Origin of the sequence: Shinella fusca, assembly GCF_014203155.1 — a bacterium.
Lineage (GTDB): Bacteria > Pseudomonadota > Alphaproteobacteria > Rhizobiales > Rhizobiaceae > Shinella > Shinella fusca.
In genome coordinates this window covers 1-55,061 of record NZ_JACHIK010000021.1, presented here as the reverse complement: position 1 = coordinate 55,061, position 55,061 = coordinate 1, and the positions used below count along the sequence as shown (strand labels likewise).

Sequence of the window (55,061 nt, the reverse complement as noted above, 5' to 3'; positions counted from 1 at the left end):
GGGGCCGCGTTCTCGCCTCCGCGGGCGGCACGGGCGAAGCCGTCGTGCTCGCCGAGGTCGATACCGCCGCCGTGAAGGCCGCGCATGACAAGATCCCCAACCTGCGCAACGGGCGCGCCTTCACCCTTGCCGTGACGGACACACCCGCGAAGGGAGGCGTTGCCGCTTGATCCGCTATGAGCTCTCCTGCGACAACGGGCACGCCTTCGAAGGGTGGTTCGGCTCGGCGGACGATTTCGACCGCCAGCAGGAGATGGCGCTCGTCTCCTGTCCCACCTGCGGCTCGACCCATGTCGCCAAGCGCCTGATGGCGCCCTCTGTCTCCACCGCCCGCAAGAAGGAACGCCGGCAGGAACTGGCCGTGCAGACCGGCCAGCGTGAGATGATGATGAAGCTCCGGGAGATCGTCTCCACCATCCGCGCCAATTCCGAGGATGTCGGCGAGCGCTTCCCCGAGGAGGCGCGCAAGATCCACTACGGCGAGGCCGAGCAGCGCGGCCTGATCGGCCGCGCCTCCGCCGAGGACGTGCGCGATCTCCTCGAAGAGGGCGTCGACGTCGCGCCCCTGCCCATCCTGCCAGACGATACGAACTGATCAGGCCGAGGCGCGGCGCGCCACCAGCATGTAGTTCACGTCCATGTCCTTCGACAGGTTCCACTGGTTCGTGAGCGGATTGAAGAAAACGCCGGTGCGGTCGGTGACCGTCAGGCCCGAGGCCGTCAGCGGCTTTTCGATCTCTTCCGGGCGCACCAGCTTCTCGTATTGATGCGTGCCGCGCGGCAGCCAGCGCAGGACATTCTCCGCCGCGAAGATGGCGAGCGCCGCCGCCTTCAGCGTGCGGTTGATCGTGGCGACGAACATCATGCCGCCGGGGCGCACCATGGAGGCGCAGGTGGTGAGGAAGAAATCGACGTCGGAGACGTGCTCGACCACTTCCATGTTGAGCACCACATCGAAGGTTTCGCCGGCGTCCGCCAGCGCCTCGGCCGTCACCGCGCGGTAATCGACTGGAACGCCGCTGCCCGCCGCGTGGGCCCTGGCGATGCCGATGTTCTTTTCCGACGCATCCGCGCCGAGCACGTCGGCCCCCATGCGCGCCATCGGCTCGGAGAGGAGGCCGCCGCCGCAGCCGATATCGAGGATGCGCAGGCCCTCCAGCGGGCGATGCGCCTTCGGGTCGCGGCCGAACTGGGCGGAGACGAGATCGCGGACATAGGCGAGGCGGACCGGATTGAACTTGTGCAGCGGACGGAACTTGCCCGTCGGGTCCCACCATTCGGCGGCCATCGCCGAAAAGCGGTCGACTTCGGCCTGGTCGATCGTCGTGCGGGCTGCCTCGCTCATAGCTTTCTCCTTCGCGTCCTGTCTTCCGTGAAGTCGGCTTCCGGGGCACGGATGTCAAGGGGGCGAAGCGTCTCAGCCGATCCGCGTCGCCGCAAGCCGTTCTTCGTCGAGCACGATGCCGAGGCCCGGCGTCTCGCCGAGCAGCAGCCAGCCGTTCTCGTGGCGGAGCGGCGCCTTCAGCGGGTAGTCGCGGCGCGCCTCGCTCCATTCCGGCGCGTCATAGGGATATTCGAGGAAGGGCGCATCGCCGGCGCCCGCCGTCAGGTGCGCATTGGCGAGCACGCCGATGCCGTTCGTCCAGGAATGCGGGGTGAAGGCGATGCCGGCCTCGCGCGCCTGGAAGGCGAGCCGCCGGCAGCCGGTAATGCCGCCGACCAGCGCCACGTCGGGCTGGATCACGTCGAAGGCGCGCTCCTCGATGATGTCGCGGAACTCGGAGAGTTCGCGCGTCATCTCCCCGCCGGCGATGCGGATATCGGTCGCCTCCTTCAAGGCCTTCATGCCCTTGCGGTCGGAGCGGTGCAGCGGCTCCTCCATCCAGTAGATGCCGAGCCGCTCCAGCTCGCGCGCGACGGCGAGCGCGTCCTTGAAGGTCCAGGGCAGCGTCGTGTCCCAGGGCATGCGCCAACCCTGGTTGCAGTCGACCATCAGCTCCAGCCGGTCGCCGGCGCGCGCGCGGATCGCCTCCAGCGCCTTCACGTCGTCGCGCCAGCCGCTCCGCCCGCCGGCGGAGGCGGAGAAGCGCACCTTCATCGCCGGAAAGCCTTCCGCGATATAGCGCTCCGCCTGCTCGGCCATGGCGGCGGGATCGCGCAGGACACCCGAGGACGCATAGAGCCGCACCCGGTCGGCCCGCCCGCCGAGCATGCGCCAGACCGGCTCGCCCGTCACCTTGCCGGCAAGGTCCCAGAGCGCAAGGTCGAGCGGCCAGCAGCGACCATAATGGAAATTGATATGCGAGAGCACTTCGTAATGCCGTTCGAGACGGCGCGGGTCCTCGCCGACGAAGAGGTCCTCATGCCCTTCGAAGCCCTTCATGAGGTCGCCGGAGCCGATGCCTTCGCGGCCGCCGTCGTCGCGCACACGCACGATGGTCGCGTCGAAATGCCGGCGCGGCCGCCCGTCCCAGCTCGCCTTGAACGGCGGATCGAGCGGCAGGCGGTGATGGGTGATCGCGATGGAAACGATGCGGCTCATGCCTTCTCCTCCTCAGCCGAACTGCTGCCAGATCGTCTTGTAGTCGCAATATTTGTCGATGGCATGCACCGAGCGGTCGCGGCCGAAGCCGGATTGCTTGAAGCCGCCGAAGGGCGTCGCGAAATTCGACATGTCGTAGGTGTTGATCCACACCGTACCGGCATGGATGGCTTCGGAGAAGCGGTGCGCCCGGTCCATGTCGCGGGTGAAGACCGCGCCGGCAAGGCCATAGATCGTGTCGTTGGCGATGGCGAGCGCCTCCGCCTCCGTATCGAAGGCGATGGCGGCGAGCACCGGGCCGAAAATCTCCTGCCGGGCGATGCGCATGTCGTTCGTCACATCCGTGACGACGCCCGGCGAGACATACCAGCCGCCGGTTTCGGCAAGCACCCGCTCCGCGCCGAAGACGCGCCGGCCGCCTTCCTTCTCCCCCGCTTCGATCAGGCCGAGCACCTTTTCCATATGCGCGGCCTCGATGAGAGCGCCGATCTGCGCCGTAGGCTCGAAGGGATGGGCGAGCTCGATCTCGCGCCTCGTCACCGCCTCGATCTTCGCGATCAGCTTCTCCTGTATCGGGCGCTGCACGAGAAGGCGCGTTGCGGCATGGCAGGTCTCGCCGGAATTGTAGAAGCAGCCCCAGGCGGCGGCGCTCGCCGCGGCATCGAGATCGGCATCCTCGAAGACGACGAGCGGCGACTTGCCGCCGAGCTCCAGCGCCACGCGCTTGAGGTTCGACTGCGCCGCATAGCCCATGATCAGCCTGCCGACCACGGTGGACCCCGTGAAGGCGATCATGTCGACATCCATGTGCAGGGCGAGCGGCTTTCCGGCTTCCGTGCCGAGGCCGGTGACGACGTTGAAGACGCCGGCGGGAAGCCCGGCCTCGACGGCAAGCTCGGCCAGCCGCAGCGCCGAGAGCGAGGACTGCTCCGCCGGCTTCAACACCACGGAATTGCCGGCGGCGATGGCCGGCCCCAGCTTCCAGGCGTCGATGATCATCGGATAGTTCCACGGCGTGATCGCCCCGACGACGCCGAGCGGCACCTTGCGCACGAGGGCCCGCGCCTTCGGCCCCGTCGGCGCGATCTCGTCATAGAGCTTGTCGACCATCTCGCCGTAATACTGGATGCCTTCGGCGCAGAGCCGCACGTCGACGCCGAGCGAGGCCTGAACCGGCTTGCCGACGTCGAGGGTTTCGAGAAGCGCCAGTTCCTCGCCATGCGCGCGGATCAGCTCCGCCCAGCGCAGCATGATCTTCTTCTTCTCCAGCGGCTCCCTGCCGCGCCAGACGCCGCTGGCGAAAGCCCGGCGGGCGGAGGCGACCGCCCGGTCGATATCCGCCGCATCCCCTCGCGCCAGCACGGCGCCGGGCGCACCGTCCATCGGGCGCGTGCGGGTGAAGGTGCGGCCGGAAACGGCGGGCACCGCCCTGCCGTCGATGAAATGGTCGCGGGCCAGTGAGAGGCCGGCAAGACGTTCTTCCCAATAGGCGCGGCTATGCTGTTCGCTCATGTCGTCCTCAAAGCGTCTTCGGCAGAGCCATCATCCTTGCCGCGATGGCATCGATATCGGCATCGGTGACGTCGCGGATCGTCGCGCGGCGCATCGGCTGGTTCTCCGGCGCACGCATCTCGCGGGCAAGGTCCCCGGCGGAGAAGGCAGAAAAGGCCTTCGGCAGCGCGCGCACGATGCCGCAGCGGTCCATGAGGCCCGTCACGAAAGCCGGCAGCGTCGCCGCGTCGGCAAGCCCGCAGGCCCGCGCCGCCGCCGCAAGATCAGCCGTGCCGGCCTCGACCAGCCATTCCAGCGTCGCCTCGAAGCCGAGCGCGGTGGCAAGCCCGTGGTGGACCGGCGTGAGCCCGGCAAGCGCATGGCTGATATTGTGGGCGATCGCCGTGCCGCAATTGTCGATGGCGATCCCGGCATAACAGGAGCCGAGCAGGATCTTGCCGCGCGCTTCGATATCCATGGGGCTCCGCACAGCCGTCTCCAGCGCGACCGTCAGCAGGCTAAGCGCCGAGTGGGCATAGAGCGCCGCGCCGGCATGGGCGTTGCGGTTGGTCGCCGCCTCGAAGGCGTGCACGAAGGCGTCGAGCCCGCACCAGGCGGTGAGGTCAGCCGGCAGCGTCACGGTCAGCGCCGGATCGAGCAGCACAAGGTCGGCCTTCGTCTCCGGGCCCCAGATCCAGAGCTTCCTGCCCTCGGGTCCCGCAAAGATCGTCGTCGCCGAGGTTTCCGAGCCGGTACCGGCCGTCGTCGGCACCATGATCTTCCGCAACGGCCTTTTCGGCAGCGGATTGGCCGCCAGCGCATAATGCATCGGGCCCTCATCCGCCACGGCGAGGCAGGCGGCGATCTTGGCGATATCGAGCGCCGAGCCGCCGCCGATGCCGACGACGAGGTCCTTGCCCCGCGCGGCCACGCTTGCCGCCTGCACATGGGCAAGCTTCGGCTCGCCTGCGAAGCCGGAGAAAAACTCCGCCGCTATCCCCTCCGCCGCGAACTGTGCGGCAAGCTGCTCACCAAGGCCGCTGGCGGCGAGGAAGCCGTCGATGACGACGAGCGCGCTCCGGGTTTCCAACGCGCTGGCGGAGGCGGCGATGCCGGCGTGAACGCCTTCGCCGAAACGGATATCAGGCACGAACGATGTTGCGAATGTCACGATAGTCCCCGCAATGACCGGAGAACCGTGCATCACGATCTCAGATTTTCAAATCCTTGGATTTTTCGGGCTTTTTGATAACCTGAAATCATGAAAGCCACGATGCTCGCCCGTATCCCGCTGGAAGCCTTCCGCGTCTTCGACGCCGCCTGCCGGCACATGAACTTTTCCCGGGCGGGGCGCGAACTGAACATCACGCAGGCCGCCGTCAGCCGGCGCATCAAGGGGCTGGAAGATCATCTCGGCGCGCCGCTCTTCATCCGCAGCGGCAAGAACCTGGCACTCACGGCGCGCGGCGAAAAGCTGTTCCAGCGCGTGCGCGCCTCGCTGGATTACCTGGAGGAGAGCCTGGAGCCCTTCCGCAGCGGCGCGGGCGAGAGCATAGCGCTCGCCGCCAGCGGCTCCATCTCGCATCTGTGGCTCGGCCCCCGGCTTCGCACCTTCGCCCGCAACAATCCCGATATCGTAATCCGGCTCAGCACATCGGATAGTCCGGCGGACCTCGCCTCGGAGAACAACGACCTCGTCATCCTCTATTCGACGGGAGAGCATCCGCGCTGGGCGCTGACCCCGCTGCTGGCGGAGGAGCTGGCGCCGGTCGCCGCGCCCGCCTATATCGCCCGCAAGGGGCTCGACCCGGCCGCGGTCACGCCGGCCGATCTCGCCCGCCTCGACCTCATCGACTACGAGCGCTTCAACGCCAACTGGATTTCCTTCCGGCCCTGGCTGGAGCGCGTGGCACCGGAGGTTTTCCGGCGGACGCCCCTTCCCCGGCCGCACCTCACCTTCTCCACCTATGCGCTGGCGCTCGACGCCGCCCTCAGCGGCGACGGCGTGGCGCTCGGCAGCCTCGGCCTCGTCGCGGCCCAGCTTGCGGAGGGAAGGCTGGTGCAACTGGGAACGGCAAGCCTCGTCACGGGCTACGGCTACCATCTCGGCCTGCCGAAATTCCGCACGCCCTCGCCCGAGGCGCTGAAGCTGCACGAAAGCCTGCTGGCGCCGCCGTGACGTTCAGCCCCGACCGAACTCGTCCTCGATGCGGATGATGTCGTCCTCGCCGAGATAGGAGCCGGTCTGCACCTCGATCAGTTCGAGCAGGATCTTGCCCGGATTGGCAAGGCGATGCACCTCGCCCTGCGGGATATAGACGGACTCGTTCTCGCGCAGCGGGATCGTCCTGTCGCCGATCGTCACCTCCGCCGTGCCGCGCACGACGATCCAGTGCTCCGAGCGATGATGATGCTTCTGCAGCGAGAGCCGCTTGCCGGGCGTGACGAACAGGCGCTTGACCTGGAAGCGCTCGCCGTTCAGCACGGAGGTATAGCCGCCCCAGGGGCGGTAGGCGGTCGGGTGCGTTTCCGTCAGCTTCGCGGTCTTCGGCAGGGCCGCAAGGTGCTTGACCAGCTTGCCGACGCTCTGGCTGTCCTCCAGCCGGCCGACATAGACGGCGTCCTCGCTGGCGACGACCGCGACATTGTCGAGACCCTGCACGGCAACATGGATGTCACGCGAGATGACGAGCGAATTGCGGGTGTCGAGCACGGTCGTGCTGCCGTCCGCCACGTTGCCGGCCTCGTCCTGCCGGCCGGTCTTCCAGACGGAATCCCAGCTACCGAGATCCGACCAGGTGATCGGTGAGGGCACGACAGCGGCGATCGGCGTCTTCTCGAAGATGGCGTAGTCGACGGAAATATCCGGCGCGCGGGCGAAGGCCTCGTCGTCGAGCCGCTCGAAGTCGAGGTCGTGCCTCGCCTTGGCGACCGCTTCGCCGGCCGCTTCCAGCACCTCGGGGGCATATTGCTGGAGTTCGCGCAGGAAGAGCGAGACCGGCAGCATGAACATGCCGGAGTTCCAGAGATAGCCGCCCTTGGCCAGCATCTCGGCCGCCCGGTCCCGATCCGGCTTCTCCACGAAGCGGCGGACTGCATGGGCGCCGTTGCCGAGGTCCTCTCCGGTCTCGATATAGCCGTAGCCGGTCGCCGGCTCCTTCGGCGTGATGCCGAAGGTGACGAGACGGCCGGCTCGGGCGGCGGCGGCGGCCTTGGCGATGCAATCGAAATAGGTGGCGTCGGCCTCGATCTCGTGGTCGGAGGCAAGCACCTGCATGAGGGCGCCTTCGCTGTGCAGGCGCTCGACGACGATGGCCGCGGCGGCGAGCGCCGGCGCGGTGTTGCGGGCGACGGGCTCGAGCAGGATCGAGCCGAGCGCCACGCCGGCGGCGCGCGCCTGCTCGGCGACGAGGAAGCGGAAATCGCTGTTGGTGACCACGATCGGCGGCTCGTAGAGGCCGGCATCCGAAACCCGCTCCAGCGTCTTCTGGAACAGCGTCGTCTCGCCGAGGAATTCCAGGAACTGCTTGGGCGCGGCGGCGCGCGACAGCGGCCAGAGGCGAGTGCCCTTACCGCCGGCCATGATTACGGGTACGATCTTGCTGCTCATCAATTCCTGGTCCTGATGCTGATAGGCCGGCGTGCCCGATATGGGGCGGATGGGACTACCTTCTATCCGCGCCGTAAAGAAACGGCAAATCCCGCAATCCAGCCGTGTCTTGCCGGGCGGGTTCCTGCCGGGAAGGTAAAGGAAGCCTTCCGCACGATGCGCAGGGCAACAAAAAACCCGCCGGAAGGCGGGTTCGATGTGGGGCTATCGCTTGCCGGTCAGGCCGGCAGGATCGCGCCCTGCAGCGTGGTGAGCTGCGAAAGATAGGTCTCGATGCCGAACTTCTGCTCGTCGGACGTTGCCGTCGACAGGTCGGCGCGGGCGGCTTCGACACGGCGGGCAATGTCGTCACGGTTGAATTCGTCGACATGGACGGCCGATTCGGCGAGCAGCGTGCAGCCGGTCGGGACGATGTCGGCAAAACCGCCGAAGACCACATAGCGGTCCTTCCTGCCGTCCGCGAACTTCACGGTGACGATGCCCGGCTTGATCGTCGTCATGGTCGGCGCATGGTTGGCCATGACGGTCATTTCGCCCTCGGTCGCCGGAATGACGACTTCGCTGACGCTGCCGGAAACCAGCAGGCGCTCGGGGGAAACGAGTTCAAAGTTGAAATTGTCGGCCATGACCATTCACTTCTTCTGATGTCGTCCGGCAGGAACGGGCGCCCTCATCGGGCGCCCGGATTCATCAAGCGGCTTCGGCAGCCAGCTTCTTGGCCTTCTCGACGGCTTCTTCCATGGAGCCGACCATGTAGAAGGCCGCTTCCGGAAGGTGGTCGTACTCGCCGTTGACGAGGCCCTTGAAGCCCTTGATCGTGTCTTCGAGGGCGACGAGCTTGCCCGGCGAACCGGTGAAGACTTCGGCCACGAAGAACGGCTGGGACAGGAAGCGCTCGATCTTGCGGGCGCGGGCAACGGCCAGCTTGTCGTCTTCCGACAGTTCGTCCATGCCGAGGATCGCGATGATGTCCTGGAGAGCCTTGTAGCGCTGCAGGGTCGTCTGGACCTTACGGGCGACTTCGTAGTGCTCTTCGCCGACAACCATCGGGTCGAGCATGCGCGAGGTCGAGTCGAGCGGGTCCACGGCCGGGTAGATGCCCTTTTCGGCGATCGAGCGCGACAGAACGGTCGTGGCGTCGAGGTGCGCGAACGACGTTGCCGGCGCGGGGTCGGTCAAGTCGTCGGCGGGAACGTAGATGGCCTGGACCGAGGTGATCGAGCCCTTGGTCGTCGTCGTGATGCGTTCCTGCATCTGGCCCATGTCGGTGGCGAGCGTCGGCTGGTAGCCCACGGCCGACGGGATACGGCCGAGAAGTGCGGACACTTCGGAGCCGGCCTGCGTGAAGCGGAAGATGTTATCGACGAAGAACAGAACGTCCTGGCCCTTGTCGCGGAAGTCTTCGGCGACGGTCAGGCCCGTCAGGGCGACGCGGGCGCGGGCGCCCGGCGGTTCGTTCATCTGGCCGTAAACGAGGGCGGCCTTGGAGCCTTCGCCGCCGCCGAGCTTGTTCACGCCCGATTCGATCATTTCGTGGTAAAGGTCGTTGCCTTCGCGGGTGCGTTCACCGACGCCTGCGAACACCGAGTAACCACCGTGCGCCTTGGCGACGTTGTTGATCAGTTCCATGATGAGAACGGTCTTGCCGACGCCTGCGCCGCCGAAGAGGCCGATCTTGCCGCCCTTTGCGTAAGGGGCGAGAAGGTCGACGACCTTGATGCCGGTGACGAGGATCTGCGCTTCCGTGGACTGCTCGACGTAGGCCGGGGCTTCCTGATGGATGGCGCGCTTGGACTTGGTGACCAGCGGGCCGGCTTCGTCGACGGGCTCGCCGATGACGTTCATGATGCGGCCGAGCGTCTCGTCGCCGACCGGAACGGAGATCGGGGCGCCGGTGTCGACGACCGGCTGGCCGCGGACGAGACCTTCGGTCGAGTCCATGGCGATCGTGCGGACGGTGTTCTCACCGAGGTGCTGGGCGACTTCCAGAACGAGGCGGTTGCCGTTGTTGTCGGTTTCCAGCGCGTTCAGGATGAGCGGCAGGTTGCCTTCGAACGCGACGTCGACGACGGCGCCGATAACCTGGGTAACGCGACCCGTCGCGCCGGCTGCGACCGAAGCCGCCGCCTTGGTTGCAGCAGCGGTCTTCGCTGCCGGCTTGCGCGCAGCCGGCTTCTTTTCCACTGCGGCGGTTTCCTTCGGGGTAGCTGCCTTAGCCATGTCTCTTACCCTCTTTGTCCTGGTCCTTAGAGCGCTTCAGCGCCCGAGATGATTTCGATGAGTTCCTTGGTGATCTGAGCCTGGCGCTGACGGTTGTAGTTGAGCGTCAGCTTGTTGATCATCTCACCGGCATTGCGGGTCGCGTTGTCCATGGCGCTCATCTTGGCACCCATTTCGCCGGCGACGTTCTCGAGCAGGGCCCGGAAGATCTGCACCGAAATGTTGCGCGGAATGAGGTCGCCGAGGATCGCGCTGGCGTCCGGCTCGTAATCGTAGATCGCCGTGGCGCCGGTCGTGTCGGCAACGGCCGCGGGAGCGGATGCCGGAACGAGCTGGAGCGCGGTCGGGATCTGCGCGATGACCGACTTGAACTCGGAATAGAACAGCGTGCAGACGTCGAACTCGCCCTTCTCGAAGAGGCCGATGACCTTGCGGCCGATCTGGTCCGCGTTCGAAAAGCCGATGCGCTTGACTTCGCGCAGGTCGACGCGGTCGATGATCAGCGAGGCGAATTCACGCCGCAGGATATCGAAGCCCTTCTTGCCCACGCACATGATCTTGACCGTCTTGCCGCTGGCGAGCAGCTTGCGGGTGTGGTCACGCGCAAGACGGGCGATCTGCGAGTTGAAGCCGCCGCAAAGGCCGCGTTCTGCCGTGCAGACGACGAGCAGGTGAACCTGGTCCTTGCCGGTGCCGGTCATCAGGCGCGGCGCCGAATCGTCCTGGCCGACGGCCTGGGCGATGTTGGCGAGAACGGCGCTCATGCGCTGCGAATAGGGCCGGGCGGCCTCGGCCGCTTCCTGGGCGCGCCGAAGCTTCGCCGCGGCGACCATCTTCATCGCCTTGGTGATCTTCTGCGTCGCCTTGACGGAGGCGATCCGGTTTTTCAGATCCTTAAGTGAAGGCATCCGTTTTCCGTCCTGTAACACGATCCGGAGGGATCATGCGTCAAATCCAAAGTTCGGGGCGCCTGCGCGCCGTTAGCGCGCAGGGCTTGAACCGTCGGCTCAGCCGAAGGTCTTGGCGAAGGTGTCGAGGGCAGCCTTGATCTTGCCCTTGGTGTCGTCGCTGATCGCCTTTTCGGTGCGGATCGTGTCGAGGATCGCCTTGCCTTCGGTGCGCATGTAGCCGAGCAGGCCCTGCTCGAACTTGCCGACATCGCCGACCGGCAGCTTGTCGAGATAGCCGTTGACGCCGGCGAAGATCACGACGACCTGCTCTTCCGTCTTCAGCGGCGAGAACTGCGGCTGCTTGAGGAGTTCGGTCAGGCGTGCGCCGCGGTTGAGCAGGCGCTGCGTGGCGGCATCGAGGTCCGAGCCGAACTGGGCGAAGGCCGCCATTTCGCGGTACTGGGCAAGCTCGCCCTTGATCGAGCCGGCGACCTGCTTCATCGCCTTGATCTGGGCGGAAGAGCCGACGCGCGAAACCGACAGGCCGACGTTCACGGCCGGGCGGATACCCTGGTAGAACAGGTCCGTTTCAAGGAAGATCTGGCCGTCGGTGATCGAGATCACGTTGGTCGGGATGAACGCCGAAACGTCGTTGCCCTGGGTTTCGATGACCGGCAGGGCCGTCAGCGAGCCGGCGCCCATTTCGTCGTTGAGCTTTGCAGCGCGCTCGAGGAGACGCGAATGCAGGTAGAAGACGTCGCCCGGATAGGCTTCGCGGCCCGGCGGGCGGCGCAGCAGCAGCGACATCTGGCGGTAGGAGACGGCCTGCTTGGAAAGGTCGTCGTAGCCGATGAGAGCATGCTTGCCGTTGTCGCGGAAGTATTCGCCCATCGCGCAGCCGGCGAAGGGAGCGAGGTACTGCATCGGCGCCGGGTCGGAGGCCGTTGCGGCAACGATGATCGAGTACTGCAGAGCGCCGCGCTCTTCGAGGACCTTCACGAACTGGGCGACGGTCGAACGCTTCTGGCCGATGGCGACGTAGACGCAGTACAGCTTGTCGCCGTCCGGGCCGTTGTCGTGGATCGCCTTCTGGTTCAAGATCGTGTCGAGGATGATGGCGGTCTTGCCGGTCTGGCGGTCGCCGATGACGAGCTCGCGCTGGCCGCGCCCGACCGGGATGAGGGCGTCGATGGCCTTGAGGCCGGTCGACATCGGCTCATGCACCGACTTGCGCGGGATGATGCCGGGCGCCTTGACGTCGACGCGGGCGCGCTGCTTGGCATTGATCGGGCCCTTGCCGTCGATCGGGTTGCCGAGCGCGTCGACGACGCGGCCGAGCAGTTCCGGGCCGACCGGGACGTCCACGATGGCGCCCGTCCGCTTGACGGTGTCGCCTTCCTTGATGTCACGGTCCGAACCGAAGATAACGACGCCGACATTGTCGCTTTCCAGGTTCAGCGCCATGCCGCGGACGCCGCCGGGGAATTCCACCATTTCGCCGGCCTGGACGTTGTCGAGGCCGTAAACGCGGGCGATGCCGTCACCGACGGAAAGCACCTGGCCGACTTCCGAGACTTCCGCCTCTTTGCCGAAGTTTTTGATCTGATCTTTGAGAATTGCGGAAATTTCCGCGGCGCGGATATCCATCAGCCGACCTCTTTCAGTGCAAGCTTAAGAGTAGAGAGTTTGGTGCGAAGGGACGTGTCGATCTGGCGCGATCCCACCTTGACGATCAGACCACCGAGAATGGACGGGTCGACGGTGACGGCGATCGCCACGTCTTTGCCGGTGACGCCTTTCAGCGCCGCCTTCAATTCTTTTTCCTGCGCTGCGGTCAGCGCATGGGCCGAGGTGACGTCGGCCGTGATCTCGCCGCGGGCACGGGCCGCAATGGTGCGGTATGCCTTGATCATGCCGGGAACGGCGAAGAGGCGACGATTTGACGCGACGACCTTGAGGAAGTTTGCCACGAGGCCCGTGATGCCGGCCTTGGCCGCAACGGCGGCAATGGCCTTGGTCTGATCTTCGGCGGAGAAGACGGGGCTGGCGATCAGCCGCTTCAGGTCGGCGCTCTCATCGATCAGGGCCTGGAAACGGTCGAGATCGGCACCGACACCGGCAGCCGAACCGGCTTCCTGAGCGAGGTCGAAAAGCGAGGACGCGTATCTTTCTGCAACACCGGAAACGAGCTGGGATGTGTCTGCCACGGGCACAAGTTTCTCTTCTTTTCATCCAGAGCGCCGGGCGGCAGCAGAGCTACAGTCCTAACATTCTGAAATCGTTGCGGTAATCTTCAGTTCCCACAGGATTTTCGCCCGCTTTTCCTGAATTTCGCGGTTCGTCTAGCATACGAAACCCGGACTCGCAACACGCGCGGCGCAGGAATGCGCCATAAGTCGGCCACAGTCGCGGCAAAAGTTGACTGCGCGCACTCTGTTTTGTTCCCGGCGGGCGGAAAACGCCCCGATCCTCAGAAAAAGCCGAAGACATAGGCGAGCGGAAGCCCGCCGAGGAGCACCTGTGCGAAGAGCACCAGGAGGTTCTTCACGGTGAAGGAACGGTCCGACATCAGGGAGAGGATGCGCCCGAAGGCGGCGAGCGCGAAACCGCCGCCGATGGCCATGTAGATCCAGTCCTGCGCCATCATCAGCGCGACGATGGCAAGCCCCGCATAGAAGCCGCCGGCCGAGCGGACGAAGGCGAAACCCTCGCGGCTGCCCTCCCGCGTCTGGAGGCCCGCCAGCTTCAGCGCCATGCCCGGCGCGAAGAGGGCGAAGAGGCCGAAAAGCCCGGTGGCGATGGCCGCGCAGAAGGCGGCAAGCTCGCCCGTTTCGGTGGGAATGTAGAATTCCATCTCGACGCCTCTTCCGTCCGCCCCTGCCGTTCTATCGCACAGCCATGCCGAACGCTAAAGCGTGCCGGCCGACTTCGCACAACTCTTTGTTAACCCTGCGCGTCACAGGAAGCTCTGCGGGTCGATGTCAAGCTGCACCTGCAGCGAGGCGCGCTCCTTCGGCCCGTTCGCCAGCATGGCGCGCAAGAAGGCCTGCATGTCGCTGCCCCGCCGCCCGTGGACGAGCAGGCGGAAGCGGTGGCGCCCGCGCACGAGCGCCAGCGGCGCCTCCGCCGGCCCGAGGATCGAGATGCCGGAGACCTGGGGTGCGGCCTGCCTGAGCCCGCGTGCATGTCCTTCCGCCTCGCCCCGGCTGTCGGCCGACACGATGACCGAGGCGAGCCGGCCGAACGGCGGCAGCAGCGCCTTCTCCCGCTCGCCGATCTCCCGGTCGTAGAAGGCCTCAGCATCGCCCGAGACGATGGCCTGCATGACCGGATGGCCCGGCTGGTAGGTCTGGATGAGGCCGTGGCTCTTGAGCCCCGAGCGCCCGGCGCGGCCCGTCACCTGCGAGAGAAGCTGGAAGGTGCGCTCGGCCGCACGCGGATCGCCGTTGGAAAGGCCGAGGTCCGCATCCACCACGCCGACCAGCGACATCAGGGGGAAGTTGTGCCCCTTGGCGACGAGCTGCGTGCCGATGACGATATCCGCCTCGCCCCGCGCGATGGCCTCCAGCTCCAGCCGGAGGCGCTTGACGCCCATGAGGTCGGAGGAGAGCACAATGGTGCGCGCCTCCGGGAAATGCCGCTCCACCTCCTCGGCGATACGCTCGACGCCCGGCCCGCAGGCCGCGAGGTGATCGAACGTGCCGCATTCCGGGCAAGCTTCCGGCGTGCGCTCGGCATAGCCGCAATGGTGGCATTGGATCTGCCCGCGGAAGCGATGCTCCACCAGCCAGCTCGAGCATTGCGGGCACTGGAAACGGTGGCCGCAGACCCGGCAGAGCGTCAGCGGCGCATAGCCCCGCCGGTTGAGGAAGAGCAGCGCCTGCTCCTCTTTCTCGATGGTGCGCTGAATGCCGCGCAGGAGGATCGGCGAGAGGAAGCCGCCCCGCGCCGGCGGATGGCGGCGCATGTCGACGAGGTGGAGATCGGGAAGGGCCGCATCGCCGTAGCGCGTCGGCAGGTGCAGCTTGCGATAGCGCCCGACATCGCTGTTGACCCGGCTTTCGACCGACGGCGTCGCCGAGACGAGCACGGCCGGGAAATCTCCGATGCGGGCCCTGACCACCGCCATGTCGCGCGCATTGTAGAAGACGCGATCCTCCTGCTTGTAGGCCGGGTCATGTTCCTCGTCGACGATGACGAGGCCGAGGTTCTCGAAGGGCAGGAACAGCGCCGAGCGCGCGCCGGCGACGACCCGCACGTCCCCCGTCGTCACCTGCCGCCAGACCTTTTCGCGGATGCGCGGGGCGAGGTCGGAATGCCATTCGGCGGGCTTGGCGCCGAAACGGTCCTGGAAGCGTTCGAGGAAGCTCGCCGTCAGCGCGATTTCCGGCAGGAGGATGAGCACCTGCTTTTCCCGCCGCAGCGTCTCGGCAATGGCCTCGAAATAGACCTCCGTCTTGCCCGATCCGGTGATGCCGTCGATCAGCGATACGGAGAACTCGCCCTTCCGCACGCTCTCGACGAGAGCCGCCGCGCTCTCCGTCTGCGGCCCTTCCAGCCGCGGCGCGACATAGTCGGGATCGGGCGCGGCGACGACCGGCGGCGGGGGCAGGAAGACCGTCTCGAACGAACCCTGCTTCACCAGCCCGTCGATCACGCTCGCCGAGCTGCCCGAGGCATGCGCGAGGCCCGACCGCGTCCACGGCACGCCGTCCTCGACCAGCTCCAGCACCCGCTCGCGCGCGCTCGTCAGCCGCTCCGGCCTGTGGCCGGTGAACCGCAGCCCCTCGATCATCGGCTCGGGATCGAAGGCGGCCGGCGCGCGCAGCGCCATGCGGGCGACGAGGCCGGGCGGCGTCAGCGTATAGGCGGCGACCCAGTCGATGAAATCGCGCATCTCCTTCGAGAGCGGCGGGCAGTCGAAGACCTTCTCGATGGGACGCAGCTTCTTCGGATCGACCTTGCCGTCGTCCGCGCCGTCCCAGACGACGCCCGCCACCAGCCGCGGCCCGAGCGGCACCTTGACGATGGAGCCCGGCTCGACCGCCACACCGTCCGGCACGGAATAGGAATAGGCAACGGGCGTCGGCACCGGCACCAGGACGGGCACGGTGCGCGGGAAAAGCTTCTCCCCGAAAAGGTCGGTCGAATCGCTGCTCATCGCCCGCGAAGATGCCTCCGGCCATGCGCGAAGAAAACCGCAAACATGTTCATTCGTCCTCGTCTTCCATTTCGCCGGTCAGCCGCATCCCCTCGATCCAGGTCGCGCCGTCGTTGCGGATGACGCGTTTTGCGCGGACGCCGCAGCGCGCCTCGATCTCCCGCGCCAGCCGCTCCGAATGGGTGACGATCCACAGCTGGCTCGTCCCGGCGGCCCGCGCGATCATGCCGGCAAGCGGCGGCAGCATATCGGGATGGAGGCTCGCCTCCGGCTCGTTGAGCGCGATCAGCGGCGGCGTGCGGTAGGAAAGGAGCGCGGCGGCGAGCGCCAGGAACCGGATCTGCCCGTCGGAAAGCTCGCGCGGCTGGAAGACCCGCTTGGGAAACTGCGGGAAGACGAGCCCGTAGGAGGCGAATTCCTCCGGCTCGGGGATGGTCAGCCGCGCGCCGCCGAACGCCTCGGCCACGGCGCGGTCGAGGTCCACCGTGTCCTGCCGGGTGGTGGCGAGCGTCGCGAAGACCGCCGCCATGTTCGCCCCGTCCTCGTCGAGCAGCGGCGCGGTGACGGCAAGGCACGGCTGGCGCAATGCCGAATCCCTGTCGGAGCGGAAACCATGGAAGAAGCGCCATTGCGAGACCGCGCGGCGGAAGGTGCCCACTTCGGGATAATGCCCGGCATCGCCGATGAGCGCGATGGCCGTCTCCGAGGTCAGAGCCTGTTCGGGATGCTCGGCCATGCGCCCGCTCTCGTTACGCACCGAAATGCCGGGTCCCGCCCGCTTCATCACCGTCACAGGCCGGCGCCCCGTCTCGATGGTCAGTTCCTCCGCCTTCACCTGTGGCTCGAAGGCAAAGCCTGCGGCGGCCGGCGGGCGCAGCCCCGCCTCGATCCGGTAGCGGAAGGTGATCGCCCGCTCCTCGTCCATGAGCTCGGCTTCCAGCCGGATGCGCACCGGCTCGTTCGGCCGCCTCTTGCCGGTCCACAGCGCCGAGGCCATGCCACCCTCCGCCGCGATCTCATGGGCGAACGTGCCGCGCACGGCGGCCTGCACCAGTTGCAGCGAGCGGTAGAGGTTCGACTTGCCCGCCCCGTTCTCGCCGACGAAGAGGTTCACCCGCCCGAGATCCATGCGGATGGCGCGCAGCGAACGGTAGTTTTCGGCGGACATGGACCGCAGCAGCATGGGCAGACCCGGATGATTGATGGCGACGACGCTCTATATAGGCGCCCCGGCCGGCCCGTGAAGCCAACGTTAACGCAAATCGCCGATCCTCTCTGCATGACCGAGCTTCTCATCATCGCCGATCCGACGCTTCTCGCCGAGCGGCAGGCCTGGCTGGACGCGCTTTGCGATGAGCGGCGTCTTTCCGGCAATACGCTGGAGGCCTATGAGCGCGACACGCGCCAGTTCCTCGCCTTCCTGACGCAGCACCTCGCCGCCCCCGCCCGCCTCAGGGACATCGGGGACCTGCGCCCATCGGACCTGCGCGGCTTCCTCGCCGCCCGCCGCCGTGACGGGGCGGGCCCGCGCACGCTCGGTCGCGGCCTTGCGGGCCTGCGCTCGTTCCTGCGCCATCTCGAACGCAAGGGCCTTGCCAATGCGGCCGGCGCTTCGGCCGTGCGCTCGCCGAAACAGCCGAAATCGCTGCCGAAGCCGCTCTCCGACCGGCAGGCCATCGCCGTCGTCGACGCGCACGAGCAACTGGCCGAGGAACCCTGGATCCGGGTGCGCAATGCCGCAGTCCTCGCCCTCCTCTACGGCTGCGGCCTGCGCATCTCCGAGGCGCTGTCGCTGACGCCTGCCGACTTTGCCGGCGGCCCGGCATCGCTGCGCATCGCCGGCAAGGGCGGCAAGACCCGCATCGTGCCGCTGATCGCCCCGGCCCGCGCCGGCGTCGAGGATTATATCGAGATCTGCCCCTTCCCGCTTTCCGGCGACAAGCCGCTCTTCCGCGGCGCGCGCGGCGGGCCGCTGCAACCCGCCATCATCCAGCGCGAGATGCAGAAGCTGCGCGGCGCGCTCGGCCTGCCGGACAGCGCCACGCCCCATGCGCTGCGCCACTCCTTCGCCACGCACCTGCTTGCCGGCGGCGGGGACCTGCGCACCATCCAGGAACTGCTCGGCCATGCCAGCCTTTCCACCACGCAGGTCTATACCGGCGTCGATTCCGCCCGGCTGCTGGAAATCTACGACCGTGCCCATCCGCGCGCCTGAGACGTCAGGGGCGCGCCCGTGAGGCGTTAAGGGATTATGAGGATCGGAAGGCTAGGGTCCGGCGAAAATGCAGAAAGTTCGACCATGACAGTCCTTCTTCACACGAGCCGGCTGGCGCTTGCCGACCGGCTGGCCGATGCCGGCCTTCGGCTGCTCGCCGCGCTCCACATCGCGCTCGCGGTCTCCTTCCTCCTCGTGCTCGCCGCCCTTTCGCCGGCCCATGCCGGGGAACCGGCGGCCTGCGGCGGCGACAACCTGCTGACGAAGCTGGAAAGGGACGACCCCGCCGCCTTCGCGAAGCTGCGCGCGGAGGCCGACGCCGTGCCGAACGGCAGGAACATCTTCTGGAAGATCGAGAAGGACGGCAAGCCCGCTTCCTTCCTGCTCGGCACCATGCATGTGACGGATCCGCGCGTGCTCGCCATGCCCGAGGCCGCCCGCAAGGCCTATGCCGATGCCGCCACCGTCGTCGTCGAATCCGACGAGATCGCCGACGAGAAGAAGGCCGGCGCGGCGATCATGGCCCGCCCGGACCTCACCATGTTCGCGGACGGCAAGTCCATCACCGATTTCCTCGACAAGGAAGACACGGAGAAACTGACCGAGGGGCTCAAGGGTCGCGGCCTGTCGCTTGCCGCCGTCGCCCGCATGAAGCCGTGGATGATCGCCAGCTTCGTGGCGCTTCCGGCCTGCGAGATTACCCGAAAGACGGCCGGCGCCGCCTTCCTCGACCAGCACCTCGCGAAGGACGCGCTCGCCGAAGGCAAGAGCCTGAAGGGCCTCGAAACGCTCCTCGAACAGATCTCCGCCCTCGATTCCCTGCCGCTGGAGCCGCAGATCCACGGCCTCGTGCAGACGGTGGAGCTCGGCGATACGCTGGAGGACGTCATCGAGACGATGAGCCAGCTCTACCTTGCCGGCGACACGGGCATGATCATGCCGATGACGCGCGCGGTCAGCCCCGAGACGGACGAGGACGCCAAGGCCTATGCCGATTTCGAGCAGCGCATCATCGTCGACCGCAACCATGTCATGGCGACCCGCGCGGCGCCGATCCTCGACGGCGGCAACGTCTTCATGGCCGTCGGCGCGCTGCACCTGCCGGGGCCGGAGGGCGTGGTGGAGCTGCTGCGCAAGGAAGGCTTCACGGTCACCGCCGTGAACTGACGACCCGGCGCCCGATCCCCGACAGCATCCGGCGCACGATCAGCTTGTGGAACGGCAGGACCGCCGCCAGATAGAGCCGGCCGAGAAGGTTGTTGCGGTGGACGAGCGTCATCACGCTGAGGGTCTGGCCGGAGGGCCGGTCGGCCATCACGTCGATGACGATGCGGAAATCGAGATGCCGGTCGTCGAAGCCGAGCACCACCCGGTCGTCGCTGGCGCTGACCACCGGAAAGCCGCCGATCTCCGCCTCCGACGTCTTCACCTCCTTCGCCGCGCCCTTCAGCCCGAGGGGCGCCACCAGCGCATTGCGCAGTGCCATCAGCCTGCGCACCCAGCCCGGCGGATGTTCCAGCGCCAGCCGCGCCGCATCCCGCGCCGTCAGGCCGTCGACGGGCAGGCCCAGCGTGAAGCGATCCGCCCAGTCGGCGGCCGGAAGAAGCGGATGGGGCAGGAAAACGGGTCTCGACACCGGCGACATGAAAACCTCCTTGCAGGCCTCCATGCTGCTCCGGTTCGACGAGCGACGACAGATGTCCGGTTGTCGCATCGGCTGCAAATAGCCGGGCCGCGACAACATGGCGCTGGATTGACCCCGTGCAGATTGATCAATGCCAGAAATGCGGAAGGGCCGCGAAGGAAATCCTCCGCGGCCCTGCCCGTTCAATGCCTGCGGCTTCGTCAGCCGGTCACATATGGATCGGCTTGGCGAAGGTGGCCAGCGCTGCTTCCTTGACGGCTTCCGACATGGTCGGGTGGGCGTGACAGGTGCGGCCGAGGTCTTCGGAGGAACCGCCGAACTCCATCAGCACGGCCGCCTCGTGGATCATCTCGCCGGCGCCGAAGCCGACGATGTGGACGCCGAGCACGCGGTCCGTATCCTTGTCGGCCAGCACCTTGACGAAGCCGTCCGTCGCCAGCATCGCGCGGGCCCGGCCGTTGGCGGTGAAGGGGAACTTGCCGACCTTGTAGGCGATGCCCGCGGCCTTCAGCTCCTCTTCCGTCTTGCCGACGGAGGCGACTTCCGGCTGGGTATAGACGACACCCGGAATGACGTCGTAGTTCACATGGCCTGCCTGGCCGGCAAGGATCTCGGCGACGGCGACACCCTCGTCCTCGGCCTTGTGGGCGAGCATGGGGCCGCGCACCACGTCGCCGATGGCGTAGATGCCGGGAACGCTGGTCTGGAAATGGTTGTCGATCTCGACGCGGCCGCGATTGTCGAGCGCGACGCCCGCTTCCTTGAGGCCGAGGCCTTCGGTATAGGGCTTGCGGCCCGTCGCGATTAGCACGACGTCGGCGTCGATGGTCGTCGCCTCGCCGCCCTTGACCGGCTCGAAGGTTACCTTGGCGCCCGAGCCGGACTTTTCCACGCCCGTCACCTTGGCGCCGAGCTTGAAGTCCATGCCCTGCTTGGCGAGCATGCGCTGGAACTGCTTGGAGACCTCGCCGTCCATGCCGCCGAGGATGGCGTCGAGATATTCGACGACCGTGACCTTGGCGCCGAGGCGCGCCCAGACCGAGCCGAGCTCCAGGCCGATGACGCCGCCGCCGACGACGACCAGATGGCCCGGCACCTTGTCGAGCGCGATGCCGCCCGTCGAGGAGACGATGACCTTCTCGTCGATCTCGACCGGAACGCCCGGAATGCCGGCGACGTCCGAGCCCGTGGCGATGACGATGGCCTTGGTCTCGAGGACCTGTTCCTCACCCTTGTCGCTGGTGACGGAGACCTTGCCGGCGCCGAGCACCTTGCCGGTGCCCTGGATGCCATCGATCTTGTTCTTCTTGAAGAGGAAGGCGACGCCGTCGACATTCGACTTCACCGTCGCATCCTTGTGCGCCATCATCTTCGGCAGGTTCAGCGTGGGCTTCACGCCCTCGATGCCGAGCGCCTCCATGCCGTGGGCGGCGTGGCTGTAGGTCTCGGAGGCATGCAGCAGCGCCTTGGAGGGGATGCAGCCGACATTGAGGCAGGTGCCGCCGTAGGTGGCGCGCTTTTCGACGACCGCGACCTTCAGGCCGAGCTGGGCCGCCTTGATGGCGCAGACATAGCCGCCGGGGCCGGAACCGATAACGATGAGATCATATGCCATGACAAGTCCTTCCTGCGCGGGCGCCTAGCGGCCGCCGCTGACGTTGAGGGCGGCACCCGTCACATAGGATGCCGCATCGGAGAGAAGATAGAGAATGGATTGGGCGACTTCGTCGGCCGTGCCCGGCCGCTGCATCGGAATGAGCGCGGTCATCTCGCGCGCCCGGTCCGGCAGGCCGCCGGAAGCGTGGATGTCGGTGTCGATGATGCCGGGGCGCACGAGGTTCACGCGGATGCCTTCCGCCGCGACCTCGCGGGCAAGGCCGATCGTGAAGCTCTCGATGGCCCCCTTGCTGGCGGCATAGTCGACATACTGGCCGGCGGCACCGAGGAGCGCGGCCATCGAGGAGAGATTGACGATGGCGCCGCCCCGTCCGCCGTGACGGGTCGACATGCGGCGCACCGCCTCCTGCGCGCAGCGGATCGAGCCCATGACATTGACGGCGAACATGCGCTCCAGCCGTTCGGCGGACATCTCGTCGACGCGCTGCGGCATTGCCACGATGCCGGCATTGTTGACGAGGCCGTCGAGCCGGCCGAACGTGCCGTCGACGGCCGAGAAGATCGAGGCGAGGCCAAGCTCGGTGCCGACATCGCCCTGAACGGCGACCGCCGAGCCGCCGAGCGCACGGATATCGGCGACGACGGCCTCCGCGGCATCGAGGTTGGACGCATAGTTCACCGCGACCTGCCAGCCGGCCGCGCCCGCCAGCCGGCAGACGCTCGCGCCGATGCCGCGGCTGCCGCCGGTCACGAGAAGAACGGGTGCTTCGCTCATGCCGAACATCCTTTCCGTTTGAAGACATCCGAGGGGACCGCGCGCGCCTTGCCCGCATCCCACAGCGCGGAATAGCGCAGCGACGGGCCGAAGCCGGCAAGCAGCAGGGTTTCGGCAGCCGTGGCGCTCTCTTCGGGCAGGAGATCCGCATCGCCTGCCCCGCCGAGCGCGTAGATGACGCCCTCCCAGACGGTGCAGGCGGCGATGTCCTCGCCGGTGACGTCACCCTCCGGGCAATCGTGCATGACCATGCCGTTGGAGCGCGCCGGATCGCCCGGCATGACGATGCCGTCGAGCACCGTGCCGCCGGAAAGCACCTTCATCTTGAAATGATGGCTCACCGCCGCCGCCTCGGAGCCGACGGGCTCGAAGGTCAGTTCATAGCCCCCGTCGCGGTCCACATAGACCGCGCGGTCCTGCCGGCACTCGGCCGCGGATGCGGCTCCGGCGGCAAGCAATCCGGCAAGGACGAGGGCGAGGCGCATCGCTCAGTGGGCCTTTTCCGTGGCGAGCTTGATGCCGAGCGCGATGAAGACGAGGCCGCTCGTCCGGTCGATCCACTGGCTCATGCGCGAGAAGGCGGCCCGCATCTTCGGCGTCGTCATGAACAGCGAGACGCCGACGAACCAGGCGATGAGGCAGGTGGCCATGACGAGGCCGTAGCCGAACTTGACGGCGATGGGCGTCCCGGCGCTGACGACCGTCGAGAAGATCGACAGGAAGAAGAAGACCGCCTTGGGGTTCAGCGCATTGGCGAGGAAGCCGAGGCCGAAGGCCCGCAGGGCCGACTGCTCGCCCTTGCCGTCCTCATTGCCCTTCACCGCTTCGAGGGAAAGGTCGGTCTTGCCGGCGCGCAGCGCCTTGATGCCGATATAGACGAGGTAGGCGACGCCGCACCATTTCACGATGTTGAAGAGGTAGATCGACTGGGAAATGATGAGGCCGAGGCCGAGGATCGTGTAGGTGACGTGGAACATCAGCGAGGTGCCGACGCCGAAGGAGGTGATGATGGCCGCCCGCCGGCCCTGCACCAGCGACTGGCGCATCACCATGGCAAGGTCCGCGCCGGGCGAGACGATGGCAAAGGCGAAGATCGCCATCAGGGAAGCCAGTTCGAAGAGATAGGGATGCATGTTTCCTCCCGCCGCGCCCGCGCGGCGCACGATCAGAACACGAGGGCGACGAACATCACCGCAAGGCCGATGGCCGAACCCAGCCAGACAACGGAGCGGATATAGGGGATGCCGGCAAGATAGAGCGGGATATAGACGATGCGGCAGGCAAGCCAGACCCCGGCACCGATGGTCCCGAGACCCTCCGCCCTGCCGGCAAGGACAAGGGCGAGCGCCAGCGCGACGAAGGCGGGATAGGTCTCGCGGAAATTCGCGGACGCCCGCGCGGCGCGGCCGGCAAGGACACCCTGCGGGCGCCGCCCGTCGTCCCGCGGACCGGCATTCCATGCCGATCCGAGTTCGCGTGTCGCAGCCATGCCCTGCAGCATGACGTGGACGAAGAGCAGCACGACGCTCCAGCCGACGAGCGCAAGCAGGAAAGGTGCGGGTGCTGCCTCCATGGCGGGTTTCCTCTTAGAGATCGAGAACGAGGCGTTCCGGATCTTCCAGGCTTTCCTTGACGCGCACGAGGAAGGTCACGGCTTCCTTGCCGTCCACCATGCGGTGGTCGTAGGACAGCGCCAGATACATCATCGGGCGGATGACGATCTGCCCGCCGACGACGACCGGGCGGTCCTGGATCTTGTGCATGCCGAGGATGCCCGACTGCGGCGCGTTGAGGATCGGCGAGGACATCAGCGAGCCGTAGACGCCGCCGTTCGAGATGGTGAACGTGCCGCCCTGCATGTCGGCCATGGACAGCGCGCCGTCGCGCGCCAGCTTGCCGAGGCGGCCGATATCCTTCTCGATCTCGGCGATCGACATCTGGTCGGCATCGCGAACGACCGGAACGACGAGGCCCTTGTCCGTGCCGACGGCGACGCCGATGTGGCAATAGTTCTTGTAGACGATGTCGGTGCCGTCGATCTCGGCGTTGACGGCCGGGATCTCCTTCAGCGCGTGCGTGACGGCCTTGGTGAAGAAGCCCATGAAGCCGAGCTTGACGCCGTGCTTCTTCTCGAAGAGGTCCTTGTAGCGGGCGCGCAGGTCCATCACGGCCGACATGTCCACCTCGTTGTAGGTGGTCAGCATGGCGGCGGTGTTCTGCGCGTCCTTGAGGCGCTTGGCGATGGTCTGGCGCAGGCGCGTCATCTTCACGCGTTCCTCGCGCGGCGCATCGGCCTGCGAGGAGGCCGGGCGGGCGGCGGCCTTGACGGGCTCGGCGGCTGCGGATGCAGCCGTGATGCCCTTGGCGACGGCGGCGATGACGTCACCCTTCAGCACCTGCCCGCGCTTGCCGGAACCGTCGACGTCACCGGCCGACAGGTTGTTTTCGGCGAGCAGCTTGGCGGCGGCCGGGGCCGGCGGCATGGAAGAGGGGCCGGCAGCGGCGGGCTTGGCTTCGGCGGCAGGCGCGGCAGCGGGCTTTTCGGCCTTCGCGGCAGCAGCCGGAGCGGCGGCGCCGGCGGACGCGCCTTCGGCGATCTGGCCGAGCAGGCCGCCCGGTTCGACCGTCTCGCCGGCGGCGGCGGTGATTTCCGACAGGACGCCGGAGGCCGGGGCCGGCACTTCGATCGTCACCTTGTCGGTTTCGAGCTCACAGAGCGGCTCGTCGGCCTTCACGGTGTCGCCGACCTTCTTGAACCAGGTGCCGACGGTCGCTTCGCTGACGGATTCGCCCAAGGTCGGGACGCGGATTTCGGTAGCCATGAGTTGAGTTCCGTTCGTTCGTGTCTTTGCGTGGGAAGGGATAGGCCGGGCGGATCAACCGCCCAGCGCGTCCTCGAGGAAGGCGGCAAGCTGCGAGAGGTGCTTGGACATCAGGCCCGTCGCCGGCGAGGCGGCGGCCGGACGGCCGGTGTAGCGCACGCGCTGGTACTTGGCGTCGATATGCGCCAGCACCCATTCGAGATAGGGGTCGATGAAGGACCAGGCGCCCATGTTCTTGGGCTCTTCCTGGCACCAGACCATCTCGGCGTTGCGGAAGCGCGACAGCTCGTTGATCAGCGCCTTGGCCGGGAACGGATAGAGCTGTTCCAGGCGCAGGAGGTAGACGTCGTCGATGCCGCGCTTCTCGCGCTCTTCCAGAAGGTCGTAGTAGACCTTGCCCGAGCACATGACGACGCGGCGAATCTTGGCGTCCTTCTGCAGCTTGATCGGGCCGTCCTTGATGACCTCCGCATCGTCCCACAGCAGGCGGTGGAACGAGCTCTCGCCGGCCATTTCCGACAGCGACGAGATCGCCCGCTTGTGGCGCAGCAGCGACTTCGGCGTCATCATGATCAGCGGCTTGCGGAAGTCGCGCTTCACCTGGCGGCGCAGGATGTGGAAGTAGTTCGCCGGCGTCGTGACGTTGGCGACCTGCATGTTGTCTTCCGCGCAGAGCTGGAGGAAGCGTTCGAGGCGCGCGGAGGAGTGCTCCGGCCCCTGCCCTTCATAGCCGTGCGGCAGGAGGCAGACGAGGCCCGACATGCGCAGCCACTTGCGCTCGCCAGACGAGATGAACTGGTCGAAGACGACCTGCGCACCGTTGGCGAAGTCGCCGAACTGGGCTTCCCAGAGGGTGAGCGCATTCGGACGGGCCAGCGAATAGCCGTATTCGAAGCCGAGAACGGCTTCTTCCGAGAGCATCGAGTTGATGACCTCGTAGCGCGCCTGGGTCGGCGAGAGATTGGCGAGCGGGATATAGCGGTCCTCGGTCTCCTGGTCGTAGAGAACCGTATGGCGCTGCGAGAAGGTGCCGCGTTCGCAGTCCTGGCCGGAAAGGCGGATCTTCGTGCCTTCCACGCAGAGCGTCCCGAAGGCGAGCGCCTCGCCCATCGCCCAGTCGATGCCCTCGCCCGTCTCGATCATCTGCATGCGGTTGTCCATGAACCGCTGGATGGTCTTGTGGGCGTGGAAGCCTTCCGGGATCGTCGCGATCTTGCGGCCGATCTCCTTGAGCTGCTTCATCGGCACGGAGGTGCGGCCGCGGCGCTGTTCGTCCTGGTTGTCGGCGGCGCGAAGGCCCGACCATGCGCCGTCCAGCCAGTCGGCCTTGTTCGGCTTGTAGGACTGGCCGGCCTCGAATTCCTGTTCGAGGTTGGCGCGCCAGTCGGCCCGCATCTTCTCGAACTCGCCCTCGGTGATGAGGCCTTCGGCGATGAGGCGGGCGCCGTAGAGGTTGACGACCGTCTTGTGGGCGCGGATCGCCTTGTACATCTTCGGCTGCGTGAACGCGGGCTCGTCGCCTTCGTTGTGGCCGAAGCGGCGGTAGCAGAAGATATCCAGCACGACCGGCTTGTGGAACTTCATGCGGAATTCGGTGGCGATCTTGGCGGCATAGGTCACCGCCTCCGGATCGTCGCCGTTCACATGGAAGATCGGCGCCTCGATCATCTTGGCCACATCCGACGGATAGGGCGAGGAGCGCGAGAAGGCCGGGTTCGTGGTGAAGCCGATCTGGTTGTTGATGATGACATGCACGGTGCCGGCGACGCGGTGGCCGCGCAGGCCCGAAAGGCCGAGGATCTCGGCGACGACGCCCTGGCCCGCGAAGGCCGCATCGCCGTGCAGGAGGAGCGGCATGACCTTGACGCGCTCGCGCAGCGGGATGATGTCGCCCTCGAAGACGGTCGCCATCTGGTCCTGCTTGGCGCGCGCCTTGCCCATGACGACCGGGTTGACGATTTCGAGATGCGAGGGGTTGGCCGTCAGCGACAGGTGCACCTTGTTGCCGTCGAACTCGCGGTCCGAGGAGGCGCCGAGGTGGTACTTCACGTCGCCCGAGCCTTCCACGTCGTCCGGCGCATAGGAGCCGCCCTTGAACTCGTGGAAGACGGCGCGGTGGGGCTTGGCCATCACGTTGGTCAGGACGTTGAGGCGGCCGCGGTGGGCCATGCCGAGCACGATTTCCTTGAGGCCGAGCTGGCCGCCGCGCTTGATGATCTGCTCGAGCGCCGGGATCAGCGACTCGCCGCCGTCGAGGCCGAAGCGCTTGGTGCCCTTGTACTTGACGTCGATGAACTGCTCGAAGCCTTCCGCCTCGATCAGCTTCTGCAGGATCGCCTTCTTGCCTTCCGGCGTGAAGTCGACGCCCTTGTCCGGACCCTCGATGCGCTCCTGGATCCAGCCCTTCTCTTCCGGGTTGGAAATGTGCATGAACTCGACGCCGATGGTCGAGCAATAGGTGCGCTCGAGGATTTCCACCATCTCGCGCACGGTCGCGTATTCGAGGCCGAGCACGTTGTCGATGAAGATCTTGCGGTCGAGATCCTTCTCCTCGAAACCGTAGTTCGAGGGCGAAAGCTCGTGATAGTCCTCGACCGGGGCGGCGATGCCGAGCGGATCGAGCTTGGCGTGGAGGTGCCCGCGGGCGCGGTAGGCGCGGATCATCATGATGGCGCGCACCGAATCGCGGGTCGCCTGGTTGACGCCGGCCTGGTCGACGGGCGTGCCGGTCTTTGCGGCGACGGCCTCGGCCTTCGCCTGCACCTTCTTCTCCAGCACCCGTTCGACGACGCCCCAGTTGCCGTCGAGCGCCGAGACGAGCTCGCCATTGGCGTGGATCGGCCAGTTCGCGCGCTTCCACGAGGCGCCCCTGGCAGCCTTCACGACGTCGGAAGGCTCGTCCTCGAGGGCCTTGAAGAAGGCCTGCCATTCCTCGCCGACGGAAGCGGGGTCCGCTTCGTACCGGGCGTAGAGCTGTTCGATATAGGCCGCATTCGCTCCGTCGAGGAAGGACGTGGCCAGGAATTGTTCGTTGGCGTCTTGCCGTGCCATGGTGTCTTGCGGGCGAAAGCCCGCCTCCCGAACGATCGTGTTGACCGGGCCTTGCCGGTTTGCCGCCCGGCGCCGCTTCCGCATCGCGCCGGGAAGAGACGGATCGGCCGGCATTTTCAGCCGGCCCACCCTTTTCGTATCTTCAGCCCTTGAGGACTTCCACCAGCGTCTTGCCGAGACGCGCGGGCGAAGGCGAGACGCGGATGCCCGCCGCCTCCATCGCCGCGATCTTGGATTCCGCATCGCCCTTGCCGCCGGAAACGACGGCGCCGGCATGGCCCATGGTGCGGCCCTTCGGCGCGGTACGGCCCGCGATGAAGCCGGCCATCGGCTTCTTGCGGCCCTTCCTGGCCTCGTCGATGAGGAACTGCGCGGCATCCTCTTCGGCCGAGCCGCCGATCTCGCCGATCATGATGATGGAGGTCGTGGCGTCGTCGGCGAGGAACATCTCCAGGACGTCGATGAACTCGGTGCCCTTGACCGGGTCGCCGCCGATGCCGACGGCCGTCGTCTGGCCGAGGCCTTCGTTGGAGGTCTGGAACACGGCCTCATAGGTCAGCGTGCCGGAGCGCGAGACGATGCCGACCGAACCCTTGCGGAAGATCGAGCCCGGCATGATGCCGATCTTGCATTCTTCCGGCGTCAGGATGCCGGGGCAGTTCGGGCCGAGCAGGCGCGAGGAGGAGCGGTCGAGGCGGGCCTTGACGCGCACCATGTCGGCAACCGGGATGCCTTCGGTGATGCAGGTGATGAACGGGATTTCCGCATCGATCGCCTCGATGATCGCGTCCGCGGCGCCGGCCGGCGGAACGTAGATCACGGACGCGTCCGCGCCGGTCTTTTCCTTGCCTTCGGCGACCGAGGCGAAGATCGGCAGGGTTTCGCCCTTGGAGCCGGTCCAGGTTTCGCCGCCCTTCTTCGGGTGGATGCCGCCGACCATCTTGGTGCCGTAATAGGCGAGCGCCTGTTCGGTGTGGAAGGTGCCGGTCTTGCCGGTCAGGCCCTGAACGAGGACCTTGGTGTTCTTGTTGACGAGAATCGACATGAGGTCTGGTCCTTCAGTTAGCCGTTGATCGCGGCGACGATCTTCTTGGCGGCGTCGTCCAGATCGTCGGCGGCGGTGATCGCCAGGCCCGATTCGTTCAGGATCTTCTTGCCAAGCTCGACATTCGTGCCTTCGAGACGAACGACCAGCGGAACCTTGAGGCCCACTTCCTGCACGGCCGCCACCACGCCTTCGGCGATGACGTCGCACTTCATGATGCCGCCGAAGATGTTGACGAGGATGCCCTCGACCTTCGGGTCGGCGGTGATGATCTTGAAGGCCGCCGCGACCTTCTCCTTGCCGGCGCCGCCGCCGACGTCGCAGAAGTTCGCCGGCTCCTTGCCGTAGAGCTTGATGATGTCCATCGTCGCCATGGCAAGGCCGGCGCCGTTGACCATGCAGCCGATATTGCCGTCGAGCGCCACATAGGCGAGATCCCACTTGGAGGCCTCGATTTCCTTGGCGTCCTCCTCGGTCTCGTCGCGCAGCGCCTTGATGTCCTCATGGCGGAAGAGCGCGTTGCCGTCGAAGGAGACCTTGGCGTCGAGGACGCGCATGCGGCCGTTCTTCATGACGATCAACGGGTTGATCTCCAGAAGGCTCATGTCCTTCTCGACGAAGGCCTTGTAGAGGATCGGGAAGAGCTTTTCCGCATCCGCCTTGGCTTCGCCCTCGAGCTTGAGGGCGGCGGTCAGCTTGGCGAGATCGGCTGCGGTGACGCCGGCTTCCGGGTCGATGGCGACCGTCAGGATCTTCTCCGGCGTGTCGTGGGCGACGGCCTCGATGTCCATGCCGCCTTCCGTCGAGACGACGAAGGCGACCTGGCCGACGGAGCGGTCGACGAGCAGCGAGAGGTAGAGTTCGCGGTCGATGTCGGCGCCGTCCTCGATGTAGAGGCGGTTCACCTGCTTGCCGGCCGGGCCGGTCTGCGCGGTGACGAGCGTGTTGCCGAGCATTTCCTTGGCATTGGCGACGACTTCATCGACGCTCTTGGAGAGGCGCACGCCGCCCTTGGCGTCGGGGCCGAGCTCCTTGAACTTGCCCTTGCCGCGGCCGCCGGCATGGATCTGGCTCTTGACCACGTAGAGCGGGCCGGGAAGCGACTTTGCAGCGGCCTCCGCCTCGTCGGCGGAGAAGATGGCCACGCCTTCCGCGACCGGCGCGCCGTAGCTCTTGAGCAGAGCCTTGGCCTGGTATTCGTGAATGTTCATGAGAAAATCCTGTCTGAGCAATTCCAGCAAAAGTGTGAAGCGGTTTTGCGTCCGGAATTGCGTGAAACGAAAGAACCGGGATTACTTCAGCGCGGGCGCGATGTTGATGCAGGCTTCGCAAAGACCGGCGACGGCGCCGACCGACTTGTCGAAGGCTTCCTGCTCGGCCTTGTTGAGGTCGATCTCGACGATGCGCTCGACGCCGCCGGCACCGATGACCGTCGGAACGCCGACATACATGTCCTTGACGCCGTACTGGCCGGAAAGGTGCGCGGCGCAGGGCAGCACGCGCTTCTTGTCCTTTAGGTAGGACTCGGCCATCTCGATGGCGGAGGCGGCCGGGGCGTAATAGGCCGAGCCGGTCTTGAGCAGGCCGACGATCTCGGCGCCGCCGTCACGGGTGCGCTGGATGATTTCTTCGAGGCGCTCCTTGGTGACCCAGCCCATCTTGACGAGGTCGGTCAGCGGAATGCCGGCGACGGTCGAGTAGCGGGCGAGCGGCACCATCGTGTCGCCGTGGCCGCCGAGAACGAAGGCGGTGACGTCCTGCACGGAGACCTTGAATTCTTCGGAGAGGAAGAGGCGGAAGCGGGCAGAGTCCAGCACGCCGGCCATGCCGACGACCATGTTCTTCGGCAGGCCGGAGAACTTCTGCAGCGCCCAGACCATCGCGTCGAGCGGGTTGGTGATGCAGATGACGAAGGCGTTCGGGGCATATTTCTTGATGCCGGCGCCGACCTGTTCCATGACCTTGAGGTTGATGCCGAGAAGATCGTCGCGGCTCATGCCCGGCTTGCGGGCGACACCGGCCGTCACGATGCAGACGTCCGCGCCCTCGATGGCGGCGTAGTCGCTCGCACCCGTCAGCGAGGCGTTGAAGCCTTCGACCGGCGAGGACTGGGCGATGTCGAGGCCCTTGCCCTGCGGAACGCCGTCGGCGATGTCGAAGAGGACGATGTCGCCCAGCTCCTTGAGGCCGGCCAGATGCGCCAGCGTGCCACCGATCATGCCAGAACCAATAAGTGCGATCTTCTTGCGGGCCATGAAAGCTTCCTCTTGCTCCGATCAACGGTCCCCAATGTCGCAATTGCGGGACCTTTCGGCGCAAGGGATTACGCCTCTGGGGTTAAAAATTCAACACATACTTTTCGAATGAGAATTTTCAATCGGTTAGATGCATAAATTCTTACGTAAACGTAAGAATTTATGTCATGCAGCCGACATATTTTCGCCGTAGCGGGCCCGGTGGTCGGCAAGATATTCCGTGCTGCGGATCTCGATGAGGCGGGAGACCGTGCGGTCGAACTCGAAGCCCTCGGTTCCCTTTCGGGTGACGAGCAGGTCTTCCGGCGCCGCGGCGGCGGAGGCGAAGAGCCGCGCCCGATGATCGTAGATCGTGTCGACGAGGTTGATGAAGCGCTTCGTCTCGTTGCGCTTCTCCGCCCCGAGCAGGGGAATGTGGTCGACGAAGAGCGTATCGTAATGCGCAAGGATTTCGAGATAGTCGGCGGCCCCGAGCGGCTTTTCGCAAAGGTCGGTGAAGGAGAAGCGCGCCGCGCGGCCCGCCGCCTGCGGCACCGCGATGGCGCGCCCGCGGAAGGCGATCGTCGCGGCTGCCACATCCCGGCCCGCCGTCGCGCGCTTCCAGGCCGCATCCATGGCCCTGTCGGCCTCGGGCCCGAGCGGATGGCGGAAGACCGGCAGGCCGCTGTCCTTCTCCAGCCGGTAGTCCGTCAGCGAATCCAGCGGCACGATCTCGACATGCTTCTTCAGGAGGCCGACGAAGGGCAGGAACAGGCCGCGGTTGAGGCCGTCCCTGTAGAGATCGTCCGGCTCCACGTTGGACGTCGCGACCAGGATACAGCCGCGCTGGAAAAGCTCGCCGAAGAGGCGCGACAGGATCATCGCGTCGGCGATGTCCGTCACGGAGAATTCGTCAAAGCAGAGGAGCCGCGCTTCCTCGATGAGGCTGGCGGCGACGGGCGGCACGGGGTCCGCCTCCTTCGTCTCGCCGGCCTTCAGCTTCTGGCGATGCCTGTGGATGCGCTCGTGGACATCGGCCATGAATTCGTGGAAATGCGCCCGCCGCTTGCGCCTGACCGGCGCAAGCTCGAAGAACATGTCCATCAGCATGGTCTTGCCGCGCCCGACGCCGCCGTAGATGTAGAGGCCCTTGGGAGCACTGACAGCCTCCGGCTTGCGGGAGGCGAAGAGCCAGCCGAGCGCGCTCGACTTGCGGGCCGGCCTTTGCGCATGGACGTCGGCAAGCAGCCGGTCGAAGCGCACGGCCATCGCCTTCTGGGCGGGGTCCGCCTTCAATTCGCCGCTGGCGACAAGGGCTTCCAGCCTATCCGAAACGCCGTGTTCCGGGTGTGTCGAAACCCTGTCCCAGTCCTTGCCCATGGGCGGCGGTCATCCGTATCTGATGGAGGGATGCGATCAGCGCGAGAGGCTGACCGGCTGGCCCGAATTGGTCGAGCCGTCGAAGCGGGAATCGGCCGTCTTGTAGAGGCGTGCGATCGGGTTGCCGTCGCGGTCCTTGAGGATCACCTGCTTGCCGGCGACTTCCCAGGAGCCCATCGCCGTCAGTTCGCCCGCGCAGCCGCGCGTGCCGCCGCGCGAGCCAGCGCCGAGATTGGTCAGCGTCAGGAACATGTCGCAGGATGACGGGCCGTTGGCGACGCGCCAGTTGCCGACCATGGCTTCCTTCTTCACGTCGAGCGCGCCGGCGGCAGCCGCCGGATCGCCCGTGCCCGTCGCCATGGCCATGTCGGTCGTCGGCTTTTCGGGGAACTGGCTGGTGGTGCCGGTCGTGGGATCGGGAAGCTGGCTGGAGGAAACCGTGCCGATCGGCTGGGCTTCGAGCGGAGCAAGATTCGGCTGCGTATTGACGCTGTCCATCGAAGCCGTCCGCTGGCAGCCCGCCAGAGCAAGCGCCATCATCAGTCCGCCGGCCGCATGGTAAATCCGCATGTCGATACTCCCGATGTCTGCCCGATACTGCTGCCCTGCAGCAATTCACGCCGAATTAACGTGAATCGCCCGCACGAATCAAGACGAAACGGCCCGATTGTCCGGGCCGCCTTCTCACGTTTCATGAACGCTGCTTATGTAGGTCAGAGACGGCGCTCGACCAGCATCTTCTTGATTTCGCCGATCGCTTTCGCCGGATTGAGGCCCTTCGGGCAGGACTGGGCGCAGTTCATGATCGTGTGACAGCGATAGAGGCGGAAGGGGTCTTCCAGGTTGTCGAGGCGCTCGCCGGTTGCCTCGTCGCGGCTGTCGATCAGCCAGCGATAGGCCTGGAGGAGGACGGCGGGGCCGAGATAGCGGTCGCCGTTCCACCAGTAGCTCGGACAGGAGGTCGAGCAGCAGGCGCACAGGATGCACTCGTAGAGGCCGTCGAGCTTGAGGCGGTCCTCGTGGCTCTGCTTCCACTCCTTGGCCGGCGTCGGCGACACGGTCTTCAGCCACGGCTCGATGGAACGGTGCTGGGCGTAGAAGTTCGTGAGGTCCGGAACGAGGTCCTTGACCACCGGCATGTGCGGCAGCGGGTAGATCTTCACCGTGCCCTTGATCTCGTCCATGCCCTTGGTGCAGGCGAGCGTGTTCGTGCCGTCGATGTTCATCGCGCAGGAGCCGCAGATGCCCTCACGGCACGAGCGGCGCAGCGTCAGCGTCGGGTCGATCTTGTTCTTGATGTAGAGCAGCGCGTCGAGCACCATCGGCCCGCAGTCGTCGACGTCGATGTAGAACGTGTCGACCGAGGGGTTCTTCCCGTCGTCCGGGTTCCAGCGGTAGATGCGCAGCTCGCGGGTGTTCGCCGCGCCTTCCGGCTTCGGCCAGACCTTGCCTTCGGTGACCTGCGAGTTCTTCGGGAGAGCGAGTTCAACCATGTCCTGTTCTCCTCGATATCAGTAGACGCGAGCCTTGGGCTCGATCTTCTTGGGATCGATCCCGTCGGCGATGAGTTCGGTGTGCACCGGGCGATAGTCGAGCTTCACGTCGCCCGCCGCGTTCACCCAGGCGAGCGTGTGCTTGCGCCAGTTGACGTCGTCGCGGCCGGCGAAGGGGCCGTCGACATAGTCCTCGCGGGCATGCGAGCCACGGCTTTCCTTGCGGGCTTCGGCGCCGTAGACGGTGGCGATGGCGTTGGCCATCAGGTTTTCCAGCTCCAGCGTCTCGACGAGGTCGGAGTTCCAGATCATCGAGCGGTCGGTGACCTTGATGTCCGGCAGTTCCTTCCAGATTTCCGTCATGCGCTTGCAGCCGCTTTCCAGCGATTCCTGCGTGCGGAACACGGCCGCGTCTTCCTGCATGGTGCGCTGCATCTTGTCGCGCAGCACCGCCGTCGGCGTGCTGCCCTTGGCGAAGCGCAGGCCGTCAAAGCGGTCCATGATCCTGTCGCAGGCGGCAATGTCGAGCGCCGGGACAGCCTCGTTGCGGTCGATCACCTGGCCGGCGCGGATGGCGGCGGCCCGGCCGAAGACCACGAGGTCGATCAGCGAGTTGGAGCCGAGGCGGTTGGCGCCATGCACCGAGGCGCAGCCGGCTTCGCCGACGGCCATCAGGCCGGGCGCCAGGCGCTCGGGGTTCTGGCTATCGGCGTTCAGCACCTCGCCCCAGAAGTTCGTCGGAATGCCGCCCATGTTGTAGTGGACGGTCGGCAGGACCGGGATCGGCTCGCGCGTCACGTCGACGCCGGCGAAGATCTTCGCGCTCTCGGAAATGCCCGGCAGGCGCTCGTGCAGGACGGCCGGATCGAGATGGTCGAGGTGGAGATAGATGTGGTCCTTGTTCTTGCCGACGCCGCGGCCTTCGCGGATTTCCATCGTCATGCAGCGCGAGACGACGTCGCGCGAGGCAAGGTCCTTGGCCGACGGCGCATAGCGCTCCATGAAGCGCTCGCCCTCGGAGTTGACGAGATAGCCGCCCTCGCCGCGCGCGCCCTCGGTGATGAGGCAGCCCGCGCCGTAGATGCCGGTCGGGTGGAACTGCACGAACTCCATGTCCTGCAGCGGCAGGCCGGCGCGGGCGATCATGCCGCCGCCGTCGCCCGTGCAGGTATGCGCGGAGGTGGCCGAGAAATAGGCGCGGCCGTAGCCGCCCGTCGCCAGCACCACCATCTTGGCGGCGAAGCGGTGGATCGTGCCGTCGTCGAGGTTCCAGGCGACGACGCCGGTGCAGCGCCCGTCGGCCGACATGATGAGGTCGAGCGCGAAATACTCGATGAAGAATTCCGCGTTGTTCCTCAGCGACTGGCCGTAGAGCGTGTGGAGGATGGCGTGGCCGGTGCGGTCGGCGGCGGCGCAGGTGCGCTGCACCGGCGGGCCTTCGCCGTAGTTCTGCATGTGGCCGCCGAACGGCCGCTGGTAGATCTTGCCTTCGGCGTTGCGCGAGAAGGGCACGCCGTAATGCTCGAGCTCGTAGACCGCCTTCGGCGCTTCCATGGCGAGATACTGCATGGCGTCGACGTCGCCGAGCCAGTCGGAGCCCTTGACGGTGTCGTAGAGGTGCCACTGCCAGCAGTCCGGCGTCATGTTCTGCAGCGAGGCGGCGATGCCGCCCTGCGCGGCGACGGTATGCGAGCGCGTCGGGAAGACCTTGGTGATGCAGGCAGTCTTGAGGCCCTGCTCTGCCATGCCGAGCGTCGCGCGAAGGCCCGCGCCGCCGGCGCCGACGACGATCACGTCGAAGGAATGGTCGACATACTGATAGGCCTTGCCGTTGGCCGCCGGGGAGGAGATCGCTGCCATGATGGATTATCCTGCGAAGGCGATTTTGAGGACGGCGAAGAGACAGAGCCCGCCGACCAGGATCGCGAAGAAGGTGTTGAGCATGAGAAGCGCGATCTTCACGCCTTCGCCATGCACGTAGTCCTCGATGATGACCTGCATGCCGAGCTTCATGTGATAGAGGCCCGACACGACGACGAGGCCCATGATCACGGCGACGATCGGATGCGAGAGCGCCGCCGTCACTTCCGCGTAGGAGGCGCCGTTATAGCAGATGAGGAAACCGACGAAGAAGAGAAGCAGCGGGACGTTGGCGACGGCCGTCAGGCGCTGGCGCCAGAAATGCTCCGTGCCGTCCTTTGCCGAGCCGAGGCCGCGGACCTTGCCGAGGGGAGTGCGCATGTCCATGGTTGTCTCCTCAGCGTGCCAGGTAGCCGGCGATCCAGATCAGCACCGTCAGGGCGACGGAAACGACCGGGGTCAGAAGGGCGAGCCGGGTGGAAAAATGCTTCTCGTAGCCGCGGCCCATGTCCCACATGAAATGGCGCAGCCCCCCGAGCATGTGGTGCATCAGCGCCCAGGTGTAGCCGAAGAGGATGAGGCGGCCGACGAGCGTGCCGAAGAACCAGTTCACCCAGTCGAAATAGGCTTCGCCCGTTGCCGCCGCGATCAGCCACCAGGCGACGAGGACGGTGCCGAAATAGAGCGCGGCCCCGGTAATGCGGTGCACGATGGACATGACCATCGTCGGGATCGGCTTGTAGACCTGGAGATGCGGCGAGAGCGGCCGGCTTCGAGTGACATTCGCCATCTGAACCTCACGGAACCCCGGAGAGCAAAAACTGGACGAATTTTCTCCGGAATTGCAGTATGTTGTGCACAATGCAGTGATTGCGACGTTTAATCACCGGAAAGCGGAACCACAAGTCTCATTGCGGTGCAAAATGAATTTAATCGATTAAACGCGCCCGGCGGACGACACCCGTCCGAGCCGCCGGCCGCGCGTTAACGATAAGTGCGGAATTCCCAATCGAATCCGTGACTTTCGCCCCCGCGCGACCCATCTTGCCGTTAAGGATTTGTTAAGTGTAATCCGGAAGGCAGGACAGAATGACTCTGTTATCAGCGTATCGTGCGACCAAAGTCTTATGGCTTGCGGTCGTGCTTGCGGCAGGCGGCATGACGGCCGCAGACGCCGGCGGCCGGCGCCATCACCACCAGCACGACCATTCCGCCCGGCTGCGGTATGTTCCCCATCTCGACAACGCCTTCGGCGGGCGGGCCGGCAGCGTGCTTCGCTACGGCGGCAACCATGACCGGCAGGCACGCGACCGCAATTTCTACGGCGGCGCCTTCACCGCCTATCGCGACAGCGGCGGCAGCCTCTATTTCTATGCCGACGAGGATGGCGTGATCGCGCGGTCCGAACGGCGCACGCGCCGGACATGGGGCGGACCGAAGATCATCACCGTGACGCCCGGCAATTACGGCTGCTCATGGGAAGCCGGCGTCTGCGTCATCCGGCCGCGCTGGTGAACCGCCACACCGTCGTCTTCTTGACCTCGCTGTCCTCCAGCGCCCGCGTCACCGGCACCTGGTAGGTCGCAAGCGCCTCCATGCGCTCGCGCGGGCAATAGGCGCGGCCGGGATCGCCGACGAGCACCGTGGCACCGCGCGCGGCAAGCGCTGAGAACCACGGGACGATCGCATCGGCGAAGGCGCGGTCGTAGAAGACGTCGCCGGCCAGCACCACGTCCCATCCCCCGTCGCGGCCCAGCATATCTTCGCCGGTGTAATCGAGCGTGACGCCGTTGAGCCCGGTGTTCAGCCGGATCGCCGTTCCGCTCCACGGATCGATATCCGCCGCCAGCACCGCCGAGGCGCCGGCCATTCGCGCCGCGATGCCGACAAGGCCGGAGCCGCTGGCGAAATCGAGCACCGTCCTTCCGGCGACGAGGCCGGGATGGTCGAGCACATGGCGGGCGAGCCCCTGCCCGCCGGCCCAGGCAAAGGCCCAGAAGGGCGGCGGCAGGCCGATCTCTTCCAGTTCCTCCTCGGTCTTCAGCCAAAGGTCATGCGCCTCCGTAGCGAGCCGCAGCCGCACCTCCGGCACATGCGGCGGGCAAAGCACGCCGGTGTTCTTTCGGATGAAGACCTCGGGGTCCGTTCTCACGCCGGCAGCATCAGCGCGGCGGGTTGTCGAGGCCGCCCATGCGGCAGACCTCGATCCACTCTTCCTCCGTCACCGGCTGCACGGAAAGGCGCATGGAGGTGACGAGCGACATGTTGGAGAGCGCCGGGTTGGCCTTGATCTCCTTCAGCGAGACGGGCCGCGGCATGTCGCGCACGGCGCGGATGTCGACGCAGTCCCAGCGCGGGTCCTCGCCGGCCGTGGAATCGGGATGCGACAGGCCGCAGACCTCAGTGATGCCGACGATCTCCAGCCCCTCGTTGGAGTGGTAGAAGAAGCCCTTGTCGCCGATCTGCATGGCCCGCATGTTGTTGCGCGCCTGGTAGTTGCGCACGCCGTCCCATTCCTCGCCGGCCTCGCCCTTCGACTTGAGCTTTTCCCAGGAGAACTTGAAGGGCTCGGACTTGTAGAGCCAGTATGCCATATGAAATCAGGCCTCCGGCTTGTTGAAGACCCAGTTCCAGGCCCTCACCTCGACATTCGCGAAAAGGCCGGCCTTGGCGTAGGGATCGTTCCCGGCGATCTGCCGCGCCTCTTCGATCGTCTCGGCCTCGACCACGACGAGGCTGCCGACCGACTTGCCGTCGCCGTCGAGGAAGGGGCCGGCAAAGCCGAGCTTGCCGTCCGCATTGAGCGCATTGAGGTAGGCGAGATGCTCCGGGCGGGTGTCGAGGCGTATCTGGAGCGCGCCGGGCTTGTCCTGGCAGATGAATGCGAAATGCATGGGACGATCCTTTCCTTCCGTCATTCCTGGGTGATCGGGCGCGTCATAAGCTGCCCGATGGCGGTCTTCACGTCGAGCGTGCCGTCGATGATGCGGGCGACGGCATCGGTGATCGGCATGTCGATGCCCTTCTGCGCGGCGACGGTCGAGGCGACCGAGGCGGCGAAGGCGCCTTCGACAAGGTCGCCCGACCAGCCGCGCGCATCGCCTTCCCGGCCGAGCGCGATGCCGAAGCGCAGGTTGCGCGACTGGTGGCTCGTGCCGGTGAGAACAAGGTCGCCGAGGCCGGAAAGCCCCGTCACCGTCGCCCCGTCGCCGCCATGGGCGGCGATGAAGCGCGACAGCTCCGCAAGTCCGCGCGAGATGAGCGCCGCACGCGCCGAATCGCCGAGCCGCGCGCCCTCGATGATGCCGCAGGCGATCGCCAGCACGTTCTTCAGCGCGCCGCCGAGCTGGACGCCGATCCTATCCGTCGAGGGATAGAGCCGGAAGGTCGGGCCGGACAGCGCCAGCGCCAGCGCCGCACCGATCTCCGCCGTGCGCGCGGCGATCACCATCGCCGTCGGCAGGCCCTTGGCGATATCGGCGGCGAAGCCGGGGCCGGAGAGCACGGCGATCTCGCGGCCGGGCAATTCCTCCTCCAGCACGTCCGTCAGCAGGCGGCCGCTTTCCTTTTCCATGCCCTTGGCGCAGATCACCACCGCCGTGCCCGGCGCCAGCAGCGGCGCGAGGCTGCGCGCGGCCATGCGCTGCGCCTGCGAGGGCATGGCGAAGAGCACGATGCCGGCGCCCCGCACCGCTTCCGCATCGGCGCTGTAGGCGAGCGTTTGCGGCAGGTCGATGCCGGGCAGGACCTTCTCGTTGCGCCGCGTCGCCCGCAGGGTTTCGACGACGTCGGCATTGCGGCCGATCAGCGTGACATCGCCGCCGCTGGCGGCCGCGACGCTTGCCAGCGCCGTTCCGAACGCACCCGCGCCGACGACGGCGATCCGCGAACTGACCGTCATGCCTTGGCCCCCCGCTTGCCCGAGCCGAGGAGCGTCGCCGCCTCGCGGTCGAGCGGCCAGCGCGAGCGCGGCGCCACGGCAAGGTCGTCCGGCGCAAAGCCGGCGGCCATGCGCTCCAGCCCCGCCCAGGCGATCATCGAGGCATTGTCCGTGCAAAGCGCGAGCGGCGGCGCGACGAAGCGGAAACGGTTCTTGTCGCAAAGCGCCTGCAGCGTCGAGCGCAGCTCGGCATTGGCCGCCACGCCGCCGGCAACGACAAGCGCCGGCGCTTCGCTATCCGGATAGAGAGCTCTGAACCGCTCCAGCCCGCGGCCGATGCGGTCCTTCATCGTGCGCGAGACGGCGCGCTGGAAGGAGGCACAGATGTCGGCGATATCCTGCTCCGTTACCGGCTCGATGGACTGCGCGGCCTGCCGCACCGCGGTCTTGAGGCCGGAAAAGGAGAAATCGAGCCGCGCCTCGCCGACGAGCGGGCGCGGGAAGGTGAAGCGTTCGGGATTGCCGGCCTTCGCCATGCGCTCGACCGCCGGCCCGCCGGGATAAGGCAGGCCGAGGAGCTTTGCCGTCTTGTCGAAGGCTTCGCCGAGCGCATCGTCGATGGTCGTGCCCCAGCGCTCGTAGTCGTCGACGCCGCGCACCAGCACGAGCTGGGTATGACCGCCGGAGACGAGCAGCATGAGATAGGGGAAGGAGAGCCCGTCCGTCAGCCGCGCCGTCAGCGCATGGCCTTCGAGATGGTTGACGGCATAGAGCGGCTTGCCGGTCGCCCGCGCGATGGCCTTGCCCGTCATCAGCCCGACGATGAGCCCGCCGATCAGCCCCGGCCCGCTCGTCGCGGCGATCGCGTCAATGTCCTCAAGCGATTTCCCCGCGCGCAGGAGCGCCTCGGAGATCAGGCTGTCCAGCGCCTCGACATGGGCGCGCGCCGCGATCTCCGGCACCACGCCGCCATAGGCGCTGTGCTCCTCCAGCTGGCTCAGGACCACCTCGCCGAGGATCTCGCCCCGGCCCTCGACGTTGCGCGAAACGACGGAGGCGGCGGTCTCGTCGCAGCTCGTTTCGATGCCGAGAATGGTCAGGTGGGGCGACATGAAGCACTTGGATCGATTGCGGGCGGCCGTAAAGCCGGTTACGAGACATCCCGGTAACAATGGATCAGGGCGGATGCAAACAAAACCTTTCAGGATCGGCACGCGCGGCAGCCCGCTGGCGCTCGCCCAGGCCCACGAGACCCGCGCGCGCCTGATGGCGGCGCACGGCCTGCCGGAGGAGATGTTCGAGATCGTCGTGCTGTCGACCAAGGGCGACCGCATCACCGACCGCTCGCTGGCGCTGATCGGCGGCAAGGGCCTGTTCACCGAGGAGATCGAGGCGCAGCTTTCCTCCGGCGAACTCGATTTCGCCGTGCATTCCTCCAAGGACATGCCGACGAAGCTGCCGGAGGGCCTCTACCTCTCGGCCTTCCTGCCGCGCGAGGACGTGCGCGACGCCTTCATCGGCCGCACCGCAAAGCGCCTCCTCGACCTGCCTCAAGGCGCGACGGTCGGCTCGGCATCGTTGCGCCGCCAGGCGCTCATCCGGCGGCTTCGGCCGGATCTCAATGTCATCGTCTTCCGCGGCCAGGTCGATACCCGCCTCGGCAAGCTCGCCGAAGGCCAGGCGGATGCGACGCTGCTCGCCTATGCCGGCCTGAAACGCCTCGGCAAGGAGGACGTGCCGACGGAGATTCTCGATCCCGCCATCTTCCCGCCCGCGCCGGCGCAAGGGGCGATCTGTATCGAGAGCCGCGTCGGCGACGCGCGCATGGATGCCCTTCTGTCGGCCATCGACGACCGCGCGACCCGCGCCGCCGTCTCCTGCGAACGCGGCTTCCTCGCCACGCTCGACGGCTCCTGTCGAACGCCCATCGCCGGTTACGCGACCGTCGAGGGCGACCACCTCTCCTTCCGCGGCATGATCCTGACGCCGGACGGCAGCCGCTTCCACGAGATCGCGGCGAGCGGTCCGGCCGCAAACGCCGCAGCGCTCGGCGAAGAGGCCGGCGCGGCGATCCGCGCCAGGGCCGGAGCGGATTTCTTCGCAAGCTGGGGCTGACCCATGCGCGTCCTCGTCCTCCGCCCCGAGCCTGCGGCGAACCGCACCGCCGGAAAGCTCGCCGCGCTCGGACACGAGGCCGTGCGCCTACCCTTGTCGAAGGCCGAACACGACGTCGCGGCGGTGAAAGCCGCACTCACGAAGCCTCATGCGGCCATCGCCATCACCAGCGCGGAGGCCGCCCGCCTCCTCGCCGGGATCGGTGAGAACCTTGCGCCGCACCGACAGCCCCCCCTCTTCGCCGTTGGTGAAGCTTCGGCAGAAGCTGCCCGCCGCGCCGGTTTCCGCACCGTTGTCGCGGGCGGCGGCGATGGGGAAAGCCTTGCCGAAACCATCCTCGCCCATACCCGGCCGGACGGCGCGATCCTCTATCTTGCCGGCTCTCCGCGCGCGCCGGGCTTCGAGCACCGGATGAAAGAGGCAAGCATTCCCTTCCGCACCGCCGAGGCCTACCGCATGGTGCCGCTCGCCCCCTCGCCGGCCGAGATCGAGGCCGCGCTTCTTGCGCCCGTGCCGGATGCCGTGCTCCTCTATTCGCGCGAAAGCGCCCGCGCCTTCTTTGCCCTCGCCCCGCTTGCCGAAGCGCCGGAGCGCTTTCTTGCGATGCGCCTCCTGTGCATGAGTGCGAATGTCGCAGCCGCCGTGCCGGAATCCTTTACGGCAAGGGCCGCCATTGCCGCCGCTCCCGACGAGGAAAGCCTGCTTGCCCTTCTCTAAGCGCAAGTCCCGGCGGAGGAATTTGCCGCAAGGGTCTTTCCCTCTCTGCCATCCCTGTCTACGTTTAATGCAATGCACATGAACGCGAGGAGGTCGCCATGGAACCGGAAACCCCGTCCCGTCGAAAGAAGGCCGGCGAAGAGCCCGTGACGATCGACCTCGAAGCCGTTCCGCCCTCCGCCAGCAACGAGGCGCTCGCCGCCGGGGAAGCCGTGCCGGAATCCGAGGCTGCGGAAACGCCCGCCGCCGAAACCGCCGCCGCGGAAACGCCCGAGGAACCCTTCGAGGAAAAGCAGGAGCCGCTGGAACCCGCCCGCCCTGCCTACGAGGAGCCGACCCGCGCCGAGACACCGCCACCCACGCAGCGCGGCGGCAATGCCGGCCCGCTGGCCGCCGGCATCCTCGGCGGCCTGATCGCCCTTCTCGGCGCCGGCAGCCTGCAATATGGCGGCTACCTCCCCGCGCTCGGCCCCGAGCGGGCCGGCGACGACAGCGCGGTAACCGCCCTTTCCAACGAGGTCGCGGCCCTGAAGACGCGCCTTTCCGATCAGGCAGGCCCGGTCGACCTCCAGCCCATCGAAACGCGCCTTGCCGCCCTGGAACAATCCGCGGGAAGCGCGAAGGACGCGGCCCCGTCCGAAGCCTCCGAAAAGCTGGAAGCCGACGTTACCCGGCTGACGACCGAGCTTGCCGCGCTGCGCGAGGCCGTCGCCCGCACGAACGACGCCGTCACCAGCACGGAGAGCGAGCTGACCGAGCGCATCGCCGCCGCCGAGGAGAAGCTTGAGGCGCCGAGCGACGTTTCCATGGCCCGGGCCGTTGCCGCGAGCGCCTTGAAGACCGCCATCGACCGCGGCGGCCCCTATCTCGCCGAGCTGGAAGCCTTCGCCAGCGTCGCACCCGACGATCCCTCCGTGGCGGGCCTTCGCGAACATGCCGCCGTGGGCGTGCCGTCCCGTTCCGATCTCGTGCGCGATTTCGACGGCGCGGCCGACAATATCCTCGATGCCGTGCACCAGCCGGAGGGCGACCAGGGCATCATCAACCGGCTGATGGCGAGCGCCGCCTCTGCGATCCGCGTGCGCCCGGTCGGCAGCATCGAGGGCGACACGCCCGAGGCGATCGTCGCCCGCATCGAGAACAAGCTGCAGAACGGCGATTTCAAGGGTGCCGCCATCGAATGGCAGGCGCTGCCGGAAAAGGGCAAGGCCGCTGCCGCGGACTACAAGAACAAGCTCGACGCGCGCGTTCGCGTGGAAGAGCTGGTGGGCGCCGCGGTTTCCGGCGCCATGACGAATGCCGCAAGGCAGGGCTGAGGAGAAGGCTTCATGATACGCATTCTGGTCTTCGCGCTCTTCGTCCTTGCCCTGGCCGGGGGCTTTGCCTGGCTGGCGGACCGGCCCGGCGAACTCTCCATCATCTGGCAGGGCCAGCGCGCCGACATGAGCCTGATGGTGGCCGCGACGCTCATCGTCTCGCTCATCGTCGCCATCATGCTCTGCTGGTGGCTGGTCCGCGTGATCTGGACCTCGCCGCATTCGATCCAGCGCTATTTCCGCGCCCGCAAGCGCGACCGCGGCTATCAGGCGCTCTCCACCGGCCTCATCGCCGCCGGCGCCGGTGACGCCGCCGGCGCAAGAAAGATGCTCGGCCGCACCAGGGGGCTTCTCAGCGCCGACCAGGAACCGCTCATCCACCTCCTCGAAGCGCAGGCCGCGATGATCGAGGGCCGCTACGACGACGCGCGCAAGAAATTCGAGCTGATGGCCGACGACCCGGAGACGCGGGAGCTCGGCCTGCGCGGCCTCTATCTCGAGGCCCGCCGTCTCGGCGCCAACGAGGCCGCCCGGCAATATGCCGAGCGCGCCGCCGAAAAGGCCCCGCAGCTCCCCTGGGCGACGGAAGCCGCGCTCGAATACCGCTCCGAGGCCGGCGACTGGGACGAGGCGCTGAAACTCCTCGGCGACGGCCGCTCCGGCTCAACGGAGGAGAAGAAGGCCTATGCCCGCCGCAAGGCCGTGCTGCTCACCGCCCGCGCCGCCGAAAAGCTCGACGCAGACCCGAAGGGCGCACGCGAGGATGCACATCAGGCCCTGAAGCTCGACGAGAATTTCGTGCCGGCCGGCCTCATCGAGGCGAAGGCGTATTTGCGCGAGGACAACCTGCGCAAGGCTGCCTCCATTCTCGAAAGGCTCTGGAAGGCGACGGCCCATGGCGACGTGGCGCGACTCTACGTGCGCGCCCGCAGCGGCGATTCGGCCGCCGACCGCCTGAAGCGCGCGGAGAAGCTGGAGGCGATGCGCCCCAACAATGCCGAGGCGCTCTATGCCGTCGCCGAGGCCGCGCTGGAGACGCGCGACTTTACCCTTGCCCGCGCCAAGGCGGAGGCCGCCGCGCGCCTTGCCCCGCGCGAAAGCGCCTTCCTGCTGCTCGCCGACATCGAGGACGCCGAGACGGGCGACCAGGGCCGCATCCGCCACTGGATGAACCAGGCGCTGAAGGCCCCGCGCGATCCCGCCTGGACCGCCGACGGTATCACGTCACCGGAATGGCGCGCCGTCTCGCCCGTCACCGGCCGGCTCGACGCCTTCGAATGGAAGACGCCGGTCAGCGAGTTGCAGGGGCCGATCGAGGAAGGCTCCGCCAATACGGTGGACGAGGCCATCCGCACCCTGCCGCCCATCGTCATCGAGACGCGGCCCGCCGTGAAGGCGGAGAAGGTCGAGACCGTCAAGGCCGAGCCGCCGGTCGTCGTTACGGCCGCTGCCGAGCCCGTCCCGGCAAAGGCCGAAACGCCGCAGAAGGCGGATGCCGTCCCGGCGGGAAGCGAGGAAGAGGAACGCCCCTTCTACGGCCTGCCGGACGATCCGGGCGTCAAGGCCGGCGCCGTCCGGCGGGACGATACGAGCAGCTTCAAATTGTTCTGAAGATTTCAAGGGACGGGGCGCATCACCGATGTTCGAACGCTTGCAGCATTTCCTGGCGAGCCTTTCCGGCGACGACAAGCCCGCCTTCGCCGCCGACGATCCGCGCGTTGCCGTCATGGCGCTCTGCATCCAGGTGATGGAGGCGGACGGCAAGGTGCTGGACGTGGAGAAGCAGGCGCTGCGCACCAGCTTCCGCGAATTCTACGGCGGCGTGGATGAGGCGGAGCTGGACGCGCTCGTCGCGGCCGGCAGCGACGCCGAGAGCGAGGCGATCGATTTCTTCCGCTTCACCTCGGAGCTGAAGCGCCAGCTCACGGAGGAGCAGCGCATCGGCCTCATCGGCCTTCTTTGGGAGATCGTCTATGCGGACGGCGACCGCAGCGAGATGGAGGATCACGCCATCTGGCGCATCGCCGACCTTCTCGGCGTGTCGGGCCGCGAACGCATCATGAAACGGCAGGAAGTGGCCGGACGCATCGGCGCGGCGGCCGGGCAGGAGCCGCCGAAGGACGGTTGAGCCATGCTTGATTTCCCGCGCAAGGCACATCGCAGGCGGCCCGTCCTCATCGTCCTGCACCAGGAAACCTCCAGCCCCGGGCGCGTCGGCCACATCCTCCAGGCGATGGGCCACGCGCTGGACATCCGCCGCCCGGTGCTCGGCGACCCGCTGCCGGAAACGCTGGAACACCATGCCGGCGCCGTCGTCTTCGGCGGGCCGATGAGCGCCAACGACACCGAGCCCTATGTACGCCGGGAGATCGACTGGCTTTCCCTGCCGCTGAAGGAGAACCGCCCCTTCCTCGGCATCTGCCTCGGCGCACAGATGCTCGTGCGCCATCTCGGCGGCACGGTGCGCAGCCACGAGGAGGGCTGGGCGGAGATCGGCTGGTATCCGCTGAAGGCGACGGAGGCGGGCGCGGCCCTCATGGCCTGGCCGGACATGGTCTACCAGTTCCACCGCGAGGGCTTCGACCTGCCGAGGGACGCGACGCTGCTCGCCACCGGCCAGCACTACGAGAACCAGGCCTTCCGCTACGGCGAGAATGCCTGGGGCATCCAGTTCCACGGCGAACTGACGCTCGCCATGATGCACCGCTGGGTCGTACGCGGCGCACACCGCTTCGAGCTGCCGGGCGCACAGGTCGGCCGCGCCCATCTCGACGGCCGCCTCCTGCACGATGCGGCGCTCCGGCTCTGGATGACGGCCTTCCTCGACCGCATCTTCCACGCGGGCTGAGGGGTAAAATCGCCCCCGTCGTTAAACATGTTGCCGCCCCGCCCCGGCTGCGGCCTTGCTGGCCGGGCCGGCAATGGCTACATGTCAGCACGAAAACCAATCGGAGACGCCAATGATAGCGGTCATCAACACCCTATTGTTCATCATCAACATCGCGTGGTTCCTGGTGATCGCTTCGGCGATCTTCTCCTGGCTCTACGCCTTCAATGTCATCAACGCGAACAATCAGGTTATCGCCACCATCGGCCGCTCGCTCTACCAGCTGACCGAGCCGGTCTATCGCCCGATCCGCCGCGTGCTGCCGAATTTCGGCGGCGTCGACCTGTCGCCGCTCGTCGTGCTCGTCATCCTGTTCTTCCTCGAACAGGTCATCCGCACGGTCCTCGCGCCCGCGATCCTCTGATCACCCGCGCGATCCCAAAGAAAAACCCTCCGGACCGAGCGGGCCGGAGGGTTTTGTCATTTCAGGCGGATAATGCTTACTTCGATGCCTTGTAGCGATCGACGGCTTCGACGATCATCCTCTTGGCGACGGTAACGTCCTGCCAGCCGGCGATCTTCACCCACTTGCCGGGCTCCAGATCCTTGTAGTGCGAGAAGAAGTGCTCGATCTGCTTAAGCGTGATTTCCGGCAGGTCGGTGTAGTTCTCGACCTTGTCGTAGCGGCGCGTCAGCTTCGGCACCGGCACGGCGATGATCTTCTCATCCTTGCCGCCGTCGTCTTCCATCACCAGAACGCCGATCGGGCGCACGTTGATCACGCAGCCCGGAACGAGCGGGCGGGTGTTGGCGATGAGGACGTCGATCGGGTCGCCGTCTTCCGAGAGCGTGTGCGGCACGAAGCCGTAATTGCCCGGATAGGTCATCGGCGTATAAAGGAAGCGATCGACGACGAGCGCGCCGGCTTCCTTGTCCATTTCGTACTTGATCGGCTGGCCGCCGACCGGCACCTCGACAATGACGTTCACGTCGTCCGGCGGGTTCTTGCCAACGGAAATCGCATCGATACGCATGGGGGCTCCTGAAGTGCGGTTGATTGCGGGCTTCCTAATGCGAATCCCGTTGCAGCGCAACATGACTTTCGGCCGAGGCCGAATAGACCGCCGCCGCGCGCCGTTTCCGAAAGACCGGAGGAAGCCCCGATGAAGCCGATGTCCTTCTTTCTCGCCCTCCTGATCGCCGCTGCCGCGGCGACGGCCGGCAGGGCCAATGAAAGCGCCTATAGCGAGCGCGACCTCGACGCCTGCAAGACGCTTTCGCAGGAAGAGGAGGGCGCGAGCGTCACCTTGGAATGCGCGGGCTACAAGGACCTTGCGATCTATTTCAAGGAGGGCGACCTGCGCCAGAGCCAGGCCTACGGGCCGATCGGCAAGGCCTGGCTCGACGAGGCCTTCGAGAGCTTCGGCCCGTTCAACCACTCCAACGCCACGGTCGAATGGCGGCTCGATGCCGGGGGCGTGCCCTTCGCCACCATCGTCCGCTGGTTCGTATCGGACCCGGAAACGACGAGCGATACCAACACGCGCTACGGCCAGATCCTCGTCGTCTCGACGGTCGCAACGGCAGAAAACCCGACGAGCTGCGTCGTCGGCTATGTCGATGCGCTGGAGAACAGGGACGCCAACACGCTCGCCCGGAAGGCGGCGGACGAGAACGCCCGGGATTTCGCCTGCGGCCTCAACGAGCCGCAATGGCACGGCGCGCGGGGAAAGCTTGCGGGCGAGCCGATGCGCTCCCTGCCGCATGCGATGGAATGAGCCTCAGGACCAGACGAAACCGATCTTCTTGAGTTCCTTTTCGCCGAAATTCTCCATGCCCTCGGCAATGTCGCGCCCGCCGGAGGAGCGGAAGAAGCGATAGGCATGCTCGCTGTCTTCCAGGCACCAGACGATCAGCCCGTTGCAGCCGAGCGACTTCAGCAGCCGCCGTGCCTCGCCGAAAAGCAGCCGGCCGAGGCCGATGCCCTGGTATTCGGGGCGCAGGTAGATCTCGTAGATCTCGCCTTCCTGCGGCAGCGCGCGGGCCCGGTTGAGGCCGAGCGTGGCATAACCCGCCACCGTGCCGGCAACGTCGAGCACCAGCAGCGTTGCTGAACCGCGCGTCGCCTTGCGCCACCAGGCCTCGCCGCGGCGGTCGACCATCTGGTTGAGCGGCTTGTGCGGAATGAGGCCGCCATAGGCCTGCAGCCACGACACCCGGTGCGTTTCGGATATCGCGCGCGCGTCCTGCGGCTCGGCCCGCCGCACATCGATCGACAGTGTCTTCATAACACGACTCATATTCCGGTGCCGATTCCACCGGAATCCCGTCAAAGGCGAGGGCTTCCTTTGCCCACAGGCGAGTTCCGGGCGGCACCGGAAAAAGTTAACGCTTTTTTAACAAACGTCACAAGCCGCAAAAACTGGCACACACATGAAAAACCCCGGCGCGGTGGCCGGGGTTCGACATGTATCGTTTCGGAAAGGAAGCGCTCAGGCCACGCTGGCGGCGCGCTGCTTTTCGAATCGCTTGCGGTCGTTCGGGTCGAGATAGAGCTTGCGCAGGCGGATCGACTTCGGCGTCACTTCGACGAGTTCGTCGTCCTGGATCCAGGACAGCGCGCGCTCCAGCGTCATCTTGATCGGCGGCGTCAGGCGGACGGCTTCGTCCTTGCCGGCGGCGCGGATGTTGGTGAGCTTCTTGCCCTTGAGCACGTTCACTTCGAGGTCGTTGTCGCGCGTGTGGATGCCGACGATCATGCCCATATAGACCTTCTCGCCCGCGTCGATGACCATCGGGCCGCGGTCTTCAAGGTTGAAGAGCGCGTAGGCGACGGCCTCGCCCGCTTCGTTGGAGAGCAGCACGCCGTTGACGCGCCCGCCGATCTCACCCTTGTAGGGCTGGTAGTCGTGGAACAGGCGGTTCATGATCGCCGTGCCGCGCGTATCCGTCAGAAGCTCCGACTGGTAGCCGATGAGACCGCGGGTCGGGGCGAAGAAGACGAGGCGGACGCGGTTGCCGCCGGACGGGCGCAGCTCGACCATCTCGGCCTTGCGCTCGGACATCTTCTGCACGACGACGCCGGAATGCTCCTCGTCGACGTCGATGACGACTTCCTCGATCGGCTCCAGCATCTGGCCGGTCGCCTCGTCCTTGTGCATGACGACGCGCGGACGCGAGACGGCAAGCTCGAAGCCTTCGCGGCGCATGGTCTCGATGAGGACGGCGAGCTGCAGTTCGCCGCGGCCGGAGACGAAGAACGAATCCTTGTCGCCCGATTCCTCGATCTTCAGCGCCACGTTGCCTTCGGCCTCCTTGAAGAGGCGGTCACGGATGACGCGGCTCGTGACCTTGTCGCCTTCCGTGCCGGCGAGCGGCGAGTCGTTGACGATGAAGGACATGGTGACGGTCGGCGGGTCGATCGGCTGGGCCTTCAGGGCTTCGGTAACGGAAGGATCGCAGAACGTGTCGGCGACCGTGCCCTTGGTGAGGCCGGCGATGGCGACGATGTCGCCCGCATGGGCTTCCTCGATCGCTGTGCGCTCGATGCCGCGGAAGGCGAGGATCTTGGAGATGCGGCCGTTTTCGATAAGCTGGCCGTCCTGACCGAGGACCTTGACGGTCTGGTTCGGCTTGATCGAGCCGGAATGGATACGGCCGGTGATGATGCGGCCGAGGAAGGGGTTGGCTTCGAGGATCGTGCCGATCATGCGGAACGGGCCTTCGGCGACCTTCGGCTCGGGAACGTGCTTCAGCACGAGGTCGAGCAGCGGCGCCATGCCTTCGTCCTGCGGGCCTTCCGGGTTGACGTTCATCCAGCCGTTGCGGCCCGAACCGTAGAGGATCGGGAAATCGAGCTGCTCGTCGGTAGCGTCGAGATTGGCGAAGAGGTCGAAGACCTCGTTCAGCACTTCCTCGTGGCGGCCGTCCGGGCGGTCGATCTTGTTGATGGCGACGATGGGCTTGAGGCCGACCTTGAGGGCCTTGCCGACCACGAACTTGGTCTGCGGCATCGGGCCTTCCGACGAGTCGACGAGGACGATGGCGCCGTCCACCATCGAGAGGATGCGCTCCACCTCGCCGCCGAAGTCGGCGTGGCCGGGCGTGTCGACGATGTTGATGCGGACACCCTTCCACTCGACCGAGGTCGCCTTGGCGAGGATGGTGATGCCGCGTTCCTTTTCGATGTCGTTCGAGTCCATCACGCGTTCGGCGACGCGCTGGTTTTCACGGAACGAGCCGGATTGCTTCAGAAGCTCGTCGACCAGCGTGGTCTTGCCATGGTCGACGTGCGCGATGATCGCGATATTGCGGATGGACATTGTATAATCTCTGAGGTTCAGGGGCGCGCGCAAAACGAGGGCGCCGTCTTCAATGGCCGGGCTCATACATGTTTTTGCGCAAATGCGAAAGGGGCGGGCCGCAACTCTGTTGCCAGCCCGGCGCACGGCTCGGCGGAAGGACGGCGGCCTTCAGGCCGCCAGGCCCTTCTTCTCCAGCATCGCCTCCGGGCTTGGCAGCTTGCCGCGGAAGGCCTTGTAGGCGTCCTCCGGGTCCACCGAGCCGCCGACGGAATAGATATAGGTCTTCAGCCGCGCGGCCATTTCCGGGCTGAAGGCGTCGCCCGTCTCCGTGAAGGCGGCGAAAGCGTCGGCGTCCAGCACCTCCGACCACATGTAGGAATAGTAGCCGGCCGAATAGCCGTCGCCGGAAAAGACGTGCTGGAAGTGCGGCGTCGCGTGGCGCATGACGATGGATTGCGGCAGGCCGATCCTTTCGAGCACCTCCGCCTGCACCGCCATCGGATCGTCCACCGGACCCTGCGTATGGAACGCCATGTCGACCAGCGCCGAGGAAGTGAACTCCACCGTCGCAAAGCCCGAATTGAACGTGCGTGCGGCCAGCACCTTGTCGAGCAGCGCCTGCGGCATCGTCTCGCCCGTCCGGTCGTGCACGGCATAGCGCGTCAGGATCTCCGGCACCGTCAGCCAGTGCTCGTAGAGCTGCGAGGGCAGTTCCACGAAGTCGCGCGAAACGCCGGTACCCGAGACCGACGGATAGGTGACGTTGGAGAGCATGCCGTGCAGCGCATGGCCGAACTCGTGGAAGAGCGTGCGCGCATCGTCGAGCGACAGAAGCGCCGGCTTGCCTTCGGCGGGCTTTGCGAAGTTGCAGACATTGTAGACGATCGGAATCTCGCCGACGGAGCCGTTCGGCAGCGGCAGGCGGTGCTGGCTCTGGTAGGAGCTCATCCAGGCGCCGGAGCGCTTGGAGGCGCGCGCGAAATAATCGCCGAGGAACATGGCGACGAGCCTGTCCTCCCGGTCGCGGATCTCGAAGACCCGCACGTCCGGGTGATAGACCGGCACGCCCGTCTTCTCGACCGCGCGGATGCCGAACAGGCGCTCGGCGACGTCGAAGCAGGCCTCGATGATCTTTTCGAGCTGGAGATAGGGCTTCAGTTCCGCCTCGGAGAAATCGAATTTCTTCGCCCGCAGCTTTTCCGCGTAGTAGCGCCAGTCCCAGGGCATGACGTCGTGGTTGCGGCCCTCCTCGGCAATCAGCGCGGCAAGCTCCGCCTCCTCCTCGCGCGCCCGCGCCACGGCCTTTTCCCAGACCTGCATCAGGAGCCCGTTCACCGCCTCCGGCGTCTTCGCCATGGTGTTGTCGAGTTTCAGCGCGGCGAAATTTTCATAGCCGAGCAGGCCGGCCTTTTCCGAGCGCAGCGCCAGCGTTTCCTTCACGATGCCGCGATTGTCCGTCTCGCCGCCGTTCGCCCCGCGCGCCACCCAGGCGCGGAAGGCCTGCTCGCGCAGGTCCCGGCGGGCGGAGAAGGTGAGGAACGGCTCGATGATCGAGCGCGACAGCGTCACGGCATAGCGCCCGTCATGCCCGCGCTCGCGCGCGGCGGCCGCCATGGCGTCCTTCAGGAAATCCGGCAGGCCGTCGAGCGCCTCGCCCTCGTCGAGGAAGAGCGCCCAGTCCTTCTCGTCGGCAAGCACGTTCTGGCCGAATTTCGCGCCGAGCCCGGCGAGCCGCTCGTTGATCGCCGAAAGCCGCTCCTGCTCGGGCTTTGCCAGCTTGGCGCCGGACTTGACGAAACCCTTCCAGTGCCGTTCCAGCACCCGCGTCTGCTCCAGCGAGAGGTTCAGCGCCGCACGGCCCTCCCACAACGCATCGATGCGTGCAAAGAGCGCCGCATTGGTGCCGATCTTCGAGTAATGCCGCGACATCTTCGGCGCGATCTCGCGCTCCAGCGCCTGGATCGTATCGTTGGTGTTGGCGCCGGCCCGGCTCCAGAAGAGGGCCGAGACGCGCGACAGCGCGTCGCCCGCGATCTCCAGCGCGACGACGGTATTCTCGAAGGTCGGCGCCTCGGGATTGTTCGCAATCGCGTCGATCTCCGCCTCGTGGGCCGCGAGCGCCGCATCGAAGGCGGCCGCGAAGGCCTCGTCCTTCACCAGATCGAAACGCGGCAGGCCGCCCGGGCCGCTCCACTCGACGAGGGCGGGATCGATACGGGTTTCGGCCATGATGCGTCCTTTCCGGCAAATCAGCGTGCGCCGAATATAGGAACGGACGGGGGCCCTGGTACAGGGCGCCGGCATAAAAAGTGGAACAGAAAGCCGCATGCCGCGTTGCACGGGCTGCGGCACCCTGCCTCTTGACGCGGAGGGCGACTTCGGTGAAAACATCGGCCACCGCGGCCTTTGACATCGGTTGCCGCGGTGAACCCTGGTGCCGGGCCCCTCTGGCGAGAGTTTTTACGGCGCTCTCGTGATGTCGGTACCGCCAGCAATGAGCCGGCGGATTCAAACGCACATGAACATCCTGACCATGCCTCACCCGCATGCCCGTCGTGGTATGCGCAATCTCACGTCCCTTACCTCCGGCATGGAGGTGCGGTCGTGACCAACAACGGCAAATCCACCCTCTCCTATTTCACCTGGGCCTTCATCGTCACCGCCATCGGCCTGGTGCTCGGCGGCTGGCTCGGCTGGCAGTCGACCGGGACGCTTGCCGGCATGGCGAGCGTCTTCTTCATCTGCACCGTGCTCGCGGTGCTGGAGATCTCGCTTTCCTTCGACAACGCCATCGTGAACGCCAACAAGCTCAAGGACATGACGCCGGTGTGGCAGCACCGCTTCCTGACCTGGGGCATCATCATCGCCGTCTTCGGCATGCGCATCGTCTTCCCTCTTCTGATCGTCGTCATCGCGGCCGGCATCGGCCCGGTCGATGCCCTCGTGCTTGCCGCGCGGGAGCCGCAGGAATACGCGCGCATCATGAACGAGGCGCACCTGCCCATCGCCGCCTTCGGCGGCACCTTCCTGATGATGGTCGGCCTCACCTACTTCTTCAACCATGAGAAGGAGGTGCACTGGATCGGCTTCATCGAGAAGCACATGGCGCGCTCGGCGACCGTCAAGGGCATCGAGATCGCCTTTGTCCTCGCCCTCATCCTCGTCTTCTCGAACCTTCTGGAGGGCGAGGCGTCGAACACCTTCGTCCACGCGGCCGTCTACGGCCTCCTCACCTTCCTTGCGGTGGAGGTCGTCGGCGGCCTGCTCGACGCCTCACAGAAGGCGATGTCGGAAGCGGCCAAGGGCGGCCTCGGCGCCTTCATCTATCTGGAGGTGCTGGACGCCAGCTTCTCCTTTGACGGCGTGATCGGCGCCTTCGCGCTGACGCAGAACCTCTTCGTCATCGCCATCGGCCTCGGCATCGGCGCCATGTATGTGCGCTCAATGACGATCATGCTCGTCGACAAGGGCACGCTCGCCGAATACCGCTACCTGGAGCACGGCGCGTTCTATGCGATCCTGATCCTCTCGGTCGTCATGTACTGCCAGACGCTGGTGCACATCCCCGAGGTCATCACCGGCCTCGGCGGCGCAACGCTGATCGGCATCTCCCTCTGGTCCTCGATCCGCCACAACCGGCGGGAACGGACGCTGGGCGACCACGCCGGCAACCGCGTCGCAACGCAGCTCGGCGAGAAGGCCTGACAACGAGCCGGCCGCTCCGGCGGCCGGCACGCCTCGAAACCGTCCTTCTCTCTCCGTCATCCTCGGGCTTGTGTGGATGAGATGTGGTTTACTTGCTTGCATCGGCCGGGATGCGCATCCCGGCCGATGCAGGCAGGTGGCCGTTC

At 66.6% G+C, this 55,061-nt stretch carries 54 protein-coding genes (1 of these 54 running past the window's edge); 15 read left to right on the top strand and 39 right to left on the bottom strand.

The window, feature by feature from the left end; translation table 11 throughout:
* Both HNQ66_RS21055 and HNQ66_RS21050 read left to right on the top strand, forming a co-directional pair.
* Positions 1-170, top strand: partial view of a carbon-nitrogen hydrolase family protein gene (locus HNQ66_RS21055; RefSeq protein ID WP_184146449.1) — the 3' end only. It extends 688 nt beyond the left edge of the window; only the last 170 of its 858 coding nucleotides appear in the window; its start codon lies beyond the left edge, outside the window; the stop codon is at positions 168-170.
* Complete coding sequence (locus HNQ66_RS21050) at positions 167-595, top strand: DUF1178 family protein (protein WP_184146447.1); 429 nt, start codon at positions 167-169, stop codon at positions 593-595. The genes HNQ66_RS21055 and HNQ66_RS21050 overlap by 4 nt, the downstream gene beginning before the upstream one ends.
* Here HNQ66_RS21050 and ubiG read toward each other — a convergent pair whose 3' ends face one another.
* From ubiG to HNQ66_RS21030, 4 genes are all read right to left on the bottom strand, one after another.
* Positions 596-1,345, bottom strand: coding sequence for a bifunctional 2-polyprenyl-6-hydroxyphenol methylase/3-demethylubiquinol 3-O-methyltransferase UbiG (ubiG, locus tag HNQ66_RS21045; RefSeq protein ID WP_184146445.1), 750 nt, complete (start codon positions 1,343-1,345; stop codon positions 596-598).
* 72 nt (positions 1,346-1,417) lie between these two features.
* Positions 1,418-2,542 carry a mandelate racemase/muconate lactonizing enzyme family protein gene (locus HNQ66_RS21040; RefSeq protein WP_184146443.1) on the bottom strand — a complete coding sequence of 375 codons (1,125 nt, stop codon included), beginning with the start codon at positions 2,540-2,542 and terminating at the stop codon, positions 1,418-1,420.
* A gap of 12 nt (positions 2,543-2,554) precedes the next feature.
* On the bottom strand, positions 2,555-4,054 hold the full coding sequence (locus tag HNQ66_RS21035; protein WP_184146441.1) for an aldehyde dehydrogenase: 1,500 nt from the start codon (positions 4,052-4,054) through the stop codon (positions 2,555-2,557).
* Positions 4,055-4,061: 7 nt separating this feature from the next.
* Positions 4,062-5,204 (bottom strand): iron-containing alcohol dehydrogenase, encoded by a 1,143-nt coding sequence (locus HNQ66_RS21030; protein WP_184146439.1) that lies wholly within the window; start codon positions 5,202-5,204, stop codon positions 4,062-4,064.
* 102 nt (positions 5,205-5,306) lie between these two features.
* Between HNQ66_RS21030 and HNQ66_RS21025 the strand changes: the two genes are divergently transcribed.
* Positions 5,307-6,212 carry a LysR substrate-binding domain-containing protein gene (locus tag HNQ66_RS21025; RefSeq protein ID WP_184146437.1) on the top strand — a complete coding sequence of 302 codons (906 nt, stop codon included), beginning with the start codon at positions 5,307-5,309 and terminating at the stop codon, positions 6,210-6,212.
* A 3-nt stretch (positions 6,213-6,215) separates the two neighbouring features.
* Here HNQ66_RS21025 and HNQ66_RS21020 read toward each other — a convergent pair whose 3' ends face one another.
* From HNQ66_RS21020 to HNQ66_RS20980, 9 genes are all read right to left on the bottom strand, one after another.
* Positions 6,216-7,643, bottom strand: a complete 1,428-nt coding sequence (locus tag HNQ66_RS21020; RefSeq protein WP_184146435.1) for a mannose-1-phosphate guanylyltransferase/mannose-6-phosphate isomerase — start codon at positions 7,641-7,643, stop codon at positions 6,216-6,218.
* A gap of 218 nt (positions 7,644-7,861) precedes the next feature.
* Entirely contained in the window at positions 7,862-8,269 is a 408-nt protein-coding gene (locus HNQ66_RS21015) for a F0F1 ATP synthase subunit epsilon (protein ID WP_184146475.1), read from the bottom strand.
* 64 nt (positions 8,270-8,333) lie between these two features.
* Entirely contained in the window at positions 8,334-9,863 is a 1,530-nt protein-coding gene (gene atpD, locus HNQ66_RS21010; RefSeq protein WP_184146433.1) for a F0F1 ATP synthase subunit beta, read from the bottom strand.
* A 26-nt stretch (positions 9,864-9,889) separates the two neighbouring features.
* Complete coding sequence (locus HNQ66_RS21005) at positions 9,890-10,771, bottom strand: F0F1 ATP synthase subunit gamma (protein ID WP_184146431.1); 882 nt, start codon at positions 10,769-10,771, stop codon at positions 9,890-9,892.
* Between the two features lie 99 nt (positions 10,772-10,870).
* On the bottom strand, positions 10,871-12,400 hold the full coding sequence (gene atpA / locus HNQ66_RS21000) for a F0F1 ATP synthase subunit alpha (protein ID WP_184146429.1): 1,530 nt from the start codon (positions 12,398-12,400) through the stop codon (positions 10,871-10,873).
* The gene (locus tag HNQ66_RS20995) at positions 12,400-12,966 is read right to left on the bottom strand and encodes a F0F1 ATP synthase subunit delta (RefSeq protein ID WP_184146427.1); all 567 of its coding nucleotides are present in this window, start codon (positions 12,964-12,966) and stop codon (positions 12,400-12,402) included. Before HNQ66_RS20995 ends, atpA begins: the two co-directional genes overlap by 1 nt.
* A gap of 257 nt (positions 12,967-13,223) precedes the next feature.
* Positions 13,224-13,607, bottom strand: a complete 384-nt coding sequence (locus HNQ66_RS20990; protein WP_184146425.1) for an AGROH133_08824 family phage infection protein — start codon at positions 13,605-13,607, stop codon at positions 13,224-13,226.
* A 102-nt stretch (positions 13,608-13,709) separates the two neighbouring features.
* On the bottom strand, positions 13,710-15,914 hold the full coding sequence (locus tag HNQ66_RS20985) for a primosomal protein N' (RefSeq protein ID WP_184146423.1): 2,205 nt from the start codon (positions 15,912-15,914) through the stop codon (positions 13,710-13,712).
* A 49-nt stretch (positions 15,915-15,963) separates the two neighbouring features.
* Complete coding sequence (locus HNQ66_RS20980) at positions 15,964-17,097, bottom strand: AAA family ATPase (RefSeq protein WP_184146421.1); 1,134 nt, start codon at positions 17,095-17,097, stop codon at positions 15,964-15,966.
* A gap of 96 nt (positions 17,098-17,193) precedes the next feature.
* On the opposite strand from HNQ66_RS20980, the gene HNQ66_RS20975 reads away from it, so the two are divergent.
* Together HNQ66_RS20975 and HNQ66_RS20970 are read left to right on the top strand one after the other, a co-directional pair.
* Positions 17,194-18,129 carry a tyrosine recombinase XerC gene (locus HNQ66_RS20975; protein WP_184146419.1) on the top strand — a complete coding sequence of 312 codons (936 nt, stop codon included), beginning with the start codon at positions 17,194-17,196 and terminating at the stop codon, positions 18,127-18,129.
* An 84-nt stretch (positions 18,130-18,213) separates the two neighbouring features.
* Positions 18,214-19,296 carry a TraB/GumN family protein gene (locus tag HNQ66_RS20970; protein ID WP_184146416.1) on the top strand — a complete coding sequence of 361 codons (1,083 nt, stop codon included), beginning with the start codon at positions 18,214-18,216 and terminating at the stop codon, positions 19,294-19,296.
* Here HNQ66_RS20970 and HNQ66_RS20965 read toward each other — a convergent pair.
* From HNQ66_RS20965 to sdhC, 17 genes are all read right to left on the bottom strand, one after another.
* Positions 19,280-19,774, bottom strand: coding sequence for a DUF2867 domain-containing protein (locus tag HNQ66_RS20965; RefSeq protein ID WP_184146415.1), 495 nt, complete (start codon positions 19,772-19,774; stop codon positions 19,280-19,282). The two genes, HNQ66_RS20970 and HNQ66_RS20965, sit on opposite strands and share 17 nt — an antisense overlap.
* 208 nt (positions 19,775-19,982) lie before the next feature.
* Entirely contained in the window at positions 19,983-21,389 is a 1,407-nt protein-coding gene (gene lpdA / locus HNQ66_RS20960) for a dihydrolipoyl dehydrogenase (protein WP_184146413.1), read from the bottom strand.
* 24 nt (positions 21,390-21,413) lie between these two features.
* The gene (locus tag HNQ66_RS20955; RefSeq protein WP_184146411.1) at positions 21,414-22,166 is read right to left on the bottom strand and encodes an SDR family oxidoreductase; all 753 of its coding nucleotides are present in this window, start codon (positions 22,164-22,166) and stop codon (positions 21,414-21,416) included.
* Entirely contained in the window at positions 22,163-22,651 is a 489-nt protein-coding gene (locus HNQ66_RS20950) for a hypothetical protein (protein WP_184146409.1), read from the bottom strand. The genes HNQ66_RS20955 and HNQ66_RS20950 overlap by 4 nt, the downstream gene beginning before the upstream one ends.
* A 3-nt stretch (positions 22,652-22,654) precedes the next feature.
* The gene (locus tag HNQ66_RS20945; protein WP_184146407.1) at positions 22,655-23,299 is read right to left on the bottom strand and encodes a LysE family translocator; all 645 of its coding nucleotides are present in this window, start codon (positions 23,297-23,299) and stop codon (positions 22,655-22,657) included.
* Between the two features lie 32 nt (positions 23,300-23,331).
* Positions 23,332-23,739 (bottom strand): MAPEG family protein, encoded by a 408-nt coding sequence (locus HNQ66_RS20940; protein ID WP_184146405.1) that lies wholly within the window; start codon positions 23,737-23,739, stop codon positions 23,332-23,334.
* A 13-nt stretch (positions 23,740-23,752) separates the two neighbouring features.
* Positions 23,753-24,988, bottom strand: coding sequence for a 2-oxoglutarate dehydrogenase complex dihydrolipoyllysine-residue succinyltransferase (gene odhB, locus HNQ66_RS20935; RefSeq protein ID WP_184146403.1), 1,236 nt, complete (start codon positions 24,986-24,988; stop codon positions 23,753-23,755).
* A gap of 54 nt (positions 24,989-25,042) precedes the next feature.
* Positions 25,043-28,039, bottom strand: a complete 2,997-nt coding sequence (locus tag HNQ66_RS20930; protein ID WP_184146401.1) for a 2-oxoglutarate dehydrogenase E1 component — start codon at positions 28,037-28,039, stop codon at positions 25,043-25,045.
* Between the two features lie 142 nt (positions 28,040-28,181).
* Complete coding sequence (gene sucD, locus HNQ66_RS20925; protein ID WP_184146399.1) at positions 28,182-29,084, bottom strand: succinate--CoA ligase subunit alpha; 903 nt, start codon at positions 29,082-29,084, stop codon at positions 28,182-28,184.
* Positions 29,085-29,101: 17 nt separating this feature from the next.
* Positions 29,102-30,295: an ADP-forming succinate--CoA ligase subunit beta gene (gene sucC / locus HNQ66_RS20920; RefSeq protein WP_184146397.1), complete on the bottom strand. Its 1,194-nt coding sequence runs from the start codon at positions 30,293-30,295 to the stop codon at positions 29,102-29,104.
* Between the two features lie 81 nt (positions 30,296-30,376).
* On the bottom strand, positions 30,377-31,339 hold the full coding sequence (gene mdh / locus HNQ66_RS20915) for a malate dehydrogenase (protein WP_184146395.1): 963 nt from the start codon (positions 31,337-31,339) through the stop codon (positions 30,377-30,379).
* Between the two features lie 165 nt (positions 31,340-31,504).
* Positions 31,505-32,698 carry a cell division protein ZapE gene (gene zapE / locus HNQ66_RS20910; RefSeq protein ID WP_184146393.1) on the bottom strand — a complete coding sequence of 398 codons (1,194 nt, stop codon included), beginning with the start codon at positions 32,696-32,698 and terminating at the stop codon, positions 31,505-31,507.
* A gap of 36 nt (positions 32,699-32,734) precedes the next feature.
* On the bottom strand, positions 32,735-33,268 hold the full coding sequence (locus HNQ66_RS20905) for a protease inhibitor Inh/omp19 family protein (RefSeq protein ID WP_184146392.1): 534 nt from the start codon (positions 33,266-33,268) through the stop codon (positions 32,735-32,737).
* Positions 33,269-33,411: 143 nt separating this feature from the next.
* Positions 33,412-34,191 carry a succinate dehydrogenase iron-sulfur subunit gene (locus HNQ66_RS20900; protein WP_184146390.1) on the bottom strand — a complete coding sequence of 260 codons (780 nt, stop codon included), beginning with the start codon at positions 34,189-34,191 and terminating at the stop codon, positions 33,412-33,414.
* Positions 34,192-34,209: 18 nt separating this feature from the next.
* Entirely contained in the window at positions 34,210-36,051 is a 1,842-nt protein-coding gene (sdhA, locus tag HNQ66_RS20895) for a succinate dehydrogenase flavoprotein subunit (protein ID WP_184146388.1), read from the bottom strand.
* 6 nt (positions 36,052-36,057) lie between these two features.
* Positions 36,058-36,438, bottom strand: a complete 381-nt coding sequence (gene sdhD, locus HNQ66_RS20890; RefSeq protein ID WP_184146386.1) for a succinate dehydrogenase, hydrophobic membrane anchor protein — start codon at positions 36,436-36,438, stop codon at positions 36,058-36,060.
* Positions 36,439-36,448: 10 nt separating this feature from the next.
* Positions 36,449-36,841 carry a succinate dehydrogenase, cytochrome b556 subunit gene (gene sdhC / locus HNQ66_RS20885; protein WP_184146384.1) on the bottom strand — a complete coding sequence of 131 codons (393 nt, stop codon included), beginning with the start codon at positions 36,839-36,841 and terminating at the stop codon, positions 36,449-36,451.
* A gap of 368 nt (positions 36,842-37,209) precedes the next feature.
* Between sdhC and HNQ66_RS20880 the strand changes: the two genes are divergently transcribed.
* Positions 37,210-37,566 carry a hypothetical protein gene (locus HNQ66_RS20880; RefSeq protein WP_184146382.1) on the top strand — a complete coding sequence of 119 codons (357 nt, stop codon included), beginning with the start codon at positions 37,210-37,212 and terminating at the stop codon, positions 37,564-37,566.
* Here the strand turns inward: HNQ66_RS20880 and HNQ66_RS20875 are convergent.
* From HNQ66_RS20875 to tsaD, 5 genes are read right to left on the bottom strand one after another with little or no spacing between them, the layout of a single operon-like run.
* Positions 37,547-38,203, bottom strand: coding sequence for a 50S ribosomal protein L11 methyltransferase (locus HNQ66_RS20875; protein ID WP_184146380.1), 657 nt, complete (start codon positions 38,201-38,203; stop codon positions 37,547-37,549). The two genes, HNQ66_RS20880 and HNQ66_RS20875, sit on opposite strands and share 20 nt — an antisense overlap.
* 10 nt (positions 38,204-38,213) lie before the next feature.
* Positions 38,214-38,645, bottom strand: coding sequence for an EVE domain-containing protein (locus HNQ66_RS20870; protein ID WP_184146378.1), 432 nt, complete (start codon positions 38,643-38,645; stop codon positions 38,214-38,216).
* Positions 38,646-38,651: 6 nt separating this feature from the next.
* Positions 38,652-38,945 (bottom strand): YciI-like protein, encoded by a 294-nt coding sequence (locus tag HNQ66_RS20865; RefSeq protein ID WP_184146376.1) that lies wholly within the window; start codon positions 38,943-38,945, stop codon positions 38,652-38,654.
* Between the two features lie 20 nt (positions 38,946-38,965).
* The gene (locus tag HNQ66_RS20860) at positions 38,966-39,952 is read right to left on the bottom strand and encodes an NAD(P)H-dependent glycerol-3-phosphate dehydrogenase (RefSeq protein WP_184146374.1); all 987 of its coding nucleotides are present in this window, start codon (positions 39,950-39,952) and stop codon (positions 38,966-38,968) included.
* Positions 39,949-41,043, bottom strand: coding sequence for a tRNA (adenosine(37)-N6)-threonylcarbamoyltransferase complex transferase subunit TsaD (tsaD, locus tag HNQ66_RS20855; RefSeq protein WP_184146372.1), 1,095 nt, complete (start codon positions 41,041-41,043; stop codon positions 39,949-39,951). Before tsaD ends, HNQ66_RS20860 begins: the two co-directional genes overlap by 4 nt.
* Before the next feature lie 73 nt (positions 41,044-41,116).
* On the opposite strand from tsaD, the gene hemC reads away from it, so the two are divergent.
* The 7 genes from hemC (at position 41,117) to HNQ66_RS20820 (ending at position 47,330) form a co-directional block, all read left to right on the top strand.
* Positions 41,117-42,046, top strand: coding sequence for a hydroxymethylbilane synthase (gene hemC / locus HNQ66_RS20850; RefSeq protein ID WP_184146370.1), 930 nt, complete (start codon positions 41,117-41,119; stop codon positions 42,044-42,046).
* Between the two features lie 3 nt (positions 42,047-42,049).
* The gene (locus HNQ66_RS20845; protein WP_184146368.1) at positions 42,050-42,763 is read left to right on the top strand and encodes a uroporphyrinogen-III synthase; all 714 of its coding nucleotides are present in this window, start codon (positions 42,050-42,052) and stop codon (positions 42,761-42,763) included.
* Between the two features lie 98 nt (positions 42,764-42,861).
* Positions 42,862-44,079 (top strand): COG4223 family protein, encoded by a 1,218-nt coding sequence (locus tag HNQ66_RS20840; protein ID WP_184146366.1) that lies wholly within the window; start codon positions 42,862-42,864, stop codon positions 44,077-44,079.
* Between the two features lie 12 nt (positions 44,080-44,091).
* Entirely contained in the window at positions 44,092-45,690 is a 1,599-nt protein-coding gene (locus HNQ66_RS20835) for a heme biosynthesis protein HemY (RefSeq protein WP_184146364.1), read from the top strand.
* A gap of 28 nt (positions 45,691-45,718) precedes the next feature.
* On the top strand, positions 45,719-46,207 hold the full coding sequence (locus HNQ66_RS20830; protein WP_184146362.1) for a tellurite resistance TerB family protein: 489 nt from the start codon (positions 45,719-45,721) through the stop codon (positions 46,205-46,207).
* A gap of 3 nt (positions 46,208-46,210) precedes the next feature.
* Positions 46,211-46,927, top strand: coding sequence for a glutamine amidotransferase (locus tag HNQ66_RS20825; RefSeq protein WP_184146360.1), 717 nt, complete (start codon positions 46,211-46,213; stop codon positions 46,925-46,927).
* 112 nt (positions 46,928-47,039) lie between these two features.
* Complete coding sequence (locus HNQ66_RS20820; protein WP_184146358.1) at positions 47,040-47,330, top strand: YggT family protein; 291 nt, start codon at positions 47,040-47,042, stop codon at positions 47,328-47,330.
* 76 nt (positions 47,331-47,406) lie between these two features.
* On the opposite strand, the gene ppa is transcribed toward HNQ66_RS20820, so the two are convergent.
* Positions 47,407-47,940 carry an inorganic diphosphatase gene (gene ppa, locus HNQ66_RS20815; RefSeq protein ID WP_184146357.1) on the bottom strand — a complete coding sequence of 178 codons (534 nt, stop codon included), beginning with the start codon at positions 47,938-47,940 and terminating at the stop codon, positions 47,407-47,409.
* A gap of 129 nt (positions 47,941-48,069) precedes the next feature.
* Here ppa and HNQ66_RS20810 point away from each other — a divergent pair, with 129 nt between their 5' ends.
* Positions 48,070-48,684 (top strand): hypothetical protein, encoded by a 615-nt coding sequence (locus HNQ66_RS20810; protein ID WP_184146355.1) that lies wholly within the window; start codon positions 48,070-48,072, stop codon positions 48,682-48,684.
* Between the two features lie 3 nt (positions 48,685-48,687).
* On the opposite strand, the gene HNQ66_RS20805 is transcribed toward HNQ66_RS20810, so the two are convergent.
* The 3 genes from HNQ66_RS20805 to HNQ66_RS20795 all read right to left on the bottom strand — a co-directional run bounded on the left by HNQ66_RS20805 (position 48,688) and on the right by HNQ66_RS20795 (position 53,439).
* Positions 48,688-49,194: a GNAT family N-acetyltransferase gene (locus HNQ66_RS20805; RefSeq protein ID WP_184146353.1), complete on the bottom strand. Its 507-nt coding sequence runs from the start codon at positions 49,192-49,194 to the stop codon at positions 48,688-48,690.
* A 204-nt stretch (positions 49,195-49,398) separates the two neighbouring features.
* Positions 49,399-51,228 (bottom strand): translational GTPase TypA, encoded by a 1,830-nt coding sequence (gene typA / locus HNQ66_RS20800; RefSeq protein WP_184146351.1) that lies wholly within the window; start codon positions 51,226-51,228, stop codon positions 49,399-49,401.
* Between the two features lie 150 nt (positions 51,229-51,378).
* The gene (locus tag HNQ66_RS20795; RefSeq protein ID WP_184146349.1) at positions 51,379-53,439 is read right to left on the bottom strand and encodes a M3 family metallopeptidase; all 2,061 of its coding nucleotides are present in this window, start codon (positions 53,437-53,439) and stop codon (positions 51,379-51,381) included.
* A 177-nt stretch (positions 53,440-53,616) separates the two neighbouring features.
* Here HNQ66_RS20795 and HNQ66_RS20790 point away from each other — a divergent pair, with 177 nt between their 5' ends.
* A complete protein-coding gene (locus tag HNQ66_RS20790; RefSeq protein WP_210308846.1) occupies positions 53,617-54,915 on the top strand; it encodes a DUF475 domain-containing protein in 1,299 nt (432 codons plus the stop codon).
* Positions 54,916-55,061 lie beyond the last annotated feature (146 nt).

What these genes read in the sequence shown, in the direction of transcription:
- HNQ66_RS21005 (WP_184146431.1), bottom strand. Translation starts at nt 10,771, where the DNA reads ATGCCTTCACTTAAGGATCTGAAAAACCGGATCGCCTCCGTCAAGGCG.
- HNQ66_RS20985 (WP_184146423.1), bottom strand. Translation starts at nt 15,914, where the DNA reads ATGAGCAGCGATTCGACCGACCTTTTCGGGGAGAAGCTTTTCCCGCGC.
- sdhA (WP_184146388.1), bottom strand. Translation starts at nt 36,051, where the DNA reads ATGGCAGCGATCTCCTCCCCGGCGGCCAACGGCAAGGCCTATCAGTAT.
- mdh (WP_184146395.1), bottom strand. Translation starts at nt 31,339, where the DNA reads ATGGCCCGCAAGAAGATCGCACTTATTGGTTCTGGCATGATCGGTGGC.
- HNQ66_RS20825 (WP_184146360.1), top strand. Translation starts at nt 46,211, where the DNA reads ATGCTTGATTTCCCGCGCAAGGCACATCGCAGGCGGCCCGTCCTCATC.
- HNQ66_RS20955 (WP_184146411.1), bottom strand. Translation starts at nt 22,166, where the DNA reads ATGAGCGAAGCACCCGTTCTTCTCGTGACCGGCGGCAGCCGCGGCATC.
- HNQ66_RS20845 (WP_184146368.1), top strand. Translation starts at nt 42,050, where the DNA reads ATGCGCGTCCTCGTCCTCCGCCCCGAGCCTGCGGCGAACCGCACCGCC.
- atpA (WP_184146429.1), bottom strand. Translation starts at nt 12,400, where the DNA reads ATGGATATCCGCGCCGCGGAAATTTCCGCAATTCTCAAAGATCAGATC.
- sucC (WP_184146397.1), bottom strand. Translation starts at nt 30,295, where the DNA reads ATGAACATTCACGAATACCAGGCCAAGGCTCTGCTCAAGAGCTACGGC.
- ppa (WP_184146357.1), bottom strand. Translation starts at nt 47,940, where the DNA reads ATGCGTATCGATGCGATTTCCGTTGGCAAGAACCCGCCGGACGACGTG.
- HNQ66_RS21035 (WP_184146441.1), bottom strand. Translation starts at nt 4,054, where the DNA reads ATGAGCGAACAGCATAGCCGCGCCTATTGGGAAGAACGTCTTGCCGGC.
- HNQ66_RS20860 (WP_184146374.1), bottom strand. Translation starts at nt 39,952, where the DNA reads ATGACGGTCAGTTCGCGGATCGCCGTCGTCGGCGCGGGTGCGTTCGGA.
- HNQ66_RS20865 (WP_184146376.1), bottom strand. Translation starts at nt 38,945, where the DNA reads ATGCATTTCGCATTCATCTGCCAGGACAAGCCCGGCGCGCTCCAGATA.
- HNQ66_RS20840 (WP_184146366.1), top strand. Translation starts at nt 42,862, where the DNA reads ATGGAACCGGAAACCCCGTCCCGTCGAAAGAAGGCCGGCGAAGAGCCC.
- sdhC (WP_184146384.1), bottom strand. Translation starts at nt 36,841, where the DNA reads ATGGCGAATGTCACTCGAAGCCGGCCGCTCTCGCCGCATCTCCAGGTC.
- typA (WP_184146351.1), bottom strand. Translation starts at nt 51,228, where the DNA reads ATGTCCATCCGCAATATCGCGATCATCGCGCACGTCGACCATGGCAAG.
- HNQ66_RS21015 (WP_184146475.1), bottom strand. Translation starts at nt 8,269, where the DNA reads ATGGCCGACAATTTCAACTTTGAACTCGTTTCCCCCGAGCGCCTGCTG.
- HNQ66_RS20950 (WP_184146409.1), bottom strand. Translation starts at nt 22,651, where the DNA reads ATGCGCCTCGCCCTCGTCCTTGCCGGATTGCTTGCCGCCGGAGCCGCA.
- HNQ66_RS20975 (WP_184146419.1), top strand. Translation starts at nt 17,194, where the DNA reads ATGACCGAGCTTCTCATCATCGCCGATCCGACGCTTCTCGCCGAGCGG.
- zapE (WP_184146393.1), bottom strand. Translation starts at nt 32,698, where the DNA reads ATGGGCAAGGACTGGGACAGGGTTTCGACACACCCGGAACACGGCGTT.
- lpdA (WP_184146413.1), bottom strand. Translation starts at nt 21,389, where the DNA reads ATGGCATATGATCTCATCGTTATCGGTTCCGGCCCCGGCGGCTATGTC.
- HNQ66_RS20830 (WP_184146362.1), top strand. Translation starts at nt 45,719, where the DNA reads ATGTTCGAACGCTTGCAGCATTTCCTGGCGAGCCTTTCCGGCGACGAC.
- HNQ66_RS20805 (WP_184146353.1), bottom strand. Translation starts at nt 49,194, where the DNA reads ATGAAGACACTGTCGATCGATGTGCGGCGGGCCGAGCCGCAGGACGCG.
- odhB (WP_184146403.1), bottom strand. Translation starts at nt 24,988, where the DNA reads ATGGCTACCGAAATCCGCGTCCCGACCTTGGGCGAATCCGTCAGCGAA.
- tsaD (WP_184146372.1), bottom strand. Translation starts at nt 41,043, where the DNA reads ATGTCGCCCCACCTGACCATTCTCGGCATCGAAACGAGCTGCGACGAG.
- sucD (WP_184146399.1), bottom strand. Translation starts at nt 29,084, where the DNA reads ATGTCGATTCTCGTCAACAAGAACACCAAGGTCCTCGTTCAGGGCCTG.
- HNQ66_RS20900 (WP_184146390.1), bottom strand. Translation starts at nt 34,191, where the DNA reads ATGGTTGAACTCGCTCTCCCGAAGAACTCGCAGGTCACCGAAGGCAAG.
- HNQ66_RS21020 (WP_184146435.1), bottom strand. Translation starts at nt 7,643, where the DNA reads ATGAGCAGCAAGATCGTACCCGTAATCATGGCCGGCGGTAAGGGCACT.
- HNQ66_RS20870 (WP_184146378.1), bottom strand. Translation starts at nt 38,645, where the DNA reads ATGGCATACTGGCTCTACAAGTCCGAGCCCTTCAAGTTCTCCTGGGAA.
- HNQ66_RS20940 (WP_184146405.1), bottom strand. Translation starts at nt 23,739, where the DNA reads ATGGAGGCAGCACCCGCACCTTTCCTGCTTGCGCTCGTCGGCTGGAGC.
- HNQ66_RS20820 (WP_184146358.1), top strand. Translation starts at nt 47,040, where the DNA reads ATGATAGCGGTCATCAACACCCTATTGTTCATCATCAACATCGCGTGG.
- HNQ66_RS20905 (WP_184146392.1), bottom strand. Translation starts at nt 33,268, where the DNA reads ATGCGGATTTACCATGCGGCCGGCGGACTGATGATGGCGCTTGCTCTG.
- HNQ66_RS20835 (WP_184146364.1), top strand. Translation starts at nt 44,092, where the DNA reads ATGATACGCATTCTGGTCTTCGCGCTCTTCGTCCTTGCCCTGGCCGGG.
- HNQ66_RS20970 (WP_184146416.1), top strand. Translation starts at nt 18,214, where the DNA reads ATGACAGTCCTTCTTCACACGAGCCGGCTGGCGCTTGCCGACCGGCTG.
- HNQ66_RS21040 (WP_184146443.1), bottom strand. Translation starts at nt 2,542, where the DNA reads ATGAGCCGCATCGTTTCCATCGCGATCACCCATCACCGCCTGCCGCTC.
- atpD (WP_184146433.1), bottom strand. Translation starts at nt 9,863, where the DNA reads ATGGCTAAGGCAGCTACCCCGAAGGAAACCGCCGCAGTGGAAAAGAAG.
- sdhD (WP_184146386.1), bottom strand. Translation starts at nt 36,438, where the DNA reads ATGGACATGCGCACTCCCCTCGGCAAGGTCCGCGGCCTCGGCTCGGCA.
- hemC (WP_184146370.1), top strand. Translation starts at nt 41,117, where the DNA reads ATGCAAACAAAACCTTTCAGGATCGGCACGCGCGGCAGCCCGCTGGCG.
- HNQ66_RS20880 (WP_184146382.1), top strand. Translation starts at nt 37,210, where the DNA reads ATGACGGCCGCAGACGCCGGCGGCCGGCGCCATCACCACCAGCACGAC.
- HNQ66_RS20810 (WP_184146355.1), top strand. Translation starts at nt 48,070, where the DNA reads ATGAAGCCGATGTCCTTCTTTCTCGCCCTCCTGATCGCCGCTGCCGCG.
- HNQ66_RS20945 (WP_184146407.1), bottom strand. Translation starts at nt 23,299, where the DNA reads ATGCATCCCTATCTCTTCGAACTGGCTTCCCTGATGGCGATCTTCGCC.
- HNQ66_RS20990 (WP_184146425.1), bottom strand. Translation starts at nt 13,607, where the DNA reads ATGGAATTCTACATTCCCACCGAAACGGGCGAGCTTGCCGCCTTCTGC.
- HNQ66_RS20930 (WP_184146401.1), bottom strand. Translation starts at nt 28,039, where the DNA reads ATGGCACGGCAAGACGCCAACGAACAATTCCTGGCCACGTCCTTCCTC.
- HNQ66_RS20965 (WP_184146415.1), bottom strand. Translation starts at nt 19,774, where the DNA reads ATGTCGCCGGTGTCGAGACCCGTTTTCCTGCCCCATCCGCTTCTTCCG.
- HNQ66_RS20795 (WP_184146349.1), bottom strand. Translation starts at nt 53,439, where the DNA reads ATGGCCGAAACCCGTATCGATCCCGCCCTCGTCGAGTGGAGCGGCCCG.
- ubiG (WP_184146445.1), bottom strand. Translation starts at nt 1,345, where the DNA reads ATGAGCGAGGCAGCCCGCACGACGATCGACCAGGCCGAAGTCGACCGC.
- HNQ66_RS20980 (WP_184146421.1), bottom strand. Translation starts at nt 17,097, where the DNA reads ATGCTGCTGCGGTCCATGTCCGCCGAAAACTACCGTTCGCTGCGCGCC.
- HNQ66_RS21025 (WP_184146437.1), top strand. Translation starts at nt 5,307, where the DNA reads ATGCTCGCCCGTATCCCGCTGGAAGCCTTCCGCGTCTTCGACGCCGCC.